Annotated in this window: 56 protein-coding genes (2 of these 56 only partly in view); 20 read left to right on the top strand and 36 right to left on the bottom strand. The window is 60.0% G+C overall.

All coding sequences use genetic code 11. The features are described 5' to 3' along the window. From J2Y56_RS01735 to J2Y56_RS01695, 9 genes are all read right to left on the bottom strand, one after another. On the bottom strand, positions 1 to 1278 hold the 5' portion of the coding sequence (locus J2Y56_RS01735; RefSeq protein WP_310348230.1) for a ribonucleoside triphosphate reductase. Its footprint begins 738 nt before the window's first position; the window shows 1278 of its 2016 coding nt (coding positions 1-1278); its start codon is at positions 1276 to 1278; the stop codon falls past the left edge of the window. A 250-nt stretch (positions 1279 to 1528) separates the two neighbouring features. Further along, positions 1529 to 2521 (bottom strand): GTP 3',8-cyclase MoaA, encoded by a 993-nt coding sequence (gene moaA, locus J2Y56_RS01730; RefSeq protein ID WP_405046831.1) that lies wholly within the window; start codon positions 2519 to 2521, stop codon positions 1529 to 1531. 25 nt (positions 2522 to 2546) lie between these two features. Continuing rightward, positions 2547 to 3506 carry a peptidylprolyl isomerase gene (locus J2Y56_RS01725; protein ID WP_310348229.1) on the bottom strand — a complete coding sequence of 320 codons (960 nt, stop codon included), beginning with the start codon at positions 3504 to 3506 and terminating at the stop codon, positions 2547 to 2549. A 10-nt stretch (positions 3507 to 3516) separates the two neighbouring features. Further along, positions 3517 to 4197 carry a respiratory nitrate reductase subunit gamma gene (gene narI, locus J2Y56_RS01720; RefSeq protein WP_310348227.1) on the bottom strand — a complete coding sequence of 227 codons (681 nt, stop codon included), beginning with the start codon at positions 4195 to 4197 and terminating at the stop codon, positions 3517 to 3519. After that, positions 4190 to 4945 (bottom strand): nitrate reductase molybdenum cofactor assembly chaperone, encoded by a 756-nt coding sequence (gene narJ, locus J2Y56_RS01715; RefSeq protein WP_310348226.1) that lies wholly within the window; start codon positions 4943 to 4945, stop codon positions 4190 to 4192. Before narJ ends, narI begins: the two co-directional genes overlap by 8 nt. A gap of 2 nt (positions 4946 to 4947) precedes the next feature. Beyond that, a complete protein-coding gene (narH, locus tag J2Y56_RS01710) occupies positions 4948 to 6486 on the bottom strand; it encodes a nitrate reductase subunit beta (protein WP_310348225.1) in 1539 nt (512 codons plus the stop codon). A gap of 1 nt (position 6487) precedes the next feature. Further along, positions 6488 to 10261, bottom strand: coding sequence for a nitrate reductase subunit alpha (locus J2Y56_RS01705; protein ID WP_310348223.1), 3774 nt, complete (start codon positions 10259 to 10261; stop codon positions 6488 to 6490). Positions 10262 to 10329: 68 nt separating this feature from the next. Continuing rightward, entirely contained in the window at positions 10330 to 11727 is a 1398-nt protein-coding gene (locus J2Y56_RS01700; RefSeq protein ID WP_310348221.1) for a NarK family nitrate/nitrite MFS transporter, read from the bottom strand. After that, positions 11705 to 13009 (bottom strand): nitrate/nitrite transporter, encoded by a 1305-nt coding sequence (locus J2Y56_RS01695; RefSeq protein ID WP_310348219.1) that lies wholly within the window; start codon positions 13007 to 13009, stop codon positions 11705 to 11707. Before J2Y56_RS01695 ends, J2Y56_RS01700 begins: the two co-directional genes overlap by 23 nt. Before the next feature lie 304 nt (positions 13010 to 13313). Here J2Y56_RS01695 and J2Y56_RS01690 point away from each other — a divergent pair, with 304 nt between their 5' ends. The 4 genes from J2Y56_RS01690 to J2Y56_RS01675 all read left to right on the top strand — a co-directional run bounded on the left by J2Y56_RS01690 (position 13314) and on the right by J2Y56_RS01675 (position 16994). Further along, positions 13314 to 15116, top strand: coding sequence for a HAMP domain-containing protein (locus J2Y56_RS01690; RefSeq protein ID WP_310348217.1), 1803 nt, complete (start codon positions 13314 to 13316; stop codon positions 15114 to 15116). Then, positions 15113 to 15760, top strand: coding sequence for a two-component system response regulator NarL (gene narL, locus J2Y56_RS01685; RefSeq protein WP_310348215.1), 648 nt, complete (start codon positions 15113 to 15115; stop codon positions 15758 to 15760). The genes J2Y56_RS01690 and narL overlap by 4 nt, the downstream gene beginning before the upstream one ends. 86 nt (positions 15761 to 15846) lie before the next feature. After that, a complete protein-coding gene (locus J2Y56_RS01680) occupies positions 15847 to 16521 on the top strand; it encodes a Crp/Fnr family transcriptional regulator (RefSeq protein WP_310348213.1) in 675 nt (224 codons plus the stop codon). A 74-nt stretch (positions 16522 to 16595) separates the two neighbouring features. Then, the gene (locus tag J2Y56_RS01675) at positions 16596 to 16994 is read left to right on the top strand and encodes a putative zinc-binding protein (protein WP_310348211.1); all 399 of its coding nucleotides are present in this window, start codon (positions 16596 to 16598) and stop codon (positions 16992 to 16994) included. A 133-nt stretch (positions 16995 to 17127) separates the two neighbouring features. Here J2Y56_RS01675 and J2Y56_RS01670 read toward each other — a convergent pair whose 3' ends face one another. The 9 genes from J2Y56_RS01670 to norR all read right to left on the bottom strand — a co-directional run bounded on the left by J2Y56_RS01670 (position 17128) and on the right by norR (position 25208). After that, on the bottom strand, positions 17128 to 17934 hold the full coding sequence (locus tag J2Y56_RS01670; protein ID WP_310348371.1) for an IS3 family transposase: 807 nt from the start codon (positions 17932 to 17934) through the stop codon (positions 17128 to 17130). Positions 17935 to 17960: 26 nt separating this feature from the next. Next, positions 17961 to 18269 carry a transposase gene (locus tag J2Y56_RS01665; protein ID WP_310348209.1) on the bottom strand — a complete coding sequence of 103 codons (309 nt, stop codon included), beginning with the start codon at positions 18267 to 18269 and terminating at the stop codon, positions 17961 to 17963. 160 nt (positions 18270 to 18429) lie between these two features. Then, complete coding sequence (locus tag J2Y56_RS01660; RefSeq protein WP_310348207.1) at positions 18430 to 18900, bottom strand: SCP2 sterol-binding domain-containing protein; 471 nt, start codon at positions 18898 to 18900, stop codon at positions 18430 to 18432. After that, on the bottom strand, positions 18894 to 19784 hold the full coding sequence (locus J2Y56_RS01655) for a U32 family peptidase (protein WP_310348205.1): 891 nt from the start codon (positions 19782 to 19784) through the stop codon (positions 18894 to 18896). The genes J2Y56_RS01660 and J2Y56_RS01655 overlap by 7 nt, the downstream gene beginning before the upstream one ends. A 10-nt stretch (positions 19785 to 19794) precedes the next feature. Then, complete coding sequence (locus tag J2Y56_RS01650; protein WP_310348204.1) at positions 19795 to 20790, bottom strand: peptidase U32 family protein; 996 nt, start codon at positions 20788 to 20790, stop codon at positions 19795 to 19797. Positions 20791 to 20911: 121 nt separating this feature from the next. Next, positions 20912 to 22147, bottom strand: coding sequence for a gephyrin-like molybdotransferase Glp (gene glp / locus J2Y56_RS01645; protein WP_310348203.1), 1236 nt, complete (start codon positions 22145 to 22147; stop codon positions 20912 to 20914). Beyond that, on the bottom strand, positions 22144 to 22698 hold the full coding sequence (gene moaB, locus J2Y56_RS01640) for a molybdenum cofactor biosynthesis protein B (protein WP_310348201.1): 555 nt from the start codon (positions 22696 to 22698) through the stop codon (positions 22144 to 22146). The genes glp and moaB overlap by 4 nt, the downstream gene beginning before the upstream one ends. A 244-nt stretch (positions 22699 to 22942) precedes the next feature. Then, positions 22943 to 23590, bottom strand: coding sequence for a pyridoxamine 5'-phosphate oxidase (gene pdxH / locus J2Y56_RS01635; protein ID WP_310348199.1), 648 nt, complete (start codon positions 23588 to 23590; stop codon positions 22943 to 22945). Between the two features lie 88 nt (positions 23591 to 23678). Beyond that, positions 23679 to 25208, bottom strand: coding sequence for a nitric oxide reductase transcriptional regulator NorR (gene norR, locus J2Y56_RS01630; RefSeq protein WP_310348198.1), 1530 nt, complete (start codon positions 25206 to 25208; stop codon positions 23679 to 23681). Between the two features lie 155 nt (positions 25209 to 25363). On the opposite strand from norR, the gene ytfE reads away from it, so the two are divergent. Beyond that, on the top strand, positions 25364 to 26038 hold the full coding sequence (gene ytfE, locus J2Y56_RS01625; protein ID WP_310348196.1) for an iron-sulfur cluster repair protein YtfE: 675 nt from the start codon (positions 25364 to 25366) through the stop codon (positions 26036 to 26038). A 75-nt stretch (positions 26039 to 26113) separates the two neighbouring features. On the opposite strand, the gene J2Y56_RS01620 is transcribed toward ytfE, so the two are convergent. Both J2Y56_RS01620 and J2Y56_RS01615 read right to left on the bottom strand, forming a co-directional pair. After that, positions 26114 to 26554 carry a hypothetical protein gene (locus tag J2Y56_RS01620; RefSeq protein ID WP_310348194.1) on the bottom strand — a complete coding sequence of 147 codons (441 nt, stop codon included), beginning with the start codon at positions 26552 to 26554 and terminating at the stop codon, positions 26114 to 26116. Positions 26555 to 26579: 25 nt separating this feature from the next. After that, complete coding sequence (locus J2Y56_RS01615; protein ID WP_310348193.1) at positions 26580 to 27770, bottom strand: NnrS family protein; 1191 nt, start codon at positions 27768 to 27770, stop codon at positions 26580 to 26582. 483 nt (positions 27771 to 28253) lie between these two features. Between J2Y56_RS01615 and J2Y56_RS01610 the strand changes: the two genes are divergently transcribed. Both J2Y56_RS01610 and J2Y56_RS01605 read left to right on the top strand, forming a co-directional pair. Beyond that, entirely contained in the window at positions 28254 to 28937 is a 684-nt protein-coding gene (locus J2Y56_RS01610) for a Crp/Fnr family transcriptional regulator (protein WP_310348192.1), read from the top strand. Next, the gene (locus J2Y56_RS01605) at positions 28934 to 29134 is read left to right on the top strand and encodes a protein DnrP (RefSeq protein ID WP_310348190.1); all 201 of its coding nucleotides are present in this window, start codon (positions 28934 to 28936) and stop codon (positions 29132 to 29134) included. Before J2Y56_RS01610 ends, J2Y56_RS01605 begins: the two co-directional genes overlap by 4 nt. A gap of 170 nt (positions 29135 to 29304) precedes the next feature. Here the strand turns inward: J2Y56_RS01605 and J2Y56_RS01600 are convergent, their stop codons facing one another. The 6 genes from J2Y56_RS01600 to J2Y56_RS01575 all read right to left on the bottom strand — a co-directional run bounded on the left by J2Y56_RS01600 (position 29305) and on the right by J2Y56_RS01575 (position 35004). Next, a complete protein-coding gene (locus tag J2Y56_RS01600) occupies positions 29305 to 31146 on the bottom strand; it encodes a VWA domain-containing protein (RefSeq protein WP_310348188.1) in 1842 nt (613 codons plus the stop codon). A 77-nt stretch (positions 31147 to 31223) separates the two neighbouring features. Further along, positions 31224 to 32654, bottom strand: a complete 1431-nt coding sequence (locus J2Y56_RS01595; protein WP_310348186.1) for a cbb3-type cytochrome c oxidase subunit I — start codon at positions 32652 to 32654, stop codon at positions 31224 to 31226. A gap of 3 nt (positions 32655 to 32657) precedes the next feature. Further along, a complete protein-coding gene (locus J2Y56_RS01590; RefSeq protein ID WP_310348184.1) occupies positions 32658 to 33098 on the bottom strand; it encodes a cytochrome c in 441 nt (146 codons plus the stop codon). Between the two features lie 263 nt (positions 33099 to 33361). Continuing rightward, positions 33362 to 33619: a cytochrome C oxidase subunit IV family protein gene (locus tag J2Y56_RS01585; protein WP_310348182.1), complete on the bottom strand. Its 258-nt coding sequence runs from the start codon at positions 33617 to 33619 to the stop codon at positions 33362 to 33364. A gap of 10 nt (positions 33620 to 33629) precedes the next feature. Then, complete coding sequence (locus J2Y56_RS01580; protein ID WP_310348180.1) at positions 33630 to 34217, bottom strand: cytochrome c oxidase subunit 3 family protein; 588 nt, start codon at positions 34215 to 34217, stop codon at positions 33630 to 33632. Next, a complete protein-coding gene (locus J2Y56_RS01575; RefSeq protein WP_046046542.1) occupies positions 34201 to 35004 on the bottom strand; it encodes a CbbQ/NirQ/NorQ/GpvN family protein in 804 nt (267 codons plus the stop codon). Before J2Y56_RS01575 ends, J2Y56_RS01580 begins: the two co-directional genes overlap by 17 nt. A gap of 346 nt (positions 35005 to 35350) precedes the next feature. Between J2Y56_RS01575 and nirS the strand changes: the two genes are divergently transcribed. From nirS to J2Y56_RS01520, 11 genes are all read left to right on the top strand, one after another. Beyond that, positions 35351 to 36892 (top strand): nitrite reductase, encoded by a 1542-nt coding sequence (gene nirS / locus J2Y56_RS01570; protein WP_310348368.1) that lies wholly within the window; start codon positions 35351 to 35353, stop codon positions 36890 to 36892. A gap of 24 nt (positions 36893 to 36916) precedes the next feature. After that, on the top strand, positions 36917 to 37249 hold the full coding sequence (locus tag J2Y56_RS01565; RefSeq protein WP_310348178.1) for a c-type cytochrome: 333 nt from the start codon (positions 36917 to 36919) through the stop codon (positions 37247 to 37249). 16 nt (positions 37250 to 37265) lie between these two features. After that, positions 37266 to 37592, top strand: coding sequence for a cytochrome c (locus tag J2Y56_RS01560; RefSeq protein ID WP_310348177.1), 327 nt, complete (start codon positions 37266 to 37268; stop codon positions 37590 to 37592). Continuing rightward, positions 37589 to 38767, top strand: coding sequence for a cytochrome D1 domain-containing protein (locus J2Y56_RS01555; protein ID WP_310348175.1), 1179 nt, complete (start codon positions 37589 to 37591; stop codon positions 38765 to 38767). The genes J2Y56_RS01560 and J2Y56_RS01555 overlap by 4 nt, the downstream gene beginning before the upstream one ends. Position 38768: 1 nt before the next feature. Next, on the top strand, positions 38769 to 39227 hold the full coding sequence (locus J2Y56_RS01550; RefSeq protein WP_310348174.1) for an Lrp/AsnC family transcriptional regulator: 459 nt from the start codon (positions 38769 to 38771) through the stop codon (positions 39225 to 39227). After that, on the top strand, positions 39224 to 39739 hold the full coding sequence (locus J2Y56_RS01545) for an AsnC family protein (RefSeq protein WP_310348172.1): 516 nt from the start codon (positions 39224 to 39226) through the stop codon (positions 39737 to 39739). The genes J2Y56_RS01550 and J2Y56_RS01545 overlap by 4 nt, the downstream gene beginning before the upstream one ends. Next, the gene (locus J2Y56_RS01540; RefSeq protein WP_310348170.1) at positions 39732 to 40175 is read left to right on the top strand and encodes an AsnC family transcriptional regulator; all 444 of its coding nucleotides are present in this window, start codon (positions 39732 to 39734) and stop codon (positions 40173 to 40175) included. Before J2Y56_RS01545 ends, J2Y56_RS01540 begins: the two co-directional genes overlap by 8 nt. Then, complete coding sequence (locus J2Y56_RS01535) at positions 40150 to 40665, top strand: nitrite reductase (protein WP_310348168.1); 516 nt, start codon at positions 40150 to 40152, stop codon at positions 40663 to 40665. The genes J2Y56_RS01540 and J2Y56_RS01535 overlap by 26 nt, the downstream gene beginning before the upstream one ends. 197 nt (positions 40666 to 40862) lie before the next feature. Then, the gene (gene nirJ, locus J2Y56_RS01530) at positions 40863 to 42041 is read left to right on the top strand and encodes a heme d1 biosynthesis radical SAM protein NirJ (protein WP_310348166.1); all 1179 of its coding nucleotides are present in this window, start codon (positions 40863 to 40865) and stop codon (positions 42039 to 42041) included. 70 nt (positions 42042 to 42111) lie between these two features. Then, positions 42112 to 42951 carry a uroporphyrinogen-III C-methyltransferase gene (cobA, locus tag J2Y56_RS01525; RefSeq protein WP_310348164.1) on the top strand — a complete coding sequence of 280 codons (840 nt, stop codon included), beginning with the start codon at positions 42112 to 42114 and terminating at the stop codon, positions 42949 to 42951. Then, positions 42948 to 44441: a cytochrome D1 domain-containing protein gene (locus J2Y56_RS01520; RefSeq protein ID WP_310348162.1), complete on the top strand. Its 1494-nt coding sequence runs from the start codon at positions 42948 to 42950 to the stop codon at positions 44439 to 44441. Before cobA ends, J2Y56_RS01520 begins: the two co-directional genes overlap by 4 nt. Positions 44442 to 44625: 184 nt before the next feature. On the opposite strand, the gene J2Y56_RS01515 is transcribed toward J2Y56_RS01520, so the two are convergent. From J2Y56_RS01515 to J2Y56_RS01470, 10 genes are all read right to left on the bottom strand, one after another. Further along, positions 44626 to 45369 (bottom strand): SDR family oxidoreductase, encoded by a 744-nt coding sequence (locus tag J2Y56_RS01515; RefSeq protein WP_310348161.1) that lies wholly within the window; start codon positions 45367 to 45369, stop codon positions 44626 to 44628. Positions 45370 to 45479: 110 nt separating this feature from the next. Continuing rightward, complete coding sequence (locus J2Y56_RS01510) at positions 45480 to 45983, bottom strand: nitrous oxide reductase accessory protein NosL (RefSeq protein WP_310348160.1); 504 nt, start codon at positions 45981 to 45983, stop codon at positions 45480 to 45482. Between the two features lie 33 nt (positions 45984 to 46016). Beyond that, a complete protein-coding gene (locus tag J2Y56_RS01505; protein ID WP_310348158.1) occupies positions 46017 to 46847 on the bottom strand; it encodes an ABC transporter permease subunit in 831 nt (276 codons plus the stop codon). Then, positions 46844 to 47767, bottom strand: coding sequence for an ABC transporter ATP-binding protein (locus J2Y56_RS01500; RefSeq protein WP_310348155.1), 924 nt, complete (start codon positions 47765 to 47767; stop codon positions 46844 to 46846). Before J2Y56_RS01500 ends, J2Y56_RS01505 begins: the two co-directional genes overlap by 4 nt. After that, positions 47764 to 49053, bottom strand: a complete 1290-nt coding sequence (locus J2Y56_RS01495; RefSeq protein WP_310348154.1) for a nitrous oxide reductase family maturation protein NosD — start codon at positions 49051 to 49053, stop codon at positions 47764 to 47766. Before J2Y56_RS01495 ends, J2Y56_RS01500 begins: the two co-directional genes overlap by 4 nt. A 27-nt stretch (positions 49054 to 49080) precedes the next feature. Then, entirely contained in the window at positions 49081 to 51003 is a 1923-nt protein-coding gene (gene nosZ / locus J2Y56_RS01490; RefSeq protein WP_405046836.1) for a TAT-dependent nitrous-oxide reductase, read from the bottom strand. A gap of 53 nt (positions 51004 to 51056) precedes the next feature. Continuing rightward, positions 51057 to 53174: a transcriptional regulator NosR gene (gene nosR / locus J2Y56_RS01485; RefSeq protein ID WP_405046835.1), complete on the bottom strand. Its 2118-nt coding sequence runs from the start codon at positions 53172 to 53174 to the stop codon at positions 51057 to 51059. 161 nt (positions 53175 to 53335) lie between these two features. Continuing rightward, complete coding sequence (hemN, locus tag J2Y56_RS01480) at positions 53336 to 54724, bottom strand: oxygen-independent coproporphyrinogen III oxidase (RefSeq protein ID WP_310348149.1); 1389 nt, start codon at positions 54722 to 54724, stop codon at positions 53336 to 53338. 6 nt (positions 54725 to 54730) lie between these two features. Next, complete coding sequence (locus tag J2Y56_RS01475; RefSeq protein ID WP_310348148.1) at positions 54731 to 56077, bottom strand: coproporphyrinogen III oxidase; 1347 nt, start codon at positions 56075 to 56077, stop codon at positions 54731 to 54733. A 116-nt stretch (positions 56078 to 56193) separates the two neighbouring features. Beyond that, positions 56194 to 56637 carry a CopD family copper resistance protein gene (locus J2Y56_RS01470; RefSeq protein WP_046027234.1) on the bottom strand — a complete coding sequence of 148 codons (444 nt, stop codon included), beginning with the start codon at positions 56635 to 56637 and terminating at the stop codon, positions 56194 to 56196. Between the two features lie 319 nt (positions 56638 to 56956). On the opposite strand from J2Y56_RS01470, the gene napE reads away from it, so the two are divergent. Together napE and J2Y56_RS01460 are read left to right on the top strand one after the other, a co-directional pair. Beyond that, entirely contained in the window at positions 56957 to 57124 is a 168-nt protein-coding gene (napE, locus tag J2Y56_RS01465) for a periplasmic nitrate reductase, NapE protein (protein WP_046027232.1), read from the top strand. A gap of 38 nt (positions 57125 to 57162) precedes the next feature. Beyond that, positions 57163 to 57265, top strand: the start of a protein-coding gene (locus J2Y56_RS01460; RefSeq protein WP_310348146.1) for a chaperone NapD. It continues 158 nt past the right edge of the window; the window shows 103 of its 261 coding nt (coding positions 1-103); it begins with the start codon at positions 57163 to 57165; the stop codon falls past the right edge of the window.

Here is a 57265-nt window from a genome sequence, read left to right as displayed (position 1 = left end):
GAACACATAGCCGAGCCGCGCGCAGTTGATGGTCACGACGCCGAGCGATCCAGTCTGCTCCGCCGAGCCGAACAAGCCGCCACCGCGCTTGAGCAACTCGCGGACATCCAGCTGCAAACGGCAGCACATCGAGCGCACCTGATTGGGTTGCAGGTCCGAATTGAGGAAGTTCTGGAAATACGGCAGGCCGTAACGCGCAGTCATCTCGAACAGGCGGTCGGCGTTTTCACTGTCCCATGGAAAGTCGTGGGTGATGTTGTAGGTCGGGATCGGAAAGGTGAACACCCGCCCTTTCGCATCACCTGCCTGCATCACTTCAATGTAGGCGCGGTTGAGCAGGTCCATTTCGACTTGCAGATCGCCGTAGGCAAACGGCATTTCCTCACCGCCGATGATGGGTATTTGCTCGCGTAAATCCTGCGGGCACACCCAATCGAATGTCAGGTTGGTAAACGGGGTCTGGGTGCCCCAGCGCGAGGGTACGTTGAGGTTGTAGATAAACTCCTGGATCGCCTGGCGTACCTCGTGAAAACTCAGCTGGTCCTTGCGCACATAGGGCGCCAGATAGGTATCGAACGAGCTGAACGCCTGGGCGCCGGCCCATTCGTTTTGCAGGGTGCCCAGGAAATTCACCATCTGCCCCAAGGCACTGCTCAAATGCTTTGGCGGTCCGGCTTCGACACGCCCCGGCACACCGTTGAGACCCTCGTGCAACAACGTGCGCAGCGACCAGCCTGCGCAGTAACCGGCCAGCATGTCGAGGTCGTGAACATGCAGATCCGCCTCGCGGTGTGCGTGGCCGATAGCCTCGCTGTACACCTCGTCCAGCCAGTAGTTGGCGGTCACCTTACCCGACACGTTCAGCACCAACCCACCCAGGGAATACCCCTGATTGGCATTGGCCTGGACCCGCCAGTCTTCGCGGTCCAGGTATTCGTTCATCGAGGTCGCCACTTCAACCAGCGTCCGGCGGTCACGACGCAACCGCCCGTGCTGTTCGCGATAGACGATATAGGCGCGCATGGCGAAGAAAAAACCGGCGTCCATCAACACCCTTTCAACACGATCCTGGATCTGCTCGACATGCAGCCTTGACTGCCCCTCCAATCGGGCGAGTACGGCGTCGAGCAGGCTTTGGACTTCAACCTCGGAGTATTCCCCCGTTGCCTTGCCGGCGGCGATCAACGCCTGACGGATCTTGTCGGCATCGAAGGCAACCAGACTGCCGTCGCGCTTGTGCAAGCGGTTACATCCTGTTGAGATCAGCGAGCTATGCATTCGGCCTCCAGGCACTACATATAGATGTTTATAAGCAGCAAAACACAACATGCAGTGGAGACTACGGGCAATGCGTGGTTCTGCAATTGATCACCGTCAAGATTTTACGGCGAAAAAATCAGGCAGGAAAAAATGTGGGAGCGAGCCTGCTCGCGATGACTGCAGCACATTCAACATTGAAGTCGACTGTTCTACCGCTATCGCGAGCAGGCTCGCTCCCACATGGACTTGCACAGTTTTGGAGAGCGGCTCAACCGCCGCTCATGTTCATGAACCGCACTATCTGCACCGCCCCCTCGGGACTGAAATCATGGCGCAATGGCTTGCCGCGCAGAGCCTTCTGCACCGCGTCGATCAGCGGCTGATCATCCAGTGGATAGCGCCGCAACAAACCGCGCAAATCCAGCGCGTCCTCCTGGCCCAGGCAGAGCAACAGCTTCCCTTCAACGGTCATCCGCACTCGGTTGCAGCTGCCACAGAAGTTATGGCTGTTGGGTGAAATGAAACCAATCCGGGTGTCAGGATGGCGCTCCAGGCGCACATAGCGCGCCGGCCCGCCACTGTTTTCCGTGCTGTCGAGCAACCGATGCCGACTGGCAATCAGCGTCCGCACTTCATCGCTGGAGCAAAACGATTCGCCCCTTGAACGACCGACGTCGCCCAAGGGCATTTCTTCGATGAAACTGATATCGATGTGTTGATCGATGGCGTACTGCACCAGCGCCGGGACTTCATCAAAGTTGCGTCCCTTCATCACCACGCAGTTGAGTTTGATTCGCTCGAACCCCGCGCCTCGCGCCGCTTCAATGCCGCCCAACACCTGATCGAGGTCGCCGTTGCGAGTGATCGCACGAAACTTCTGCTCGTCCAGGCTATCGAGGCTGATGTTCATCCGCTTGACCCCCGCCTCCACCAACGGCCGGGCCAAACGGCCCAGTTGCGAGCCGTTGCTGGTCATCACCAGTTCACGCAAACCGGGCAGCGCGGCGATGTTGCGGCACAAGTCGACAATGCCGGGCCGGATCAGCGGCTCGCCACCGGTCAGGCGGATTTTGCGTACGCCCAAGCCGACGAACAGCGTCGCCAGGCGCTGTAACTCCTCCAGCGTGAGGACCTGCTGACGCGGCAGGAAGGTCATGTTTTTCGCCATGCAGTACACACAGCGAAAATCACAGCGGTCCGTCACCGACATCCGCAGATAATCGATCTGCCGTCCAAAGCCATCTGTCATTACAGCGTTCATCACATCTCCCGGTTTGCCTCGATGCTTACTGCACCAGCGGTGAATCGGCGCCCTGCAAGTGGATACCGCGAATATCCGCCGCGCCAATCAGGGTTTGCAGGTACTGCACCAGGGCTTTTTGCCAGACACCCTGCTGCAACTGCGTGCGAATCGCCGTTGACACCACTTCATAAGGCAACGCCATGCCTTCGATCCGCTGATCGACGCTGACCACATGCCAACCGTAACGACTTTCCAGCGGTTTGCTGGCCAGCCCCGGCGCCAGCGTGAACAGTTGACGCTCCAGTTCAGGCACGGTCTGGCCTTTGCTGATCTGCCCCAGAGAACCACCTTGGGCCTTCGACGGGCAGGCCGAATATTTCACGGCCAGCTCGGCGAAACTGCCGGGGAACTCATCCAGTCGCTGCAGGAGCATTTCGGCCTGAACATGCGCCAAAGCACGAGCCTCGACGTCGTCTGGCGCACACTCAAGCAGGATATGTCGCACCGCCAGCAACGGTGCGCTGTGAAAGCGCCCGCGATTGTTTTCGTAGTAGCGAAGGCTGGTTTCCTCGTCGCATTGCGGCACTTGCACTTCACGTTCGAGCAACAAGCGAGTGGCCGCTTCTTCTTCGTTCTCACCGGCGCCGATCTCCAGCGACACGCCAAGTTCGGCAATGCGCTGCTGCAACAACTCGCGAATAACCAGAGCCCTGGCGGCCAGGTAGACTGCCTCCTCGCGGCTTTCGGCCGGGTGATATTGCAGCTCCTGGGCCATCGCTTCCTGGGTGATCGTCACCTCGTTGACGCTGATGATCGGCCACTCCTGTTCGCTGCTGGCAATCAACTGCAGCGGCGCGTCATCGGTCGTCGCGGGCTCAATCGCCAGTGCTTCAAACTGCACCGCCGCGGCCGGAGCGATGTCGAGGACATCCACAGCTGTTTTTGACGAACCACAGCCACCGCTGCCCCCGTTACCGCCGCCACATCCACATCCACTTGACATGATTGTCTCCTCAGAACTTCTGACGAACGATTTGATAACGACGCCCCAGATACCAGACCGGTGCACTGATCACGTGTACGAGACGGGTGAAGGGAAACAGTACGAACAGCGTCAAACCGAGAAACACGTGCAACTTGTAGGTCAGCCCGACAGGGGCGATGGACGCCGCCGCTTCCACCGGCCGCAACAGCACGGTGTTCTGCGCCCAATCGGCGAGCATCACCATCACCGAACCATCCATGTGCGCCGTGGACGCGACGATGGTCAGCAGCCCCAGCAGCAACTGCGCCAGCAGCACCAGCAGAATCAGGATGTCCGAAGTACTGGAGGTGGCACGTACCCGAGGGTCGGTCAGGCGCCGTTTAATCAGCATCAGCAGGCCGATCAGGCACAACAGGCCGAAGAAGCCGCCGGAGACCATCGCCAGCAATTGCTTGTTCTGAGTGCTGATCACGTGGTGGTAAACCGACGCAGGGGTCAGTAGTCCGACGAAGTGCCCGGCCAGCACGAACAACACACCAATGTGAAAGAAATTGCTCGCCACGCGCATGCCGCGCTGGTTGAGCATCTGGCTGGAGCCAGCCTTCCAGGTGTACTGCGACAGATCGAAACGTGCCCAACTGCCAATCAGGCAAATCGCCAGGGCCACATAGGGATAAATCCCGAACAACAACAGATCCCACTTAGACATTGCCCACCTCCTGGACTGGCGCGGCGGCCGGCCCTTCATGCTGAAAATCCACCCAGTGCAACGGCACCGCGCTTTCTTCCCGGGCCTTGCCCGGTGCGCTTGGCAATCCGCTGCAACGGTCCTGCTGTTCGGCCTGGAGAAAGTCCACGGCCTCTTCTTCCCAGATCTTGTCGAGGGCTTCGAGGGAATCGTCACGTGGTTCGGCCGCGACCTGCGCACGCAGGTCGGCCACCGCTTGATGAGGCTCGGCGCCTGCAATTTGCAGCAATGCCCGGAAGCAACTGGCATAGGCGCTTTCACGCTCCTCCAGGCGTGCCGCGAGCAAGGCCAGCAAGTGCGAAACATCGGCCAGGCCCTCGCGGGCCTCGATGTCTTCGCGGGTGGACAGAAACTCCAGGTACAGCGGGATGTAATCGGGCAGCTCTTTGACGCCGATGGCAAAACCGGCTTCTTCGTATTGCGCCATCATGTCGACCATGGCCTGGCCACGGTCGCGGGATTCGCCGTGCACGTGTTCGAACAACAGCAGCGACAGCGAGCGCCCCCGGCCGAACAGCGCGCCGTAGTGCTCCTGCCCGTCCATCAGGTCATTGGCGCAGATCAGCTCCAGCAACTCGAACAATGCGCCGCGTTGCTTGGGGCTGATTTCCCGTGACTGGATGATTGCTTGCTCCAGTTCGTCGCGACCGATAATCAACGTTTGGGTCGGGTAATCGAGCAGCAGCGAAATCACTTTAAGAATTTGCATGCTCATTCCTCCCACAACTGCACGGTTTTGAGGACGTCGCGGCGATTGGCCTTTTTGGCGCCGAACATGTTCGTGTCGGAACTGCCACTGCAGCCACTGCCGAAACTGAAGCCGCAACCGGAGCGCTCGGCAAAGGCGTCGCTCATGGCGTCTTCACGGTGGGCGCTCGGTACCACAAAGCGGTCCTCGTAGTTGGCGATTGCCAGGTAGCGATACATCTCCTCGACCTGGTCCACACTCAAGCCGACATCCTTCAGTACTTGCAGGTCCTGAACACCGTCGACTTGCTCGGAACGTTTGTAGGCGCGCATCGCCAGCAAGCGTTTGAGCGCACGTTTGACCGGTTTTTCATCGCCCGCCGTCAGCAGGTTGGCCAGGTACTTGAGTGGAATACGCAGGCTGTCGACGTCCGGGATCACGCCGTTCATGCCGACGGTGCCGGCCGTGGCCGCGTTTTGAATCGGCGACAGTGGCGGTACGTACCAGACCATCGGCAAGGTGCGGTATTCCGGGTGCAGCGGCAGTGCCAGTTTCCAGTCCACCGCCATTTTGTAGACCGGCGAACGCTGGGCAGAATCGATGACCGACTGCGGCACACCATCTTCCAGGGCCTGACGAATCACGGCCGGGTCATTGGGATCGAGGAAGATCTCCAGTTGTTTCTCGTACAGATCCTGCTCATTGGCGGTGCTGGCCACCTCGCTGATGCGATCGGCGTCATACAGCAGTACACCGAGGTAACGGATTCGACCGACGCAGGTTTCGGCGCAAACGGTCGGCATCCCGGCTTCGATACGCGGGTAGCAGAAGATGCACTTCTCGGACTTGCCGCTCTTCCAGTTGAAATAGATCTTCTTGTACGGGCACCCGCTGATGCACATGCGCCAGCCACGGCACTTCTCCTGGTCAATCAGGACGATGCCGTCTTCCTCACGTTTGTAGATCGCCCCGCTCGGGCACGACGCCGCGCACGTCGGGTTGAGGCAGTGCTCGCACAAGCGCGGCAGATACATCATGAAGGTGTTTTCGTACTCGCCGTAAATGTCCGCCTGGATCTTGTCGAAATTCTTGTCCTTGCGACGTTTGGCGAATTCGGTGCCGAGGATTTCCTCCCAGTTCGGACCCCACTCGATTTTTTCCATGCGCTTGCCGGAGATCAGCGAACGCGGGCGCGCAGTGGGCTGATGCTCGCCCAGCGGTGCGGTGTGCAAGTGTTGATAATCGAAGTCGAACGGTTCGTAGTAATCGTCGAGGCTCGGCAGATCCGGGTTGGCGAAAATGTTCGCCAACACGCGGAATTTACCGCCGATTCGCGGGTTTATCGTGCCGTTGGCGTTGCGGATCCAGCCGCCCTTCCACTTGTCCTGGTTTTCCCATTCTTTCGGGTAGCCGATGCCGGGTTTCGATTCGACGTTGTTGAACCAGGCGTATTCCATGCCTTCGCGGCTGGTCCAGACGTTTTTGCAGGTGATCGAGCAGGTGTGGCACCCGATGCATTTGTCCAGGTTCAGCACCATGCCGATTTGTGAGCGAATCTTCATCTCAGTTCTCCTCGATATCGGTCGGCAAAGGACGCGGCAAGTCATCGCCGGACGAACCATCGAGCCAGTCGACTTTGGACATTTTGCGCACCACGACAAACTCATCGCGGTTGCAACCGACGGTGCCGTAATAGTTGAAACCGTAAGCCTGCTGGGCGTAGCCACCGATCATGTGGGTTGGCTTGAGCACGACACGGGTCACCGAGTTGTGGTGGCCGCCACGGGTCTTGGTGGTTTCCGAACCTGGCACGTTCACGATCCGTTCCTGGGCGTGGTACATCATCACCATGCCGTCCTTGACCCGTTGACTGACCACCGCCCGCGCCGTCAGCGCACCGTTGACGTTGAAGCACTCGATCCAGTCGTTGTCTTCAATGCCGGCGCGTTTCGCATCGTTCTCCGAGAGCCAGACAATCGGGCCGCCACGGCTCAGGGTCAGCATCAGCAGGTTGTCGCTGTAGGTGCTGTGAATGCCCCATTTCTGGTGCGGGGTGATCCAGTTCAGGACGATTTCGATTTCGCCGTTGCTGCGCTTGCCTTTCACCCCTGCAATGGTGCGGGTGTTGACGGGCGGGCGATAACTCATCAGCTGCTCGCCAAAGGCCTGCATCCACGGGTGATCCTGATAGAACTGCTGGCGACCGGTGATGGTGCGCCATGGGATGGCTTCGTGAACGTTGGTGTAACCGGCGTTGTAGCTGACGTGATCGTCCTCAAGTCCCGACCAGGTCGGGCTGGAAATAATCTTGCGCGGCTGTGCCTGGATGTCGCGGAAACGAATCGCCTCGTGGGCCTTCGACAGCGCCAGGTGGCTGTGGTCGATGCCGGTGAATTCCGACAGCGCGGCCCAGGCCTTTACAGCGACCTGCCCGTTGGTTTCCGGTGCCAGGGACAGAATCACTTCAGCGGCATCAATTGCCGTGTCGATTTTCGGCCGACCATGACTGATCCCGGCGTCCCGTTCGTGATGGTTCAGCTCGCCGAGGAATTTCACCTCGTCTTCGGTGTTCCAGTTGATGCCCTTGCCGCCATTGCCATGTTTTTCCAGCAGCGGCCCAAGGGAGGAGAACTGTTTATAGATGTTCGGGTAATCACGCTCGACCACGTGCAGATTCGGTGCGTTTTTACCGGGCACCGGCGCCACGCCTTCGCTTTTCCAGTCGGTGCCGCCAAACGGCTGGGCCAGTTCGCCGACGCTGTCGTGCATCAGCGGAATGGTCACCAGATCCTTTTCAACCCCCAAGTGCCCTTCGGACATGCTGGAGAATGCCTTGGCGATGCCTTTGTAGATCTCCCAGTCGGAACGCGATTCCCACGCCGGATCGATGGCGGCAGACAAGGGGTGAATGAACGGGTGCATGTCCGAGGTGTTCATGTCGTCTTTTTCGTACCAGGTCGCGGTCGGCAAGACGATGTCGGAATAGACGCAGGTCGAGGACATACGGAAGTCCAGCGTGGTGACCAGATCGAGCTTGCCAATGGCGCCCTCGTCTACCCATTCGGCTTCTTCGGGTTTGCAATCGCCGACCTGGCCAATGTCTTCGTTCATCACGCCGTTCTTGGTACCGAGCAGGTACTTGAGCATGTACTCGTGGCCCTTGCCCGAGGAGCCCAGCAAGTTTGAACGCCAGATAAACATGTTGCGCGGGAAGTTCACCGGGCTGTCCGGTTGCTCACAGGCAAAGCGCAGCGAGCCGTCCTGCAGCGACTTGACCACGTAATCTTTGGGCTCCAGGCCGGCCGCCGCCGCATCGCGGCAGATATGCAGCGGGTTGGTGTTGAGTTGCGGAGCGCTGGGCAACCAGCCGGCGCGTTCGGCGCGGATGTTGTAGTCCAGGGCGTGCTCGGGGAATTGCGATTTATCGGCCAGCGGCGAGAGCACGTCGTGCATGCTCATTTTCTCGTGACGCCATTGCGAGCTGTGGGCGTAGAAGAAGCTCGTACCGTTCATTTGACGCGGCGGACGGTTCCAGTCCAGGCCGAACGCCAGTGGCAGCCAGCCACATTGCGGACGGAGTTTTTCCTGGCCGACGTAGTGCGCCCAACCACCACCGGTCTGACCGACACACCCGCAGAGCATGAGCATGTTGATCAGGCCACGGTAATTCATGTCCATGTGGTACCAGTGGTTCATCGCCGCACCGACGATGATCATCGAGCGCCCCTTGGTCTTGTCGGCGTTATCGGCGAACTCACGGGCAATCTGGATGGCTTTCTCGCGGCTGACGCCGGTGATCTGCTCCTGCCAGGCCGGGGTGCCGGGCACCGAGGCGTCGTTGTAGTCCTTGGCGACGTTGGCGCCACCCAATCCACGGTCAATCGCCAGGTTGGCGGCCGACAGGTCGAACACGGTGGCGACTTTGGCCACGCTGCCGTCCGCCAGCACAAGGCTATGCACCGGCACACGACGGTATTGCACGGCGTCGCCCGCCACGTGCTGGAAGTGCTCGTGGGACTCGCCGGCAAAATACGGGAATGCCACTTCAGCAACGTCATCGCCGATCAGGCTCAACTTCAGATCAATTTCACGACCGTCGCCACCTTCACGAGGCAGGATGTTCCACTTGCCCTTCTCGCCCCAGCGGTAACCGATGGAACCTTGAGGGGACACCAGTTCGCCGCTGACATCCAGGGCGATGGTTTTCCATTCCGGGTTGTTTTCCTGGCCGAGGTTGTCGGTCAGGTCGCTGGCGCGCAAGAAGCGATCCGGCTGGTAACCGGCGCCCGGCGCCTTGTCGACCATTTGCTTGAGCAGCACCAGCACCGGTAAATCAGTGAAGCGCTTGGCGTAGTCAGTGAAATAAGCGCTCGGTTTGTCCAGGTGGAATTCTTTGAAGATTACATGGTTGAACGCCTGCGCCAGCGCTGCGTCAGTGCCTTGCTTAGGGTTCAGCCACAGGTCGGTGAGCTTGGCGACTTCCGAATAATCCGGGGTGATCGCAACGGTCTTGGTGCCCTTGTAGCGGACTTCGGTGAAGAAGTGCGCGTCCGGGGTGCGGGTCTGCGGGACGTTCGAGCCCCAGGCAATGATGTAGTTGGAGTTATACCAGTCGGCCGATTCCGGCACGTCGGTCTGCTCGCCCCAGACCATCGGCGAGGCCGGTGGCAAGTCGCAGTACCAGTCATAGAAACTCAGGCAGGCTCCACCGATCAGCGACAGGTAACGCGCACCGGCCGCGTAGCTGACCATCGACATGGCCGGAATCGGCGAGAAGCCGACGATCCGGTCCGGGCCGTACTGCTTGATGGTGTAGACGTTGGCCGCCGCGATGATCTCGTTGACTTCCTCCCAGTTGGAGCGAATGAAGCCGCCCATGCCGCGTTTGCTTTTATAGGAGTCGGCCTTGGCTTTGTTCTCGACGATGCTGGCCCAGGCTTCCACCGGTGCCATGGTCTGGCGCGCATCACGCCAGAGCTTGAGCAACGGCTTGCGGATTTTCGGGTACTTGAGCCGGTTGGCACTGTAGATGTACCAGCTGTAACTGGCGCCACGCGGGCAGCCCCGGGGTTCATGGTTGGGCAGATCGTTACGGGTACGCGGGTAGTCGGTCTGCTGGGTTTCCCAGGTGATCAGGCCGTTCTTGACGTAGATTTTCCAGGAGCACGAGCCGGTGCAGTTCACCCCGTGGGTGGAGCGCACAATCTTGTCGTACTGCCACCGCGAACGGTAGACGTTCTCCCAGTCGCGAGATTCTTTGCGGGTCTCTCCGTGACCGTCGGAAAATTCGTTTTGCTTGCGATTGAAAAACCGCAATTGATCCAGTAAATGACTCACGTTGTAGTCCTCTCAGGCTTGCTGCGGGGTTCTGCGCCCCGCCCACGCAATGTTGGATTCGGGTCGTCTCAGCAGGGTGTCGCGGCGCCTTTGCGCGCGTACCACCACCACGTCACGACGATGCAGCTCAGGTAAAAGCCGACAAACATGTAGAAGGCCATCTCCGGGCCGCCGGTCAGGGCCATCGAAGAGCCGAAGGATTTGGGAATGAAGAACGCACCGAAGGCGCCCATGGCCGAACTGAAGCCGAGGACGGCGGCGGACTCTTTACCGGCATTTTTCAGGGCCTGTTCGCGCACCGCCGGAGGTTTTCCGGCAGAGGCTTTTTCATGTTGGGTGCGGAAGATCACCGGGATCATCCGGAAGGTGGAGCCGTTACCGATGCCCGTGGTAATAAACAGCAGCATGAACATGCCCAGATAGCCGTAGAAATTGCCGGGCTCACCGTTCTGCGGCAGAAAGTGCATCACGCCGAAGACCATCACGATCATCGCCACGAAGTTCCACAAGGTCACCTTGGCACCGCCGAGCTTGTCGGCCAGCCAGCCGCCCAATGGACGCACCAATGCACCCACCAATGGACCGAGGAAGGCGAATTTCAAGGCGATGACGTCAGGGAAGGAGGTTTTGATCAGCAGCGGAAACGCGGCGGAGAAACCGATAAATGAACCGAAGGTCGCCAGGTACAACCAGCACATCAGCCAGTTGTGTTTGCGCTTGAAGATCACCGCCTGTTCGCTGAAAGACGCGCGGGCACTGGACAGGTCATTCATGCCGAACCAGGCCAGCACGGTCACCAGGACAATAAACGGCACCCAGATGAAACCGGCGTTCTGCAACCACAACTGCCCACCGTCCGGCAGGACTTGCGGGTTACCGCCCATGAAGCCGAACACGCCGAAGGTGATCACCAGCGGCACGCAGAACTGCATGACCGAGACGCCGAGGTTGCCCAAACCTGCGTTGAGGCCAAGGGCTGTTCCTTGCTGGGATTTTGGATAGAAGAAGCTGATGTTGGACATGCTTGAGGCAAAGTTGCCGCCGCCAAAACCGCAGAGCAACGCAATCAACACGAACACGCTGTACGAAGTGCTCGGGTCTTGCACCGCGAAGCCCATCCAGATCGATGGCAACAGCAGCGACGCGGTGCTCAGGGCCGTCCAGCGACGGCCACCGAAGATCGGCACCATGAAGGAATAAAAGACGCGCAAGGTTGCCCCGGACAGCCCCGGCAACGCCGCCAGCCAGAACAGTTGGTCGGTGGTGAAGGTGAAGCCGATGGCATTCAAGCGCACGATCACCGTGCTCCAGACCATCCACACCGCAAAGGCCAGCAGTAAGGCAGGAATGGAAATCCACAGGTTGCGGGTGGCGGTCTGTTTACCGCTACTTCCCCAAAATGCAGGATCCTCGGGGCGCCAGTCATGAATGACCGGGCCCTTGTCAGGCTTTTGCAGAACGGACATGTGCTTCTCCTTTGGCAATGCTGGAAATCGGGGACGGGGCAAGCAGCGGTGCTTTACCCAGCACCGGGCTTTTGCGTATTTCGCTGAAGTACATCCAGGCGAGGGAGACCCAGACCACGCCGTACATCAACATGAAGCAGGAAGAGCGCACGCCGGTGAGGTCCACCAGGGCGCCGAACAGGATCGGCAGCACGAAGCCGCCCAGGCCACCCGCGAGGCCGACGATGCCGGACACGGCGCCCATGTTTTGCGGGTAGTCATTGGCGATGTATTTGAAGACCGAGGCCTTGCCGAACGCGAAGGCGATGCCCATGACGAACAGCAGCACGGTGAACAGCACAGGATTGAGGCCGATGTGGAAATCCACCGGGCCGTTGATCGTCTGCACTTGCAGTTGGGTCTGGGGATACGAGAGCAGGAACAGGCAAATCCAGCTGATCCACAGCACCCACCAGGTCACGCTTTGTGCGCCCCAGCGATCAGACATCCAGCCGCCTACGGCACGCAGCACGCCACCGGGCAGGGAAAAACAGGCGGCCAGCAACGCCGCGCTTTGCAGGCTGAAACCGTATTCCTGCACGTAGTACTTGGTCATCCACAACGCGAGGGCCACATAGCCGCCGAAGACGATCGAGTAATACTGGCAGTAGCGCCACACCGCAGGGTCTTTCAGCGAGCGCAACTGCTCACGCAAACTGGCGCCCGAGGCATTGCGGTGATCCTTGTTGTCGGTAGTCAGGAACCAGAACAACAGCGCGGTAATGAAGAGAATCGCGCTGAACACTTTCGGCACCAGTTGCCAGCTGCCGGCGGCGATCAATGCCGGTGCGAGAAACTTGGTCACCGCCGACCCCGCGTTGCCGGCACCGAAGATACCCATGGCGAAGCCCTGGTTCTCCTTGTCGAACCACTTGGCGACGTAGGCAATCCCGACCGAGAACGAACCACCGGCCAGGCCGACGAACAATCCCAGCACCAGAAACTGCCAATAGGCCGTGGCGTGGCTGATCAGGTACAGCGGCGCTACGCAGGACAGCATCAGCACGAAGAACACGCTGCGCCCGCCAAAGCGGTCGGTCAGCAAGCCCAGTGGCAGTCGCGACAGCGAGCCGGTCAACACCGGCGTGGCGGCCAACAGACCAAATTGAGTTTCGTTGAGCTGGAGCAGTTCCTTGATCGGAACCCCGAGCACGGCAAACATCATCCAGACCATGAAACAGACCGTGAAGGCCAGCGTGCTCATGCCCAGCACCAAGCCTTGTCGTACACGCGGTTGGGTCACAATGCTCTCCAGTCAATTAGCCATGGCGGCAGACTAGAGAGGGCAACCCCGCAAAAACTTGATCCACATCAACGTAGCCCAAAGGGACCCAGGCCTATGCTTGTGCTGCCTACCTCCAAGGAGGTAGTGCAGAAAAAGCCTAAAACCCTTTGTTTATCAGTGTTTTGGCTGTTTCGCCCCAGTGTTCTGTCGACAGGGAGCCGTCGACAACTCTTTAGAGGTAGCGCGCCCGGGATCGGCGGCAACCCACCACCCTGGAGTGATGCATGCGCTGTTTTGTCCTCTTATGCCTGGATCGGCGCCAATGATTCGCTGGTTGCGCAGTTCTCTGCCCGCTCGCGCCGGGCTGGCGGTAATCCTGATCGCGTTGCTCGCCCTCGCCAGTTCGTTGAGTGCCGGGCTGATCGCCTGGTTCAGCCAGGGTGATGCCGCCGCCATCAACACCGCAGGCTCAGTGCGCATGGAGACCTACCGCCTGAGCTGGAAACTGGCCGCTGGTGCCCCCGCGGAAGAAATTTCCAGCATCACCGAGAGCCTGCAAAGTCGCCTCAACAGCCAGTCACTCAAAGCCGTGCTCGACGATGGCCCGAGCACTGCGCTGCAAATGAGTTATGGGCAAATCCAGCACGAGTGGAGCGAAACATTGCAGCCGGCGCTGGAGCGCGGCGATGCAACAGCCTTCCTGGCCCAGGCCCCGCTGTTCGTTGAACAACTGAACCAATTCGTCAGCCTGTTGCAGCGCCAGAGCGAGCAAAAGCAAGGCTGGCAACAAGTGATCCAGGGCATGGCCCTGTTCACCACCATCATTGTCCTGCTGATCGGCTTGTACGAGTTGCAGTACGGAGTCGTCACACCCCTCAAGGAATTGGTGGAGGCCACCCAGCGCTTTCGTCGCGGTGATTTTCAAGCACGGGTCAACCATCAGTCCCAGGACGAACTGGGCCAACTGGCTACAAGTTTCAATGCCATGGCCGAGACGATCGAAGTGTCGCATCGCACGCTGGAGAGCCAGGTCCAGCAAAAAACTCTCAACCTGCAACAAGCGAATGCCGCCCTTGAATTGCTGTATCAAAGCAGCCGGAGCCTGGCCACACGCCTGGCGAATGCCGAAGGGCTGGATGAGTTGATCCGGCGCTTCCAGCAACGCCTGCCCGGCTTGCGCCTGACCCTGTGTCTGCGAGGACAACAGCAGGCGCCCGCTCAACAGTTACTCGCACTGCACGGTGCAAGCAGCCGGGATGTTTGCGCCAGCAGCGATTGCGCCAACTGCCAAAAGCACCGCATAACCAACCCGAAAACCTTCAGTATCAGCAACCAGGGCAGCGAACTGGGCGAGCTCAAGGCGCATTTTGTCGACGGCCACCCTGCGCAAGCCTGGGAAACCCGGCTCATTCAGGCCCTGGCCAACCTGATCGGCACCTCGCTCTCGCTCAAGCGCCAACGGGAGCAGGATCATCGCCTGCTGCTGCTCGAAGAACGCACGATCATCGCCCGGGAGTTGCACGACTCACTGGCCCAGGCCCTGTCCTACATGAAGCTGCAAGTCAGCCGCCTGCAAACGCTGATGCGCCGTGGCGAACCGGTTGAGACCCTGGAAAACGTCACTGCCGAACTGCGCGAAGGGCTGAACAATGCCTACCGCCAGCTACGCGAGTTGCTGACCACCTTTCGCTTGCAGATTCACGATGCGGGACTGGTGCAGGAACTCAAGGACACCGCCGAGGAGTTCTCCCGTCGCGGGGAATTCCAGGTGCACCTGCACGTCGACGCGCTGGCCTTTCAACTGTCGGCCAGCGAGCAAATCCACATCTTGCAGATCACCCGCGAGGCACTCTCCAACTGCCTGCGCCACGCCCACGCGCAAAACGCCTGGCTGCAACTGCGTCAGGACGGTGAAACCGTCAGGCTCATCGTCGAAGACGACGGATGCGGGTTCAGCGGCAACGTCGATCAGCGCGAACACCACGGCCTGAAAATCATGGATGAGCGGGCCCGCAGCTTGCGCGGACAACTCGAAATAGTCTCCAGGGAGCCGCAAGGCACCCGCGTCCAACTGGAATTCCAACCGGATTTTCTCGGGCAGCAAACAGAAGGTAGCGTCACATGAACCCGTCCCTGCAACACACCATCCTGCTGGTCGACGATCACCCGATGATGCGTCACGGCATCCGCCAGATGCTCGAACTCGAAGATGATTTCCTGATCGTCGGTGAAGCCAATAACGGCGAAGAAGCACTCAGTCTGATCGAGCCGCTAAAACCGGATCTGGTGTTGCTCGACAACAACATGCCGCTGATGAATGGCATTGAAACCCTGCGCCAGTTACGAGCGATGCAATACACCGGCAAGGTGCTGCTGTTCACGGTCTCGGATGCCGAAGACGATATTCGCGACGCACTGCGTCTGGATGCCGACGGCTACCTGCTCAAGGACATGGAGCCCGAACTGTTGATTCAGTACATCCGCAATGCCTTGAACGGCGAATTGGTGATCAGCCCGGGGCTGACCCAAGTCATGGCCCAGGCACTGCGCTCACCGCAGCGCCAGACCGTAGTGGAACTGACCGAGCGTGAACGTCAGGTGTTGAAAACCATCGCCAGCGGCTTCAGCAACAAAGTCATCGGGCACAAGCTGGGCATCACCGAAGGGACGGTCAAGGTTCACGTGAAAAACCTGCTGCACAAACTCGGCTTGCGCTCGCGGGTAGAGGCGGCGGTGTGGGCCATGGAGCACTTGCGCAATGCGGGCTGAGGCGCATGCCTCTTTGGAGGTAGGCCGGCAGAGGCATAGGTCATTTGCCTCGTGCTCTCTACTATGACCGTCAGCGGAGGTACGCCATGCTGACCCACCCTTCCATCGTTTTAACGTTGCGTCGTCATCATCTGTTCAGCCAACTGCCGGAGAAAATCTTCGAGGAAGTCTGCGGCCTGGCCCTGCTCAAGCGCCTGGCCTGTCACAGCACACTCATGCACCAAGGGGATCCGGCCAAGCGCTTTTTCCTGCTGGTCAGTGGGCAGATCAAGTTGTACCGGCTCACCGGTGAAGGCCAGGAGAACCTGGTGGAAATCATTCAGCCCGGCCAGACGTTTGCCGAAGCGTTGCTGTTCAGTCAGGCCCGTCTCTACCCGGTGAGTGCCACGGCGCTGAAGGACAGCGTGCTGGTGAGTATCGAGGGCAGCCATTACCGCAACGCCCTGGAAGACCAGCCGAAAGTTTGCCTGGCAATCCTGGCGAGCATGAGCGTGCACCTGCACCTGCGTCTGCGCGACATCGACACCTTGACCATGGCCAGCGCGAGTCGTCGGGTGATCAATTTTCTGTTCCAGGAACGCAACCCGGTCAGCGGCCTGATTGTCTTGCAGGTGTCCAAACGCCTGGTGGCCTCGAAGCTGGGTATTCAGCCGGAAACCTTTTCGCGGATCTTGCACCGCCTGGTGGACGGCGGCCTGATCGCGATGGAACGACGCAATATCAGCATCCTCGCCGAAGAGGATCTCGCGGCCTTCCAGTAGACGGAATTGACCGCAGTCAATGCGCAATGCCACAGGCCTTGCACACTGAAGAAGTCCATCCATGGAGAACGCTCATGTCCCGTTCAACCTTGCCCCTGATCTACTCCTGCTCAGGCTGCTCCAACGTCGCCCAACTGGCCAATACACTGGCCGTGCGGCTTGATCGCAGCGGCCTGGCGGAAATGTCCTGCATCGTCGGGGTCGGCGGGCATGTGGCGGCGCTGGTCAACAAGGCGCGCTCGGGGCGGCGGATTTTTGCGCTGGATGGTTGTCCGTTGCAATGCGTTGAGAACTGCCTGAAGCAGCATGGTCTGCATGCGGATGTGCATCTGATACTTAGCCATTACGGGTTGCGTAAGCGCTATGGCGAGGACTCTACGCAGGCAGAGAGTGATGAGTTGTTTGAAGAGATCAGGCAACGAATTGCGAGTGATGCTCGGCAGCATCAAAACCGCCAGGAAACGATGGCCTGAAGAACAACAAAAACCCTCTGGGAGCGGGCTTGCCCGCGATAGCAGTGGAATAGCCGACATCAATGTTGAATGTACAACCGCCATCGCGGGCAAGCTGAACTGGTCCAGTAATTTTGGACATTTTTTTCGGTTCTCACGCGGCCATCTTTTCTGCCGTTACCGGCGAGTGGTATCCGTTGTAGCTGTGGCGCCTTACATTGTTGTAGCGCGCCACGTATCGATTGATATCAACTCGGGCCTCGAATTCCGAGCGGTAGCCTTCTTCAGGCACCCATTCAGATTTCAAACTGCCAAAAAAGCGCTCCATCGGAGCGTTATCCCAGCATTGGCCTTTACGACTCATGCTCTGCTTTAACTCATGCCTCATCAGTTCGTCCCTGAATTTATGGCTGGTGTACTGGCATCCCTGATCAGAATGAAATAGCACGCCTTTAGGTCGCCCTCTCAACTCAACAGCCATACGCAGTGATTCGCTTGCCAGGGTCGCGTCGGCAACCAATGAGTAAGACCATCCCACCACTCGTCGTGCAAATAGATCCAGTACTACCGAAAAATAGAGCCAACGTTTACCCAGCTGGATGTAGGTGATATCTGCACACCAGACTTTATTGATATCAGCTACGTAAAACTCACGATTCAGCACATTCTCAGCCACGAGCGATTCAGCGCCCGACGACTTGTACTTATGAGGTCTGCGCTGGCCGCTGGAAATACCGGCTTCCTTCATCAAACGACTGGCCATGTAGCGCCCCACTTTATGCTTTGCACCCTGCATATCCTTGGAGAGGGTTCGGGCGCCCGCCGAGCCTTTTGATGCTTTGTGGTACTTGATCAGCTCAGCCTTGAGCGCTTCGCGCTCCGGGTTGGTTTTCCCCTGGCGCCGACGCCAGGCGTAATAGCTGCTGCGGTTGACTTCAAACACGCGGCAGCAATCTGAAATGCCGTATTGTTCACCTAGCTCGCTGATCAGAGGGAATGATCTTTGGAGTCCAAAAGCAGGAGAACACTGGCCTTTTTTAGGATTTCGATATCCCTGTCTTTCTGTCTAAGCAGGGCTTTGAGTTCCTGGATTTGTTTTTGGTCGGTGGTAATGGCCTTTGTGCCAGCTAGTGTCGAGCCTGCACGTTCTTTTCTGACCTGTTCGACCCAACGGCGCAAGGCAGTAGGGCCGATATCGAAGTTGGCACAGACCTCAAGAATGGGCTGGTCTTCATCAAGCACCATGCTTGCGGCATTGAGCTTGAACTCGCTGGAGTAGGACTTTCGCATCATCATGCACACCTCAGATTTGGGCGCCATCATAGCGCCCTATTGATGTGTCCAATTTCATTAGGCCAGTTCAAGCCCGCTCCCACAGGGTTATGCGTTGGGCACAAATATTGCGGACACACTCATCAAAATGTGGGAGCGAGGCGGCTCGCTCCCACATCTATGGTCATCCCGCCGCCAACCCCTTCCCCGCCCGCTCCAGATTGCGCCAAAGCCACACAGGCAACACATCAGGATCTAGACTGTCGATCAAGTTCTTCAGCGCCAACCCCAACTCCGTATCACCCTCGATCACCAAACGCCGGCGAAAAAACAGCGTGTCCGGATCTTCCTGACGGCTGGCCAGCAATAAAAATTCGCGCCAGTTACCGCTGATGGTCACGTGCGCGTTGGCGTGTTTGGCAATTCGCAACCCTTGACGGGTCAGCGTCAGGAACCAGGACAAACCCAGGTCCGGAATCCGCAGGCACAACCAACGCCCGCGCAACACCTCGAACTCACCATCGCGCAACGGCTCGGCGAGGCAGCGATTTAGAGCCTGCTGCAATGCCAGGCGCTGCACCGCAAACGGCACTCGACGCACCAGCGGCAATAACCTGTCGGCGCCTTTCAACAACCACTTTTTACGATTCAACACAGGCCGACCTCCTCGACGCGCAACATGCCGGCCTGGCCATGCCAGTAACCGTTGCAACCGTCAACAAACAGCGGCGGTGTCTCGCCCAGACGAACCCGTTGATAGGCGCCAATGATTTCGGCCATGCCTTGAGCGCGAGGGCTCAGACGCAACAGATCGGCGCCACAGGCCACCAGCCCGGCGTAATCCGCCAGCAGATTGGTCACCTCGGCCGACATCGTTTGAATACCGTTGATGGTGAACAACGCCTGCCCTTCCTGACTGGTCAACGGCAGGCCGTCGGGGTAGTTGAGGCAGCAAAACCGGCAGTCGTCCTTGGGCAAGTTTTCCGCCCGAGCGGTGAAACAGCGTGCGGAGTAGGCCAAAGGCAAATGCCCATAGGCAAAGATCTCGACTTCCGGCACCTCACGGCCCAGCTCGCGCACTTGATCAAGCACATCGCCAATCAGCGCCGCCGAACATTCCACCGGCGGCACCCAACGGGTCATCCCGCAGTCCAGCAGTTGCGCCAGCGTATGACCGTTGTACAAATTCAGCGCCGGACCGCCCACAAACGGTAACTTGCGCTCAGCCAGCAACTGCACCGCGCCCATGTCGTTGGCTTCCACCAGCAATTGGCCGTTGTCGCAAAGACGACGCAGGCTGGAAAGTTCGGAGGCCGCTTCGATCAGCGTCAGGCTGGAGATCACCAACTGTGCCTGGCTGCATTCCTGCAACTCGCGCCCCAGACCCAACCATTGATCCAGTGAAAAGGCCCGGCGTTTCGAACACACGGTTTCCCCCAGGTAAATCACATCCAGGGGCAAGGCCGACATCTCGGCGTAAAAGTTGCTGAGTTGCTCTTTGTCCCAATAAAACAGGACCGGTCCCAGGCTGAGCTTCATATCGCCTCCCTCATTGCCATGATCGATGGTAAGCACCCAGGGTGGTCTGGCTACCTTCGGACAAACCGGCCAGCACCCGACGCCATTCCTCCTTGACCCGAAAACTGCCCGGCGAGCCACGATGGGCATCCAATGCCGCGCGCCAGACGCGGGTGACTTGTTCGACATAGGCCGGACTGCGTTGCCGGCCTTCGATTTTTACTGCCTCGACGCCAATGGCCGTCAACTCCGGCAGCAAGTCCAGGGTGTCGAGGCTGGTGGGCTCTTCCAGTGCATGAAAGCGTTTGCCGCCGACCAGGAAGCGGCCCTTGCACAGGGTCGGATAACCAGCGGGTTCATCAGGGGTGTAACGGTCGATCAGCACTTCACTGAGCCGTGCGCTCAAGCCGTCGGCGTCGTCGCTCCAACGCACTGCTTTGGCTGGCGAACAGACTCCGCAGAGGTTGGGCGACTCGCCGGTGATGTAGGACGACAGATGGCAGCGCCCTTCGGCCATGATGCACAAGCTGCCGAAGCCAAACACTTCGATGGGCACCGGACTGCTCGCGGCGACCTGGCGCACCTGCGCCAACGACAACACCCGCGGCAGCACCGCGCGACGAATCCCGTAGCGCTGCGCATAAAACTCCAGCGCCGCGGCATGGGTCGCCGAGCCCTGGACCGACAGGTGCAACGCCAATTGCGGATGGCGCTGGCTGGCGTAGTTGAGCACGCCGGGGTCGGCGGCGATCAGCGCATCCACGCCAAAATCGGCGGCGCGATCGACTGCCCGCTGCCAACGTTCCCAGCCATTGGGTTGAGGGTATGTGTTGACCGCGACGTAGAGTTTGCGTTGATGCTGGCGGATGTGCGCGACCGCCGCGTCGAACTGTTTGTCGTCCATGTTCAGCCCCGCGAAATGCCGGGCATTTGTATCATCGCGAAAACCGACATAGACGGCATCGGCGCCTTCGCGCACCGCCGCTTTCAGCGCAGGCAGGTTCCCTGCCGGGCAGACCAGTTGCATGGGTAATCCTCATGGAAAAACGCGTCTCGAGCCTCAACCGATGCCTGTGCGCAGCGATCGAAAAAGGCGCTGCCAGTCTAGCGAGACCGGCAGGCAGAGCCTTGACGGCAATCAATTGCGATCAATGCATCAGGTCGGCGAAGGACAGGAACATCACGTTGTCGTGCTTGAGCACTTGCTGCTCGCACTCGATCACCGCCAGCCCATCGGCCCAACACGCGGCAGTCAACATCGCCGAGCTTTGCTGAGGGTGCAGCTCCACGCTCAACTGGCCGTTAGCGTCAGGAGTGAGTCTTGCCCGCAGGTACTGCCGACGCTTGTTGCGCTGCAACCAGTCGAACCCGGCGGGCACGGTCAATGGCACCGGCAACACGTCTTTCACGCCTTGAGCCCTGAGCAGGAACGGACGCACCACCACCAACGCGGTAATCAGCGCCGCCGAAGGATTGCCCGGCATGCCGATCCAGGGTTTGCCTATCACTTCGCCGAAGGCCAGCGGTTTTCCCGGTTGAATTGCCAGCCGCCAGAAATCCACGCTGCCCAATTCTTCAATCGCCTGTTTGAGGTGGTCTTCCTCACCGACCGACACGCCGCCGGAACTCAGCAGCAAGTCGCACTCCGACGACGCCAGGCTCAAGGCATGACGGCTGGCGACCAACTCATCGGCCATAACGCCATAGTCGTTCACTTCGACGCCCCAGCCGCGCAACAGCGCCGCGAGGCAGTAGCGATTGCTGTTGTAAATCTGCCCCGGCGCCAATGGGTCGCCCGGCTCACGCAGTTCATTGCCGCTGCTGAGCAAGCACACCTGCAGCGGTCGATAGACCTCGACCCGCGCGATGCCAGCACCGGCTAATAGCCCGAGTTCCTGTGCGCGCAGGCGCTTGCCGGCGTTGAGCAATAAATCGCCCACGCGTACTTCCTCACCCTGCTTGCGCACATGATCGCCAGCGTTGACGGGCGGAAACCAGACACGCTCGCCATCGATCCGGCAGCGTTCTTGCGGTACCACCGTGTCGGCACCCGGCGGCAATGGCGCGCCCGTAAAGATCTGTACGGCCTGCTGCGCGAGCAAGGGGGAACACGCCGGATCACCCGCCGCAATTCGTCCGCCAATCGACAACCAGCCTCCGTCCGGTGGCAGGTCAGCGGCCCTGAAGGCGTAACCGTCCATGGCACTGTTGTCCCAGGCCGGCAGGTTAACAGGGGAATGAATGTCCGCCGCCAGAACCCGCCCCAAGGCTTGATCCAGTCCGATCTTTTGCGCCAGGGGCGGCGGCGGTGCCTGCTCCAGCAAACGGCTGATAGCCTCGTCCACCGGCATCAGGTGGCCGAGGTCGCACACCCGGCCGGTCATGAGCGGGACTCGCAGGCGTCGATGACCCGTTGCCCTTGCGGTTTCAAATGCGGGGCGAAATTGCACGGGCCGGTGCGGCTGTCCAATTGTTCGAGCAGGATCTGGTTCCAGGCGGTTCGACACGCGCCCGGCGAACCCGGAACGCAGCACACCAGCACGCCGTTGCTCATGCCGGCCAATGCCCGTGACTGCAGACTGGACATGCCGATTTCCGCCAGGGACACCTGACGGAACAGTTCGCCGAAGCCTTCCACGTGTTTGTCCAGCAACGGCAGGACCGCTTGCGGAGTGTTGTCGCGCGCGGTGAAACCTGTGCCGCCGGTCATCAGTATCACTTGAACCTGAGGGTCGGCGATCCAGTGAGAGACCTTGGCGCGGATCTGATAAATATCGTCCTTGACCAGGTCACGGTCGATCAATACATGCCCGGCCGTTTGCAGCAAATCCGTCAGGGTCTGCCCCGAGGTGTCGGTGTCAAAGGTGCGCGTATCGCTGATGGTCAGCACGGCAATGTTCAGGGGTTCAAACGTGCGTTGCGCCAGATGGGCCATATCCAAGCCTTCCCGTAATTGAGGGGTATGGCCCAAAGCCTGAACCGGAATGGCGAGCGAGCCTATTCCTCCAAGGAGGTACCTCCACAGGGACATAAGGAGAATGTGTAGGCCACACAAAACCTGTGGGAGCGAGCTTGCTCGCGATAGCGGTTTGTCAGGCAACATTGATGTCGACTGATCCACCGCTATCGCGAGCAAGCTCGCTCCCACATTGTTCTCTATCGCTGCGCGTTCTGCGGTCTCAAGGCGCCAGGCGGTTGCGCTGCCATGCACCATCGCGCAACCGGTAATCGAGGCGATCATGCAAACGGTCGGCACGGCCCTGCCAGAACTCCAGACGCTCAGGGCGCAGGCAGTAGCCGCCCCAATGCTCGGGCCGCGGCACGGTCTTGCCGGCAAAACGTTGGGTGGTTTGTATCAACAGCGATTCAAGCTCGGCCCGATTGGCCAACGGCCGGCTTTGCGGTGAAGCCCAGGCGCCCACTCGACTGTCCTGTGAGCGGGAATCGTAGTACGCATCCGACAGCGTCGGATCGAGCCTGGAGACCTGGCCTTCGATACGCACCTGACGCTCCAGCCCCGGCCAGAAAAAGGTCATGGCAGCATGCGGGTTAGCGGCCAGTTGCTGGCCCTTGTCACTCTGGTAATTGCCGAAAAAGGTGAAGCTTTCATCGCTAAACCCCTTGAGCAATAGGACGCGACAGTGCGGGCGACCTTCACTGTCGACCGTCGCCAACACCATGCTGTTGGCTTCGACAGGCGCGCGCTCGGTGTCGCGGGCCAGTTGTATCCATTGCCGGAACATCGCCATCGGGTCGTCCAGCGCCGAATCGTCTTGCAGGCCAAAAAGAGTGTAGTTGCGGCGCATCTGTGCCAGGGAAAGGGGCATGACGGTGATCTCCAAAAAGGTTCTGCCCAGTGTGCAAGACACTGCGCAACAGCACCTTGATCACCATCAACACTGAGCACACCCAGCCTTATTTAAGGCGCAGACGCCGAGCCAGTTTGTGCAGGTTGCTGGGATCGACTTCCAGAATCCGCGCGGCGCTGGCCCAGTTCTCCCCGGACAGGCTCAAGGCCTGGAGAATTTTCTTGCGCTGGTAATCGTCGACCGCTTCACCCAGGGGCTGGAACGGCTCATCAGCCGTATCGTCCAGGGGACTTTCAACGACCGCGCCCTGCCCGCCCATGGCACTGTCGAGGTCCAAAATCTCGGGTTCCAGCGTCATGATCAGCGTGCGACTGGTGCCGCGACTGAGCTGCTTTAATGCCGCTCGACTGATCACATGTTCCAGCTCGCGCACGTTGCCCGGCCAGCTGTACGTCAGCAGCGCTCGCTCGGCCGCCGGCGACAGACGCAAACCGCGCAAGCCAAGCCGCGCCCGATTGAGTTCAAGGAAATGCCCGGCAAGCATCAACACATCGTTACCCCGCTCGCGCAGCGGCGGAATTGGCACCGGGTACACCGAGAGCCGGTGATACAGATCGGCCCGAAACAAACCGTCGCGGACGCTGTCCGGCAGATGCCGGTTGGTCGCGGCGATGATGCGCACATCGACATGCAACGGCTTGTCGGCGCCTAGGCGCTGGATCTCGCCGTTCTGCAGGGTGCGCAGCAACTTCGCTTGCACAGCCAATGGCAATTCACCGACTTCGTCGAGAAACAGGGTGCCACCGTTGGCCGCATCGAAACGTCCGGCACGGTCACTGGTGGCGCCGGAAAACGCGCCTTTGACATGGCCGAACAATTCACTCTCTGCCAGAGACTCCGGCAACGCGGCGCAGTTGACCTGCACCAGAGGCTTATGACTGCGGCGCGACAGACGATGCAAGCGCCTTGCGAACAGCTCTTTGCCGACGCCGGTCTCGCCCAGCAGCAACACCGGCAGCTCGGAATCGGCCAATACGTCCAGTTCATTGAGCAACTGATGCAGCACCTCGCTCTGCCCGAGGATTTCGCCTTCATCAGCCGGCCGGCGCACGTCTTGAATATCGCTGCGGGACAAGCGCAGGCTGCGGTTTTCCTGCTCAAGCCGGGTGACTCGCACGGCGGCTTCGATCTGCAAGGTGCAACGCTTGAGTTCTTCCCGCGCCCGGCTGTCGAAGGTCCCGGCGTGGAGCGCATCGAGGGTGATCGCGCCCCAGATCCGCCCCTCCACATACAGGCTCACGCCCATGCAGTCGTGCACCGGCAGCGTTTCGCCGACGTGGTCATCGAGCAAGCCGTCATAGGGATCCGGCAGGCGACTGTCGGGCTCGAACCAGGTGGGTTCGCGCGACGCCATGATCGCCGCCAGCCGCGGGTGCTGGGCGATGACGAACCGGCGCCCCAACGCTTCATGCACCAGCCCCACCGTCGCGACCGGCCTGAGGCTGTCGTCATCCAGACGCAGCAATCCCACGGCGCCACTGTTGAAGTACTCGCGCAGGGTCTGGACCAATCGTTGCAACCGCACGGCATTGGGCAACTCGACAATCAGGTCGGCCGCCAGGCTTTCACGCAGCATGGTAGTTATTACCCTCAATGGTTGGATTCACCCTAATGCGTTCGGGTGGCTATCACCATAACTAAAAAATAAGCGCTATTTTTCAATACGTTAAATATGGCATGCCGGGTGCAATGAGCTTGGGGAACCGTTGAAATCCAAACAAGGACCCCCTGATGAGCCTGACCCTACTGGAACAAAGCCTCGGCCAACTGGCGTGCGACATTCCCGGCGCCACGCGGATTTTTCACACCTTCAAACTGGACTTCTGCTGTGGCGGGCATAAAAGCCTGCGTGAAGCGGCTGTTGGCAAAGACCTCGATCCGGTCCTGATCGCCGATGCGCTGCACCGGCTGCAAGACACCGGCGAAACCCAACACGACTGGCGCAACGAACCGTCGGAACTGTTGATCGCCCATCTTGTGGCCCGCTACCACGCCCGCCATCGCGAGCAACTGCCGGAACTGATCCGCCTGGCCCGTCGCGTCGAGCAGGTCCACGGTGCGCGCAGCAGCTGCCCCAACGGCCTGGCCGATCTGCTGACCGACATGCAACAAGAACTCGAAGGCCACATGCTCAAGGAAGAGCAAGTGCTCTTCCCGATGTTGCAACAGGGCATCGGCCCTCAAGCTGCCCCGCCGATCCAGGTGCTGCGCTTTGAACATGATCAACATGGCGAAGCATTGGAGAGGTTGCTCGCGCTGACCAACAACATCACCCCGTCGGCCGATGCCTGTAACACCTGGCGTGCCCTGTATCGTGGGCTGCTGGAGTTTCGTGATGACCTGATGCAACACATCCATCTGGAAAACAACGTGTTGTTTGTCAACGCCCTTAAACCTCGCCATTGATCGATTGTCGATCACACCTAACCCGCGCCAGCCCATCGGTTGACGCGGGTTTTGTCTGTCAGGGACGGCGGGCGATCAACCGTGCCAATAGAACATTGCCTTGGCCAGGATCACGATCAACACCATGTGCCCGAGGATGCTGCGGCGAATCCAGCTGGCGCGGGTCGTGGTCAGTCGTGCGCTTTTCAGCCAATACGCCAGCAGGAAGTAATGGCCGATGATGCTCAGGGCCAGCAAGATCTTCAGGCTCAGCAACGTGCCAAAGCTGCTTGCAAACGGTTGACTCAATACGCCACGGTGTTGCCACGCCAGGCTGATGCCGGCGCCATACAACAGCAACACCACGCCATGCAGCACCTTGCGCGAACGCACCGCAATTGCTTGATCTGCGGTCGATTGCACGGTGTCCGTCAACTGCTGGCGGGCGCGGTGCCAGATCACCACTTCGAAAAACAGCGTGCCGATGAAGGCAATCGCTGCCAGCAGGTGGGTGACCAGTAAAAAGGGATATAACACCGGCAGCCTCCATCAGTTGACTTGCTTAGCCTGGATGACCATCGACCCGGGCCTGCAGCAGCATCGGCCCATAGCGCCAGGCGTACAGCGCAAACGCCAGCGCCCAACACAGAGCGGCCAGCCACAACGCAGGCAGGGGAAAGAATACGATCAACACCACCCGGCTCAGACAGGCCAGGTTGAGCAGAATGAACGCCAAGGTCATGCCCGACGGCGGCTCCAGCGCACGGCCGGTATGCCCCAGGCTGACCCGTGCGATCATCGCCAGCACCAGGCCGCCCATCGCGCCGATGGTCAGGCAATGCACCGCCAGACTCGGATTGATCGGCACACCGAAATGCCACAGCGCCATGCCGAGACAGGCCACCGCCAACCAGGCATACGCCAGGTACAACGACCACAGCAACGGCACGCGCCAGAGGGCGCGATCATGCCACCGAACCAGACGCACCAGATGCCCGACGGCCAACACGGCGAACAGCAGGCCCACCCAGAGATTGGGGTCAAGCGCAGGTCCGGCGGCGTACAACAACGCCACCAGCGGTGAGCCAATCAGCAGCAGCCAATCCAGCCACGGCCAGGGGGTAACGCCCTCGACCTTGCCGAGGCCGCGCTGGATGAAGAACGGAATGACACGCCCGCCGATCAAGCCCATCATCGCCGCCACCAGCCAAAGGCCGGTCAGCACGCCTTGACGCTGCCAGCCTTCATGACCTTCGACCAGGCCGTACAGGGACAACCCGTCGGCCGCCGCTAACAACAGTAGCACCACCGCAATCGGGTAGTTACGTGTCTGCCGCACCTTCCACAGGGTGAAACCCATGAGTGCCGCCACCGCCAGCGGGAACGCCAATTCCAGCGCCGCAAGCACCGGCCACGGTGCATTGACCAGCCAGGCCACACGCGCCAACAACCACAGGAACGCCAGCGCGGCGAGTGGTCGCCCGCTGATGCCGGGGCGACCGGTCCAGGTCTGCACCGCCGTCAGCAGAAAGCCCGCGATGATCGCCAAGCCGAACCCGAACAGCAATTCGTGTCGATGCCAGCCCAACCAGCCACCCGCCGGTTGCCAGCCGGAAAGCCCACCACTGAAGGCGGCCAGCCAGAGCGGAATGACAAGCACCGCCAGCAGGCAGCCAGCGAGGAAAAATGGCCGAAAGGCCAAACGTAACAGCGGCGCGATGGCCATCGCTTTACGGCGGTCAAGCACTTGCATAATGCCACTCCTTTACCTTGCTGCTGACCTGACGCAAACCCGCACGCGTCAAGGTAAGTCCGGGGGCAATCATCGGGTATTGACGACCAATTGCCTTTGTCGCAGATCAAGTGTGCAAGGGGCGTGCCCCGATGCCGATCCGCGCCGGCAGCAAGCCTCGCGTGCCGCCGATGAAATCCATTCAGGGTACAAATGACCCTTTAATGGTTATTTAAACCCTAAGCCTCGTGGTCGTTTTTACCCTCTTATCTGACAACCCCAATAAACAAGGGCCTCCAGGCATGGCCCGCGTCTTGCTCAAGCTTTCAGCAATCAAAGAAACCTTGATCCTTCTCGATCCCCAGGAGTCGTCATGAAAAAAGTCATCCAACCACTGGCCTGGTTTGTGGTGTTGACCTCGGTTCTGGCGTTGGCCAGCGGCGTCTCGCTGGGCCTCGTTTGACTTGATCGCCATCCCCTCCTCAACCTTCAGGATGAATTCTTATGGTGCTTCATCGCGTCCATCACCAGATTCTGCGCAGTCATCACTTGTTCGAGCCGTTGAACGAAGAACAGCTGGATGAATTGATGAGTACCAGCCATTTGTTGAGCATCGACAAAGGCGAACCGCTGTTCCGTCAGGGTGAGCCGGCCGATTCGTTCTATTTCGTGATCGCCGGCGCGGTGAAGATCTACCGACTGACACCCGATGGTCAGGAGAAAGTGTTTGAGGTCATCAGTGATCGACAAACCTTCGCCGAAGCGATGATGCTAATGGATACCCCGAACTACGTGGCCTCGGCTCAAGCCGTTTGCCCAACTCAGCTCTACCAGTTGTCCAACAGCACTTACATGCGCCTGTTGCAGAGCAATAGCGGGTTGACCTTTGCGCTGCTGGGCAAGCTCTGCGTTCGCTTGCATCAACGGGTCAATGAAATCGAAACCCTGTCCTTGAAGAACGCCACCCACCGGGTCGTGCGCTATCTTTTGACGCAACTGATGCGCCAGCAAACCATTGACAGCCAGTTTGAGCTGCCGATGGCCAAGCAACTGATTGCCGGGCATCTGTCGATTCAGCCGGAAACTTTTTCGCGGATTATCCGCCGTTTGATCGATGAAAATATCATCACTCAGGACGGCCGCCAGATCGCCATTCTTGATCGTCTGCGCCTGGAACAATTCGAGTGAATACCCTGCCGGTCTGCCTGTATTGCCACCACGCCAACCCTGCGCAAGAAATCGAGTGCCGCCAATGTGGCATGCCCCTGCCGGTATTGGCCGCACGCGCCGGGGAACGGCGTCAACGCCGGTTCATGTGGTTCTGCATCGGCCTGACGATTTTCTGCGTGACGATGTTTTTCTGGTTGCCACGCAGCATCTCCTGAAACCCACATATACCCCCTGTAGCAGCTGGCGCAGCCTGCGTTCGGCTGCGAAGCAGTCGTAAATCCTGAGTCCCCTTTTTATCTGACACACCGCGGCGACTGGGTTTACGACTGCTTCGCAGTCGGACGCAGCCTCGCAGGCTCGGCAGCTGCTACAGGGACCGTGTTCATCACGGCTGGGTCAGCTGCCGATACAACTGCGGCAAGCGCAGGGGTAATTGCTCGGGCTGGCGGATCAAGGTGTAGCCATTGGCGCCGAACATGTACGGCAGGTAATCCCCGGCCTCGCGATCAATCGTGATACAGAACGGCGTCAACCCCTGACGCCGCGCCTCCAGCACCGCCTCGCGGGTGTCTTCAACACCGTAGCGCCCCTCATACAAATCCAGATCATTCGGTTTGCCATCCGTCAGCAGCAGCAACAGTTTGCTGCGTCGTTTGCTCTTGCCCAGCAGCTGGGTGGCGTGGCGGATGGCGGCACCCATGCGCGTGTAATAACCCGGTTTGAGCCCTTGAATGCGACCGCGGGTGTTGTCGTCATAGCGCTGGGTGAAGGACTTGAGTTCCTGCATGCGCACTTGATGACGACGCAGCGAGGAAAACCCGTACAGGGCGAAATCATCACCGAGTACCGACAGGGTCTCGCCGAACAGCAGCAGGCTATCGCGGATCACATCAATCACCCGATGCTCATCGTTCAAATGCGCGTCGGTGGACATCGACACATCGGCCAGCAACAGGCACGCCAGGTCGCGGCGCGTCTGCCGTTGTTCCATGAACAAACCGCGTTCCGCACATTGGCCATGCTCGCGTTCAACGTGAAAATCCAGCCAGGCCTGCATGTCAAGTTCAGACCCTTGGGGTTGGTGGCGTAACCATTGGCGGTCATTGCGCAGGTGCTCGAACTGGCGGCGCAGGCGGTGCGCCGAGGCCTTCAATCGTGGCGGCAGTGGCTGCGCCTCACAGTCGCGGGGCACCATCATTTGCAGATTGACGAAGGCGTCCTGCATCTGCTGTTTGCGGTAATCCCACTCCGGCAACTTGATGCCTTCGCCTAGGGGAATATCGTCGACATCGGCGGGCGGCAAATCCAGGTGCAGCTTGAGGCCGCCGCCCTTGCGCAGACGGGTGCGCGACAGGCTCAACTCGTCGAGGTCCTCGGCGACTCTGGCGGCGTCAGGGTTTTCGCTGTCGTCTGACCAGCGATCCAGGTCCACGTGTTCGGTCCAGCTGAACAGGTTCTCCAGGCGCACGATCAACAACCCGCCGTCGCGGCTGCCTTCATCGATACGCTTGGCGCGTTTGCTTCCGCCTTTCTGCTCTCCGGGCGGGGTCGTCAGCGACTCTTCCGACTCGTCACCGAGATCGGCCGCCTGCGGGCTGGCAAGGTTTTGCGGTGGGTACAACCACAGCGGCAGCGGCCAGGCGGCCCGTTCGCTGCGGGGAAAATGTTCGACACTGCCCGGCTCGCGTAGCGCCTGGCATAGCGCCCGCTCCAGCGCTGCTTCGCCGGGGTTCAGCGTCGCCGGATCCGGGCGAAGTTGCAGATGAGCATCAACCAAACGTTTGTACCGGGTACGCAACGCGGGATAGCGCCGCAACAGCTGTTGCGTCCAGCGCTGATTGTCCCGACCCCAGTGCCGCATCTGGCCGGCCTGGGCTGCCAGCAACGCGAGCCAACGATAGAGTTCCTCGTTCAGCGCGATTTCAGGAAACACCGCGAGGCTCGACGGCAGACGAAGGTTCGCCTCGTCGCACCACGCCAGGGGCACTTGCTTGCAGGTGCCGGCGATCTGCTGCAACACGTTGCGTCGCAACAGCAGATCGCGGTCGCTGGCGGCTTCCACGCCGACGCCATTGGCGCCTCCCATGGCGCGAAACAACAACGCCAGCGGTCGCTGCTGGTGGATCAGTTCGACCCGGGCCTCGGGAAAGTCCGGGCTGGCGCGCCGGGTGATGAAGCGATGCCAGACGCTGCCGACCCACTCTTCCAGTTCGACGGTAAAGGCCATGGTTTTTTTCCTCTGAAAACCAATGTGAAACGGCCCGCTGTACCAGCCGGGCCGTCCTCCTTCAGGTTGTTATCGACTCACGAACGAACAGCGGAGGCGGCAGTCGCAGTGATCCCCACTGGCACCCGCCGCTTGAAGCTGGACAGGTAGCAGAGCAGCCCTGCGAAGAAACCGAGACCGGCGCCCAGACGAGCCCAGAACAGCACTTGCAGATGATCGACTGTGGCCATGAACGGTAACGCGACGCCATCCACCGGCCAGCGTTGCAGGTAGATCTGCACAACACCGGCAGCGGTGAGCAGCAGCGTGATCATGACCATCGACAGGGTCATCAACCAGAAGCCCCAGATCTCGAGTTGCTGCGAACGCTCGTCCGCTGCTTCACCGAGTCCGCGCAGTTTCGGCATGGCATAGCTGATCAAGGTCATCACGATCATCGCGTAAGCACCGTAGAAGGCCAGGTGACCGTGAGCCGCCGTTAACTGCGAACCGTGGGTGTAGTAGTTGACCGGTGCCAGGGTATGCAGGAAACCCCAGACGCCAGCGCCGAAGAAGGCGGTGACCGTGGTGCCCTTGGCCCACAGCGTGGCCGCGCGGTTCGGGTGGTCCCGCCGACGGTTCTTGACCATGCTGAAGGCGAATATCACCATCGCCAGGAAAGGTAGCGGCTCGAGTGCCGAGAAGATTGAACCCACCCACAACCAGACCTCAGGTGCACCGATCCAGAAGAAGTGGTGACCGGTACCGATGATCCCCGTTATCAGCGCCATGGCGATGATCACGTAGAGCCATTTCTCCACGACCTCCCGGTCCACACCGGTGATCTTGATCAGGACGAAGGCCAGCATCGAACCCATGATCAGTTCCCACACGCCTTCTACCCAAAGATGCACTACCCACCACCAGTAGAACTTGTCGCGGGCGAGGTTGCCGGGGTTATAGAAGGAGAACAGGAAGAACACCGCGAGCCCGATCAGCCCGGTCATCATGACCATGCTGACGGTGGTCTTGCGCCCTTTGAGCAGGGTCATGCCGATGTTGTAGAGGAAGCCCAGGCAGACCACCACAATGCCCATCTTGGAGATGGTCGGCTGCTCCAGGAACTCCCGACCCATGGTCGGCAGCAGCTCGTTGTGGGTCAGCCTGGCCAGGCCGGCATAAGGCACCAGCAGGTAACCGAGGATCGTCAATACGCCAGCGGCGGCGAATACCCAGAACAGGATGATCGCCAGCTTCGGACTGTGCAGCTCACGGTCGGCCTCTTCCGGAATCAGGTAGTAGGCAGCCCCCATGAAGCCGAACAATATCCAGACGATCAGCAGGTTGGTGTGCACCATCCGCGCCACGTTGAAGGGGATGATCGGGAACAGAAAGTCTCCGATCACGTATTGCAGGCCCATGATCAAACCGAACAGTATCTGACCGAGAAACAGGATCAGAGCAAACACGAAGTACGGTTTGGCCACGGATTGCGAGGCGAATTTCAGATGCGGATTTGCAATGCTCATCTCTTAGCCCTCCTTGTTTGGCGGCCAGCCATTGGTGTTGATTTTCGAGCTCCATTTGAGGAACTCGGCGATGTCATCCACCTCCTGGTCACTCAACTTGAACTGAGGCATCGCGCGCCGACCCGGTACGCCCAGTGGCTGCATCTTCATCCAGGCATGCAGGAAGGGTTTGAAGCCCGCCTCTCCGCCGCGCCGCTGGAACACGTTGCCCAGCTCAGGCGCGAAGTAGGCGCCCTCGCCCAACAGCGTGTGGCAGCCGATGCAATTGTTTTGTTCCCAGACCAACTTGCCGCGCACCACTGATTCGGTGAGCTGCGCTTCATTGCTGCGCTCTGGAAAGGTCTTTTCCGTGTGATAGGTCAAAGCCAGGAATATCAGGAAGAAGAAAATGCTTCCCCCGAAGTAAATATTCCTGGCCATGCCTTTGGTGAAGGTGTCTGACATGGTCGCTTCCTCTTTGCTAGGCCCGTCCATCATAGGAAGCGAAGGGTTTAAACCTGCTTGATGGCGATCAAGAAAGGCAGATGGTTTTGGTCGGGTATTACACGTGAGCCGTACTCGGTCCATGTAGCAGCTGGCGAAGCCTGCGTTCGGCTGCGCAGCAGTCGTGAAATCAGGCAATGCGGTCCGTCAGTTACACCGTGCATTCAGGGTTTACGACTGCTGCGCAGCCGAACGCAGGCTTCGCCAGCTGCTACAGGGATTGGTTAACGGAACAAAATTAGTGTCAGCCCCACAACAGCCGCCAACACCAGCGCCCAGCTCAACATCAAGCGCCGCCACAGTCGCGGTGCGTGGCGCATTTCCATGAAGCCATCGGTGATCAGCCATGCCTTGCCGACCGCCACCAGCAAAATGGCAATCGACAACAACCACGTCGCACCGACCTGCGCCAGCACCACGGTGCAGACGCTTAACGTCGCGAGCGCCGCCCAACAGACGAGCAAAACCCTGGAAACAGTCATGAGAACCTCGTCAACTCAGCACGTAGACCAGCGGAAACAGCATGACCCAGATCAGATCGACCATGTGCCAATACAACACGCCGGATTCAAATCCGCTGCGCGTGTTGGCGTCGTACAGGCCACGGCGACAGCGCTCGGCCAGCCATCCGAGAATGACCATGCCGAGCACTACATGGAGAAAATGAAAACCGGTGAGAATCCAGTACAACGTGAAAAACGTGTTGTGCTCCATGCCCAGCCCCGAGGCCAGCAAGTGCCGGTATTCCGTGAGTTTTAACACCACGTAGACACTGGCAGCGAGCAACGCCATCAGCAGGAAGACGGCGCCGTGGCGGGATCGTGAGCGCCGGACGTGCTCCTGCGCCAACGCGGCGAACAGCCCCGCGGTGAGCAGGCTCAGGGTCATCGCCAACCCGGTTGACGTGTTCAGCAATAGACGGCTTTCGCTGAACATCTGCGGCTTGAGCGCCTGGGTCACGGCGAACGTCAGGATCAGGATGGCGAACACCGACAGCTCGGCCAGAATGAAAAACCACATCGCCAGATCGCCCGGCAAGTGACGGCGCGTGACGCCCGTTGACTCAGCCGAAGTGGACATCAACCACGTCCATCAGCGCGGCAACGGTCAGCGGATCATCGCTCAGCGGCTCGGCCAGACAGGCCATGCAGGCCTCACGGGGGCTCATGCCGGAACGGATCATACGCGCGGTAAAAATCAGCAGTCGCGTTGAGGCAACCTCCTCCAGATCATGTTGATCTAGCCGGCGCAGCGCCTGCCCCAGCCGCACCACTTGCGCCGCCAGCGCGCTGTCCACCTGAGCCTCCCGGGCAACGATGCGTTCCTCATCGGCCACCGGCGGATAGCCGAAGCGCATCGCCACGAAACGTTGGCGGGTGCTGGGTTTCATGCCTTTGAGCAGGTTCTGGTAACCGGGGTTGTAAGACACCACGAGCATGAAGGACGGTGGCGCCTTCAGCACTTCACCGGTGCGTTCCAGGAACAACTCGCGACGGTCATCGGCCAGGGGGTGCAATACGACCACAGTGTCCTGGCGCGCCTCGACCACTTCGTCCAGATAACAAATGCCGCCTTCACGCACCGCGCGGGTCAGCGGTCCGTCCTGCCACCAGGTGCCCTGGGCACCGATCAGGTGACGGCCGATCAGGTCGGCCGCGCTCAGGTCGTCATGGCAAGCCACGGTGTACAGCGGCAGTTTCAGCCGATGGGCCATGTGCTGGACGAAACGGGTTTTGCCGCACCCCGTCGGGCCTTTGATCAGCACCGGCATGCCGTGTCGCCAGGCTTGTTCGAACAGCGCCTCCTCATTATTCAGCGGTTGGTAGAAGGGTTCGATCGGGTGTTCGCAAGACTGGGTACGGTCCATGGGCTGCATGTTCCAAAAGCGGATTCAAGGAACACGCTACGGGCCCCTGCGACAACCTGGCAAGTGAGATGGCCGGCAAACTTGATCGTCGTCAAGCGAACATTGGCCTGCTCAGGCATAGCCTTGCACGGCACTAAGAACCTGCGTTCTGCGCTGCCGTTTCAGCACATCGCAAAGGTCTTGCCTGAGGAGAAATGGAATGCTGATCAGCAATAGAAAAACGTTTGCCCTGACCCTGACCACGCTGTGTTCGGCACTGGCCCTGGCGGTGAGTCATGCCGCCAGCGCCGAAGAGCCCCCCGCTGCAGCCACCCCGCCCACGGTCAAAACCTCTGGTGCTCCCGACATGAGCCAGGCCGAGTTCGACTCATCCAAGGAAATCTACTTCCAGCGCTGCGCCGGCTGCCACGGTGTGCTGCGCAAAGGGGCCACGGGCAAACCGCTGACACCGGACATTACCCAGAGCCGCGGGCAACCGTATCTGGAGGCCTTGATTACCTACGGCTCACCGGCGGGCATGCCGAACTGGGGGACGTCCAATGCGCTGACCAAGGATCAGATCACGGTCATGGCCAAGTTCATTCAGCACACGCCGCCGACGCCGCCGGAATGGGGCATGGCCGAGACGCTGAAAACCTGGAAGGTGCTGGTCAAACCTGAGGATCGTCCGAAGAAGCAGCTGAGCAAACTCAACCTGCCGAACCTGTTTTCGGTGACGTTGCGCGATGACGGCAAGATCGCCCTGATCGACGGTGACAGCAAGAAGATCGTCAAACTGATCGAGACCGGTTACGCGGTGCACATCTCGCGGATCTCGGCTTCGGGCCGCTACCTGCTGGTGATTGGTCGAGACGCCCGGATCGACATGATCGACCTGTGGCCGGTGGAGCCGACCAAGGTTGCCGAAGTCAAAGTGGGCATCGAGGCGCGCTCGGTCGAGACCTCCAAGTTCAAGGGCTACGAAGACAAGTACACCATCGCCGGTTCTTATTGGCCGCCGCAATTCACCATCATGGATGGAGAAACCCTGGAGCCGAAACAGATCGTTTCGACCCGAGGCATGACCGTCGACAAGCAGGAATATCACCCGGAACCCCGGGTCGCGGCGATCATCGCCTCCCACGAATGGCCGGAGTTCATCGTCAACGTCAAGGAAACCGGCAAGGTGATGCTGGTCAACTACCAGGACATCAAAAACCTCACCGTCACCTACATCGACGCCGCGCCCTTCCTGCATGACGGCGGTTGGGACAGCACGCACCGCTACTTCATGACCGCCGCCAACAACTCCAACAAGGTCGCCGTGATCGACTCCAAGGAGCGCAAGTTGACCGCGCTGGTGGACGTCGGCAAAACCCCTCACCCGGGTCGCGGCGCCAACTTCAATCACCCGACCTACGGACCGGTCTGGGCCACCAGCCATCTGGGTGATGACGGCATCTCGCTGATCGGCACCGACCCGACCAAACACCCGCAATACGCCTGGAAGCAAGTCGGCTCACTCAAGGGCCAGGGCGGCGGATCGCTGTTTATCAAAACCCATCCCAAGTCTCGTCACCTGTACGTCGACACCACCCTCAACCCGGACGCCAAGCTCAGCCAGTCGGTTGCGGTGTTCAACATCGACAAACTCGACGCCGGCTACACCGTGCTGCCCATCGCTGAATACGCGGGCATCAAGCAAGGCGCCATGCGCGTAGTGCAACCGGAATTCAACAAGGCCGGCGATGAAGTCTGGTTCTCCGTCTGGAGTAGTCAGGCAGACGAATCTGCGCTGGTGGTGATCGACGACAAAACACTGAAGCTCAAGTCAGTCATCAAGGACAAACGACTGATCACACCCACCGGGAAGTTCAACGTCTACAACACCCAACACGACATCTATTGAGCTCCATCAATGCAAGGAAACACCATGAAAAATACTCTGTTCTCACTGTTCTCACTGTTCTCACTGTTCGCCCTGACCGCTGCGCTGAGCGCGCAGCCGGCCATGGCCCAAGACGCGCTGGAGCTGTTCAAGAGCAAACCCTGCGCAGCCTGTCACTCCATCGACACCCAGATTGTCGGCCCGGCGCTCAAGGATGTAGCGGCCAAGAACGCTGGCGTACCCGGGGCCGTGGACACCCTGGCCGGCCACATCAAGAACGGCACACAAGGCAATTGGGGCCCGATGCCGATGCCGGCAAACCCGGTGACTGAAGAAGAGGCGAAAATTCTCGCGACCTGGGTACTGACACTCAAATAACCGCCTGGAGGACGCCATGATGGTTTATCGACACGCTGTGATTCTGGCGGCCCTCCTCCTCATTTGCGCAACCGCGGTTGCGGCGCCTGACGCCCAGCGTCAGGCGCAACTCGAACACCTGCTGACCCAGGACTGCGGCGCCTGCCATGGGCTGCACCTGACCGGCGGACTGGGCCCCGAACTGACGCGCGCAGCGTTGGCCGGCAAGTCACGGGACAGCCTGATTGCCACCGTCGCCCAAGGCCGGCCCGGCACCGCGATGCCCGGTTGGGCTCCGTTGCTCAGCCTCGACGACATCCGTTGGCTGGTCGATCTTCTTCTCCAGGGATATCCCGCACCATGATCCGTTCAATTCTGCTGTCAGCGGCGACCGGGCTGTTGTTGTCCGCTTGCGTTCAACCACCGTTGCGCGGCACCGGCGATCTGGGCGTGGTCGTGGAGCGCGCCACCGGTAGCGTTCAAATCATCGAAAGCGACACCCACACCGCGCTGGCTCGACTCGAAGGTTTCGGCGACCTGTCCCATGCCTCGGTGGTGTTCTCGCGTGACCAGCGCTACGCCTACGTGTTCGGTCGCGACGGCGGGTTGAGCAAAATCGATTTGCTGACCCGGCGTATCGATCATCGCGTCATCCAGGGTGGCAACAGCATCGGCGGCGCCATCAGCCAGGACGGCAAGTTGATCGCGGTCTCCAACTACGTGCCCGGCGGGGTCAAGGTGTTCGATGCCGACACCCTGCAACAGGTGGCCGATATTCCGGCCACGCCGCTCGCCGATGGCAGCAAGCGCTCCCGGGTGGTCGGCCTGGTCGACGCGCCGGGACAACGTTTTGTGTTCAGTCTGTTCGATACCGGCGAGATCTGGACCGCCGATTTCAGTCACGGCAACACACCGCAGGTCAGCCGATTCACCGGCATCGGTGAACAACCCTACGACGCTCTGATTACACCCGATGGGCGTTATTACATGGCCGGCCTGTTTGGTGAAGACGGCATGGCGCAACTCGACCTCTGGCATCCAGAGCGCGGGGTGCAGCGGGTACTCGGCGACTACGGACGCGGCCAGGCGAAACTCCCGGTCTACAAGATGCCGCACCTGGAAGGCTGGGCCGTCGCCGACAACCAGGCCTTCGTGCCCGCCGTGGGTCATCATCAGGTGTTGGTGATGGATTCGCGCACCTGGAAACAGACCGCGGCGATCCCGGTCGCCGGTCAACCGGTGTTCGTCACGTCGCGCCCGGACGGTCGGCAGCTGTGGGTCAACTTCGCCTACCCGGACAACGATCGGGTTCAGGTCATCGACACCGAAAACCATGCCGTGGTCGCGGATCTGAAGCCGGGGCCAGCGGTGCTGCACATGGAATTCACCGCGCGCGGTGACCAGTTGTGGCTGTCGTTACGCGACGGCGATCAGGTGCAAGTCTGGGATCCGTACAGCCTGAAGCTGCTGAGCACCCTGCCCGCCAGTGCGCCGAGCGGCATCTTCTTCAGCAGTCGTGCGCAGAAAATGGGGTATTGAAATGAACCTTGAGCTGCTCAGCCGCCAACTCATCGACCGCTTCCAGCACGGCATGCCGCTGTGCCCGTCACCGTACAAGGAGATGGCGCGGATTCTCGGGTGCCGAGAATCGCAAGTGATAGCCTGCCTGGAAGAAATGGATCGGGCCGGCACCCTCTCACGGATCGGTCCGGTGTTCGAGCACAGCCGCGCCGGGGCCAGCACCCTTGCCGCCCTCGCCGTGCCCGCCGAACGCCTGCAACAGGTGGCCGATCGCGTCAGTCAGTACCCGGAGGTCAATCACAACTACGCACGGGAGCATTTCTACAACCTGTGGTTTGTGCTGACCGCCCCTGATCGCCAACACATCGACCGCGTACTCAAGGAACTGGAGAACGACACCGGCCTCATGCCGCTGGACCTGCCGATGTTGACCGCCTACCGCATCGACCTGGGCTTTGCCCTGGGAGAAAACTCATGACATCTGGATTGAGCCCCAAACAAGCGCTGGCGCTGCGCCGGCACCTCGAAGGCGGATTGCCCCTGGTAGCGCGCCCCTATCAGGAACTCGCCGAACGGATAAACACCGACGAAAACCGGGTGCTCGAGCAAATGCGCCAGTGGAGCGAGCAAGGGCTGTTCCGCCGTATCGGCCTGGTGCTGCACCATCGCGCGCTGGGCTTTACCGCCAACGCCATGCTGGTGCTGGATATTCCCGATGCGCTGATCGACGAAGTCGGCCAGCGCTTGGGGCGAGCGCCCGGCATTAACCTCTGCTATCAACGGCCCCGGCGTTTGCCGCAGTGGCGGTACAACCTGTTTTGCATGGTGCACGGGCGTCAACGTGAGCAGGTGGAGGCGCAGATCCAGGCGTTGCTGGAAGAGCATCTGCTGAGCGACCTGCCCCATCAATTGCTGTTCAGCACCCAGGTCTTCAAGCAGTGCGGCGGCCGCTTTGCACCCTCGCGCACAGGAGCACCGACCCATGGATGACCTCGACCGCCGGCTGATCAACCGCTTGCAACTGGGTCTGCCGCTGGTGCGCCACCCTTGGCGGGAATTGGCTGCCGAACTGGAGACCAGCAGCACTGAACTACTCGGCCGATTGCACACCCTGCTCAATGACGGAATGCTCACGCGCTTCGGCCCGATGTTCGACATCGAACGGCTGGGTGGCGCCTTCACCCTCGCCGCGCTGGCGGTCCCGGAAGAGCGTTTTGAAGAGGTTGCCGAGCAACTGCATGGCCTGCCTGAGGTAGCGCACAACTATCGACGCGAGCACGCCTGGAACATGTGGTTCGTGCTCGCCTGCGCAACTGAACAGGACCTGACCGAGACCCTGCACCACATCGAAACCCTGACCGGATTGCCGCTGCTCAACCTGCCCAAAGAGGAGACCTACCATGTCGGTCTGTATTTCCCGGCCTGAAGATACCCTCGTCCAGCGTCTGATCGTGTTGACCCAGGCCGGTCTGCCGCTGCTGGACGACCCATGGGCGTGGCTCGCCGAACAGCTGGGGCTGAACATCGAGGCCACCCTGGATCTGCTCAAGCGCTTGCAAGCCGAGGGCGCGATTCGGCGGATCGCCGCCGTGCCCAATCACTACCGACTGGGCTATCGCCACAACGGCATGACGGTCTGGGATGTGCGGGACACCGACATGCCGCGCCTCGGCGCGCTGATCGGCGCGCAACCCTTCGTCAGCCACTGCTATCGCCGTCCGCGCCGAACCGACTGGCGCTACAACCTGTTCGCCATGGTGCATGGCCGCAGCAGCGATGAAATCAACAACTACCGCGAGCACCTGCGCTACTTGCTGGGCGACGCCTGTGGGACCGACGAGATGCTGGTGAGCAGCCGCATCCTGAAAAAAACCGGCTTCCGCCTAAAGCCGGCCAGTTCAACGCATCCCTTGTAGCAGCTGTCGAGCCTGCGTTCGGCGACGCAGTCGTCGTAAACCCTGCGAACGCGGTATTCCTGGGACACCGCAGTGTCTGATTTCACGACGACTGCGTCGCCGAACGCAGCCTCGCAAGCTCGACAGCTGCTACGGGCGTCAGGCTTGCGTTTGCCTATCGCTTCGCGCTGAACACGCTCTGACTGAAGGAGAGTTACATGTTGAGGATCAGCCAATACCTGCGTGCACTGGCCGGCCAGGCGCCTGCGCCCAGAACCAGTCCTCCGGGCAGCAATCGGGCGCCGGTGGTGATCTGGAACCTGCTCAGGCGCTGCAACCTAACCTGTAAGCATTGCTACGCCACCTCGGCCGACAGTGTCTTTCGCGATGAACTGGATACGGCCGCTGCGCTGACCGTGATCGATGACCTGCACGATGCCGGCGTCAAGGTGTTGATTCTTTCCGGTGGCGAACCGTTGTTGCGCGAGGACTTGTTTGTGCTCAGCGCCTACGCCCGGACCAAGGGTTTCTTTGTGGCCTTGTCCACCAACGGCACGCTGATCGATGAGCAGAACATCGCACAGATCAGCGCAGCGAATTTCGACTACGTCGGGATCAGCATCGATGGCCTGGAAGCCACCCATGACGCCTTCCGCCAACTCAAGGGCAGCTTCGCCCGTTCCATGCAGGCGATCCGGCTCTGTCGCGAACAGGGCATTCGCGTCGGGCTGCGCACCACCCTGACCCAGGAGAACAACCCGCAGTTGCCCCAACTGCTGGCGCTGATGCGCGAGTACGACGTGCAAAAGTTTTACCTGTCGCACCTCAACTACAGCGGTCGCGGCAAACGCAGTCGCAAACTCGACGCACACCAGCAGATGAGCAGCGAGGCGATGACGCTGATCTTTGAGCGCGCCTGGGAAGACATCCAACAGGGCCGCGACAGCGATTTTGTCAGCGGCAACAACGATGCCGACGCAATTCTGCTGCTGCAATGGGCAAGCCTTCGTCTGCCCGAGCATTACCCACGCCTGGAAAAAATGCTCCGCGCCTGGGGCGGCAACGCCTCGGGCAGCGGCATTGCCAACATTGACAACACCGGCGAAGTGCACCCGGACACCTACTGGTGGCAGCACTCGGTGGGCAATGTCCGGCGCACGCCGTTCCGCACGTTGTGGCTGGATCAGCCGGATGCCCTGCTGCTGCGCCTGCGTGAACATCCCCGCTCCGTCGGCGGTCGTTGTGCTGAATGCCGCTGGTTGCCCATCTGCAACGGCAACACCCGAACCCGCGCATGGGCCGAGGGTGATTTGTGGGGCCAGGACCCCGGCTGCCACCTCAGCGATGACGAAATCGGGATTGCGCCGTCAATGACCATCCCTTGCATCACCCACTGAATAGCCCGTCCGGCCAACCAGCTGACAAAGGCTGGGGCCGGCCAACCTGATGAAGCACCAAGGACTTCCCATGCCTCCATCGATTGCTATACCGGCCACACTTGAGTCCCCGTTCCGGCCGGGCGAAGTTGCCCTGGTCGGCGCCGGCCCCGGCGATCCACGCCTGCTGACCTTGCGCGCCTGGAGCCTGTTGATGCAGGCCGACGTCGTGGTGTACGACCGGCTGATCAGCCCGGAACTGCTGACCTTGATTCCCCTCACCTGCGCCCGCCATTACGTGGGCAAGGCCAGCGGCTGCCACAGCCTGCCCCAGGAACAGATCAACGAACTGCTCGCCGACCTTGCCGATCAAGGGCAGCGCGTGGTCCGGCTCAAGGGCGGCGACCCGTTCATTTTTGGCCGCGGCGCCGAGGAGCTGGAGTACCTGCTGCAACGCGGCGTTGATTGCCAGGTGGTGCCGGGCATTACCGCCGCTTCCGGCTGCAGCGCTTACGCAGGCATACCGTTGACCCACCGCGACCTGGTCAATTCCTGCCGGTTCATCACCGGCCATTTGCAACGCGATGGCGAGTTGTCGCTGCCCTGGAGCATCCTCGCCGACAGTAGTCAGACCTTGGTGTTTTACATGGGCTTGTCGAACCTGGGGATCATCGCTCAGCGTTTGATCGAAGCCGGGCTGTCGGCCGATACACCGGCGGCGCTGATTAGCAACGGCACGCGTCCCGACCAGCACGTCGCCCGTGGCAAGCTGCACCAATTGCCGACCCTGGCGATGGATTGTCCACCGGGCATTCCGACGCTGACGGTGATCGGCACCGTGGTCGATTTGTTCGCCGCAGAACAGCTGGAATACCCGGCGCGGCTTTATCCGGCGCAAGCACTGCAACGCCACGCCAAGGTGGCGATATGAGGCGCATGCTCCTTGCCCACCTGTTATGGATCATCGCGGCCCAGGCCGGCGCAGCGGTTCCGGCACTCGAACAGGCGGCGGAAAACTATCAGCAGCATTGCCAGAGCTGTCACGGCATTAACCGTCTAGGCGGTGCGGGGCCGGCGTTGTTGCCGGAGAGTCTCAGCCGGATCAAACCTGATGAAATCCGCAGCGTGATCCAGAACGGCCGCCCCGCGAGCCAGATGGCCGGCTATGCCACTGTGTTCAGCCCCGCGCAGATCGACGCGCTGGTGGATTACCTTCAGCAACCGCCCGCCACCCCGCCCACCTGGAGCAATGACGACATTCTCGGCAGTCACTCGATGCTCGCGGACCTCAGCAAATTGCCGACCACGCCCCAGCATGGCGCCGATCCGCTGAACCTGTTCGTGGTGGTGGAAGCCGGCGACCATCACATCGACATCCTCGACGGTGACCGCTTTGAGGTGCTGGCGCGGTTTGCTTCGCACTTCGCCGTGCATGGCGGGCCGAAGTTCTCGCCGGATGGGCGCTTCGTCTACTTCGCCTCCCGTGACGGCTGGATCAGCCTGTATGACTTGCACAACCTGAAACTGATCGCCGAGGTCCGCGCCGGTCTCAACACCCGCAACCTGGCGGTGAGCAAGGATGGACGCTGGGTGTTGGTGGGCAACTATTTGCCCGGCAATGTGGTGGTGCTCGATGCCCGCGATCTGTCGCTGGTCAAAACCATCCCCACGATCGGTCAGGACGGCACCGCGTCACGGGTCAGCGCGGTCTACTCCGCCCCGCCGCGCGACAGTTTCATCGTGGCGCTCAAGGATGTGAAGGAAGTCTGGGAATTGTCCTGGGCCGGCACACCAACTTTCGAACCACGGCGGATCCCTGCCGGAGATGTTCTCGACGACTTCTCTTTTTCACCGGACTACAAACAGCTGCTGGCCACGTCGCGCAAGGCCCAGGGCGGTCAGGTGATCGACCTCGACAGCGGCAAGGTGATCACCGACATCCCGCTGCCGGGCATGCCGCATTTGGGCTCGGGGACCTACTGGAAACGCAACGGTGAGTGGGTGTTCGCCACGCCGAATATCAGCAAGGGGCTGATCTCGGTCATCGACTTCAAGACCTGGAAACTGATCAAGGAAATCCCGACCCTAGGGCCGGGTTTCTTTATGCGCAGTCACGTCAACTCGCGGTATGCCTGGAGCGACGTGTTCTTCGGGCCCGACAACGATGCGATCCACCTGATCGACAAACAGACGCTGGAGATTGCCCACACCTTGCGCCCGATGCCCGGTAAAACTGCCGCTCATGTTGAGTTCACCCGAGATGGCCGTTTCCTGCTGTTGAGCATTTGGGCCACCGATGGCGCGCTGATTGTGTACGACAGCAACACCCTCAAGGAGATCAAACGTATTCCGATGAACAAGCCTTCGGGCAAGTACAACGTGGGGAACAAGATTGAGTTTGCGGAGGGGACTTCGCACTAGGCCTTGTGCCCCAATACCGAAATATACATCGCACTTGTGGCGAGGTAGCTTGCTCCCGCTGGGGCGCGCAGCGCCCCTATAATCCGTCACTGGGTACATTCAGATTAAACGCAGGCGCTGGTTTTACGACTGCTACGCAGCCGAGCGGGAGCAAGCTCCCTCGCCACAGGTTTGTCTTCGCCCTTTAACCCAAGGTGTATCCGTTATCGACTTTCCAGTCCTGACCGTAAACACCCCGAGCACCCTGCGACAGCTGAAAAACAATCACATTGGCCACCGCCGCCGCGTCGAGAAAATGACCGGGCAACAGACGTTTACCAAGGGTGTCGGCGACGTCGCCGAGCTCCCCCTCGCTCAACCCAAGGTTGTCCCACATCGAGGTCGCCGTCGGTCCCGGCGAAACCAGATTAATCCGCACATCAAAACTCGCAAACTCCACCGCCAGCGTCCGCACCTGAGCCGCCAGCGCGGCCTTACTGGCAATGCACGCAGCCAACCCAGGAAAGCTCGAACCAGTCAGGAAACTCCCGACAAACACCACCGAAGCCGGGTTCGCCAATTCACCCCGCAACGCCGCCAACGTATTCAACGCCCCGGCACCATTGACCGCCCACTGACGCTGAAAGGCCTGCATATCCAGGCTGTCAGCCATTTCGGCAATTCCCGCGTTGGGCACCAGATAGTCCACAGGGCCAATCGCCGCCGCGCGCTCGGAAAGCTCGCGCAAGTCTTGCTGACTCGTGACATCCCCGGCAAACCACTGCAACCGTTCACCGTAGATCTGCTGCAACGCCGGCAGCTCACCCAGGGTCCGAGACATCGCCAGCACCTTGACCCCGCGCGGTAACAGCGCGGCGCACAGTGCCAGACCAATCCCGGAGCTGGCCCCTGTGACCACCGCCAAACGATCCTGAAACTCAGTATTCATCATGTTCTCCTGGGCATCGCGGATGCCAAGCACTGGGGACGTAGCGAGCCCCTATCTTTGAGCAGGAGAAGAAAAAACGACTTGACGGCGATCAGATTTTTTCGACGTCGTTAGTGTTGCTGCAGCAGCGCCGGAGTGATCTCGCTGAACCGCAGCAAGCGACCGCCCTGTTCAGCGACAAGCTTTTCAGCCGCCTCGCGACTGGAAAAAGATGCCAGCACCACGCCCATGGCACCCTTGAGTTGGGTGCCGACCACGTAGAACGCGTCTTTGGCATCGATCAGGTGGGCGTCATCCGGCGCATTCCAAGGGCTGCGGCCCATGTCGTGGACATACAGTTTCGCATCGCCATGATGATTTTCCGGCTGCAACCACCAACCGATCATTTCCGCCGTTGAGCAGAACTTCTTCACCCCCGCCCGCTCGACCACTTCGCCCTTGGGCCCTGGGAATCCGTTGATGATCATCCCGCAGACATGGCATTCATCACTGGGATGAAAGGCTGCAGCGGCGCTGCTGTAGGTGGCTTGCGCCGGATTGTCACAGGCCGTCAGTAACAGGCACATCATCAGGCCCGCCACCGCGCGCATCGTCGTCAGATAAAACGTACTCATCGTCAACTGCTCCAAAACTATAAAAGTGGAAATTCATGTCGCCCGGCGACGAAACAACAGCCAGGCCGAGCCCAATGGCACCGCCACCCACAGCAACAAACACAGCCAGAGCATCGAGCCCGGCATCGGCAAATCGCTGCCCAGGGTCAGCACACCCGCGGTGCTGGCGCCGGGCTCAAAACCGGAGAGGTTGATCAAGCGGTAGATGTCAGCGGGATTGAGCAGCAGCAACCAGGGCAGCACTTTGGGGTTGAACTGCCCTTCGCTGAGCACCAACAGCGCCAGCAGTGCCAGGTCGAACACCAGCACAAAGAAGAACCAGACACCCAACGCCAGCCCGGCCGCCGTGGATTTCTCGGCCGACACACTGCTCAGCACATAGGCCAGTCCCAGAAAGCCCCAACCCAGCAACGTCGACGACGCCATGAACCGGCCAAAAGCCCAGAGCAGCAGGCTCAGTTCGACATCGTCCACCAGCACCGCGATGGCCAGCATGGCGCAGCCGAAACCGATCAGTGTCGCCAGCGCCAGGATCAACCCGTGGCCGACAAACTTGCCCAGCAAAATCTGCCCGCGACCCAACGGGTACGTCAGCAACAGCAGCAACGTGCCGCTTTCGTCCTCGCCGACGATGGCGTCATAGGCCAACAGCAACGCAATCAACGGCATCAAAAACGTTGCCAGACTGGCGAGGCTGGCGATAGTGGCCGGAACCGAGGTGAAACCCAATTGCCCGGAAGCCGCGGCGCCCAGCCACGCGATGCCAATGGCCAGCACCGCGAACAACACACTGATCGCCAACAACCAGCGATTGCGCAAACCATCACTGAATTCCTTGCGAGCCATGTTCCAGACAGCGTTCATACGGCCTCCCCGATCGGCGCCGCACCGGCCCGGCTCATGTAGTAGCGGTAAATATCTTCCAGCGACGGCTGATGGATTTCCACGTCGGCCGGTTCGTCTTCATTGAACAGTTGGCGCAACAGCCCCACCTTGCTGCCATTGAGCGCGGCCACTTCAAGCCCTTCGACGCCCCAGCGCTCGGTGACGTGCCCGGCGTTGTTCCAGCGTTGCTGCAAGGGCCCGGCGTGCTTGAGGCCGTTGGCGCGAATCAGCGTCGGCAATCCGGCTCCCTCACGCAAACTGCGCAGACTGCCGAGGGCCAGCAGGCGGCCCTGGGTCAGAATCGCGGCGCGGTTGATGTGCGCCTCGACGCCCGGCAACACGTGAGAACAGAGAATGATGCTGGTGCCCTGGCTGCGCAGGCGATCGAGTAAGCGATAAAGGTCCTGGGTCGCGATCGGATCGAGGCCGACCGTCGGTTCGTCGAGCAGCAACAAACGCGGCTCGCCGAGCAGCGCTTGCGCCAGCCCCAGGCGTTGACGCATGCCTTTGGAGTAGGTCTTGACCCGCCGATGCGCCGCACCGGCCAGGCCGACTTCCTCTAGCAGTGCGTCCACCTGGGCGAACGCGGCACCTTTGAGTCGCGCGAAATGGCGCAAAGTCTCACGACCGCTCAGCTGCGGGTAAAACGTCACGTTCTCCGGCAGATAACCGAGCAGGCGCCGTACGTGGGGATCACTGGGCAAACGGCCGAACACCCTGACCTGCCCTTCGCTGGGCTGGAGCAGGCCAAGCACCAGTTTCATGCTGGTGGTCTTGCCCGCGCCGTTGTGCCCGAACAAGCCCAGCACTTCACCTTCAGCCAGGCTGAGGTTGAGCTGATGCAACACGGTGGCATGCCCATAGCGCTGGCTCACGCCTTGTAGGTCGATGACGTTCATGAGGTGGGCTCCTGGGTCTGGGTTTGAGTGGATGACTTCATCAGCGGATGACTGTCCAGCACCCCCGGCGATTTCATCACCGGAAAGGCCCGTTGCACCCAGCGCAGCAACTCGATGCCGGGGCTGTTCATCAACAGGCGCACCTGCGGGTACAGCCACAGCAGACGGTCGACGTTGTCATTGGGTTCGTAGGCGATATCGCCGAGGCCATCGTTGTTGCGGTCCCAGCCCAGGTAATCGCTCCAGTAATTGCCCCGGCCATCCGCCGACCATTCCTGCAAGCGGGTGGCGACGTACTTGACCTGCCGTTGGTTGCCGACAAAAGCGTTGTCGGCGATCCGGTTGTCCTCCGAGCCGGCGGTGAGGTGAATGCCCACGGCGCTGTGCTCGAAATGATTGTGTTCGATGCTGTTGAACAGCGAGTTGTAGATGAACAGCGCCTTGCCCTCGGCACCGCTGATCATGCTGTCGCCGGTCGAGCCGTCGCGCACGTCAGTGACGAAGTTGTCACGCAAGGTTGAATAGGTGATGTAGTTCATCAGGATCCCGTAGTTCTGATCCTGTTCGGAGCGATTGCCGATCACCGTGAGCTTGCGGCTTTGCATCAAGGCGTAGCCGGTACGGGTGCGGCGGGTGGTGTTGCCGATCAGCTGGTTATCGTTGGCGAACATGTAATGCACGCCGTAGCGCAGGTCTTCCAGGGTATTGCCTTGCAGCAGGTTGCCGTTGGAGGTGTCGATGTAAATGCCATCGCGGGTGTCGCGCACTTGATTGCCAATGACCTTGGCGCCATGCACGGCATACAGGTGAATGCCGTTGCCGCGATCTTGCGAGCGCATCGTCGGGTCACCCTGAATGCGGTTGTCGATCAGGCTCACATCCTGCGTACCGTCGACCCAGATACCGAAGCCCTTACCCTGCAGGCGATTGCCTTTGATCACCGCGCCATTGGCCTTTGGCTGGATGAACAGTCCCGCGTTCATTGCGGTGAGGTCGTGCCCCCAGTCCAGAAAGGTGCAACCCTCGATGCCGACATCCGGCGCACTGATGATCAAGCCGTTGCCCTGCCCTTCTCCCTGAAATACCGCACCCGGCTCGCAGACAATCTGCATCGGTTGATCGACGCTGTACGAGCCTCGGTATTCCCCGGCCGGCAGGTGCCAGCGTTGATCGGCATCCACCGTCAACGGCAACGTGGTGATGGGTTGCACCGCCAGCGCGCTGCCGGACATCAACAGGAGCGCAAGCGCAATGACCTTCACCGGGTTTCCCTTGCTATCAGTCATTGCTTCGCTCCTGTCGATGGGCAACGGTCAGGCCTTCTCGACCTTCATGCGGCCGACCATTTCCATGTGCAGCGCATGGCAGAACCAGCTGCAGTAGTACCAATGCAGGCCGGCCTTGTCGGCGATGAAGGTGATCGATGAGGTCTGCTGCGGGCTGATCTCCATGCTGACGCCATGGTTGGTCATCACGAAACCGTGGGTCACGTCTTCAATCTGGTCGATGTTGGTGATGGTCACCGTGACCTCGTTGCCCTGCTTGACGGTGAACTCCGGCAGACCGTAGGCCGGGGCCATCGAGGTCATGTAGACGCGGACTTTGTTACCGTCCCGGATGACCTTGTTGTCGGTCTCCAGCTTGATCCCGTCCTTGGCGGCGATCGCCACGGTTTCGGCGAAAAACGGGTCGTTGCGGTCCCAGATTTTCTTGGTCTTGATCTGGTCGCGCCGGGCCATGATGCAATCGTGGGGTTCGGCGAAGGCCGGGCCGTCGTGCACCAGTTTCATTTCCTCGCCGGAGATGTCGATCAACTGATCGTTTTCCGGGTGCAACGGGCCGGTCGGCAGGAAGCGGTCTTTGGAGAATTTGCTCAGAACCATCAGCCATTTGCCGTCGGCTTCGCTGGTTTCAGTCAGCGACGCATGGTTGTGGCCCGGCTGGTACTGCACGTCGAGCTTCTGCTTGATGTAGTTGACCTTCTCGCCGGTGTAGGCGCGAACGGCTTCTTCAACATTCCACTTCACCACCTGGCTGTCGATAAACAGCGTGGTGTAGGCATTGCCGCGGCCGTCGTAAGTGGTGTGCAGCGGGCCCAGACCCAGTTCCGGCTCTCCGACCACCGCGTCACGCGGGTCCTTGAGTTTGTCGTCGAACAGATCATCCAGCTTCGCGGTGGCGATGATCGTGCAAGTGGGCGAGAGTTTGCCGGCGGCAATGAAGTACTTGCCATCGGGCGTCATATTGATCCCGTGGGGGTTCTTCGGCACCGGGATGTAACGGGTGAATGTGCTGTCCTTGCCCTCGGTTTTTCGACCGTCGACCACCGGCACTTTCGAGCCATCCAGGGTGATGAACTTGCCGGCCTTGATCGCCGCTTCGATGCGCTGGATATTGAACACCACTACCCAATCGCGCTCATTGCGCATCATGCCGCCCAGATCGTAGGCCTTCTCCGAGTTGTAGCAGGTCGAAGCGGCATACTTGCCGGTGTAGTCGGCGTCGGTGTTGTCCAGGTTGCCGTCGACGATGACCTGGAAGGCCATCTCCATTTTCTCGGCATCGATGGCGTTGAACATGGTGTAGCTGTTCTTGTCCTGCAGGTCGAAGGTGCTGCCGTCATTGGGGTGGGGAATGACGAATTCGGCGTTGGCGAATACGTACTTGGTGTGCGGCATTTTTTGCAGGCGCAGCCCGTGCACAGCCTGCACATTGGGCACGGTGAGCATCTTGTCGCACTTCATGATGTCCAGACGGATACGCGCAACGCGGCTGTTGGCCTTGTCGTTGATGAACAGGTATTTGCCGTCGTACTTGCCGTCGGTCATCGACAAATGCGGGTGGTGGCAGTCGCCATTCTGGAAATGCGCGCTGTCGCCCATGATCCGTTTGCTTTCGTTGGTCAGGCCCCAGCCAGTGGCGGAGTCGACGTTGAACACCGGAACACGCAACAACTCGCGCATCGACGGAATGCCCATGATCCGCACTTCGCCCTGATGGCCGCCGCTCCAGAAACCATAGTATTCGTCCAGCTCGCCCGGCCCGACGTGGGTTTTCGATTGCGCGTCCTTGGCCGCAGCCGCCCAGGTTTCACGGGTGAACACTGCGCCACCAAGGGCCGTGGCGCCAGCCAGTACCGCGCCGGTCACCGCGCTGGTGCCCAGGAAACCGCGACGACTGAGGCCGGTCGATTCCGGCACTTCAGCTACTTTTTTGGATTCTGTGTCGTTCATCAGGTGTATTCCTTGAAGGGATAAAAACGGTCACTGCGGACAGGCGCTCGCGGGGTTCATTCCAGAGCGGTCACTTCCACGACAGGGATCAGTTGCACAGCAACGGGTGCCGCTTTGCCGCGCTTCTTGCGCTTGTTGATCAGCGGCGGGCATTTGTTGTCGTTCTGGTAAGTCATCTGGCAATCGAGGCAGTAGTGACACTCGTTGGCATTGATCCGGCCGTCGGGATGAATCGCCTGGATCTCGCATTCCTTGGCGCACAGTTGGCACGGCGTGCCGCAGTCCTTGCGGCGTTTGAGCCAGTCGAACAGGCGAAATTTGCTCGGAATCGCCAGCGCCGCGCCCAGCGGGCAGATGTAACGGCAATAAACTTTGCGCGTGAAAATGTTGATGACCAGCAGCGCCACCGCGTAGAGCACGAACCACCACTGGCGGTCGAACCTGAGGGTGATGGCGGTCTTGAACGGCTCCACCTCGGCGAACAGTTCGGCGGTGGACATCGATTCCAGGGAGATGCCGAACAGCAGCAGCAAAATGATGTATTTGATCGCCCACAAGCGCTCATGGACCGCAAATGGCAGTTCGTATTGAGGGATTTTGAGCTTGCGCGCGGCTTCGTTGATCAACTCTTGCAGGGCGCCAAACGGACACAGCCAGCCGCAGAACACACCACGGCCCCACAGCAGAATGCTCGCAGCGGCGAAGACCCAGAGCATGAAGATCAGCGGATCGGTGAGAAACAGCTCCCAGCGAAAATGATCGAACAGCGCATGGGCGAAGGTCAGAACATTGACAACTGACAACTGCCCCAGCGCGTACCAGCCGATAAACACCACGGTAAAGACCAGGTAACCACGGCGCAGCCAGTGCAGAAAATGTGGCCGGCGGGTGAAGGTGTCCTGCAAGAACAGGATCGCGGTCAGCAGCAGCAACGCGGTGCCGAGCACGGCGATCTGGAAGGATTTTTGGTACCAGATGTTCAACCACATTGGCCGACTGGCTTCCTCGAGGGCGGCCAATTCTTCGGCGCTGGGCAGTGGCCGTTCAAGGTACGGCTCGGGCAATTGATAGGCCAGTTCGAAGCTGCTGAACGTGCCACTGAGCGGCCCGGTCTGACGACGCACCAGCAATTCCAGGGACCAGGGCGATCCCGGATCAAACTTGGCCGGTTCGCGCACAATGAAAATCGACATCTCAGTGAACTCGGGCATGCCCTTGGCGAACACGTCGGAGAGCCGCTGATGGTCCATGTCGCGAAAACTGATGACGTTGCCGAACTGACGCAATTGCACCCGATCGAAAATCCCGCCGCGCACATACCCTGAGCCCTTATAGGAAAACAGCCCACGACCCAGCACCGCGATGGCCTGCTCGCCGGGTTTGAGGTCTTGCATGAGGAAGCGATATTGATTGTCGCCCAGCAGCGCGCGGCCGATGGTCGGCGGATTCAGGTCGGCGGTGAACAGCTCGATAAAGGTCTCATCAACTTGATCGGCGCTGGCGTTGTCGACACCTTCGGCGTCGGTGCCCTTGAAGGCGGCATCGACCTGGCCACGGGTCAGGTTCAAGCGGCGGATGGCGCCGTTACCGGTCAGTTGTTCCCAGGTGGCGGGCTCGAAAAAGTCCTGGCGCACGGTGGCGGGCTTGCGTGCCACACCGGCCGTTTCCTCAATCAGCTTGAGCGATACGGCCACCTCATGGGCAGCGCGCATGATGACCTCGTTGACCACCATGGCCGTGACCGTGGCACCGGCGATGGCATCGACGGTGACCGCATTCGGATCACTGGAATGGCCGACGACAACCCGCTGGCTGACCTTGACGCCTTTGTATTTGGCGCTGAAGCCGTGAAGTTTTGCCTCAGGAATGCCAATCAACAGAATCGGCTCGTGGTGCTCCAGCACATAGGCATCCTGAATCATGCCGGTCGTGTCGAGAATCACTTGGGTGTTGATCGGTTTGCCCGAGTAGGCCGGAATATCCACCACGTCCAGGCTCTGGAACACATAACCGATGGCCTTTCCGGCGGCGGACAGCGTGCGCACCTTGAACTTGCCTTCGGGAGCGGAAACGGAATCGGTCTGAGGGAAGGTTTTTTCGATGCGCTGCTGCTCGATGTCACCGTATTGCTTGGCTTGCACCGCCTCGAAGGTGGTGAGCATCAGCGTCAGCATGACCACCAGCCCGACGCCCCAGGCGCGCAGGTTGCCGTGTATCGAAGGCTGATGGATTATCATGGGCTCGCTGATTCGAAAGGGCTTTCGGTCATGTTAGGGAGCGTTGCGCCCCCTGCCCTTGATTGAGATCAACTTGAGTCCATTGAGCACACGCTGCCTCAAACCGTGCGTGAAAACTGGCCTTTTTGCTCACCACCCAGATAGGCGTCAAACGCCATCGCGGCACTGCGCATCATCAAATGCCCTTGTGGCAACAGCACCAATTCGTCGCGGTGAATCTGCAGCAGCCCATCGCGCACATGCTCGCCCAGCTGTGCCAGCGCTTCGGCAAAGTACTCGGCGAAGCGAATGCCATGGCGCGCTTCATATTTGTCGAACCCGATGCGGCCATGGCACATCAGGTCGCTGATCACCTCGCGGCGCAGCAGGTCGTCGGCGTTCAAGCGGTAACCGCGATGCACCGGCAACAACCCTTGATCGATACGGGCGTAGTACTGCGAAAGCTCCTTGACGCTTTGGCTGTAGCTGTCACCGACCTTACCGATCGACGACACCCCAAGGCCGATCAAATCGCAGTCGGCATGGGTGGAATAGCCCTGAAAGTTACGCTGCAGGGTGCCATTGGCCCGGGCCAGCGCCAGTTCGTCCTCCGGCAAGGCGAAATGATCCATGCCGATATAGACATAACCGGCCTCAGTCAGACGGCGGATGGTCAGCTCGAGCAGTTCCAGCTTGCGCTCCGGTGGCGGCATATCGGCGGGTCGAATCAGCCGTTGCGCGCGGACCAGCTCGGGCAAATGCGCGTAACTGTAGGCGGCAATCCGGTCCGGACGCAGCGCGATGATCTTGCTGAGGGTGACGTCGAAACTCTGCACGGTTTGCAGGGGTAGACCGTAGATAAGGTCGACGCTGATCGACTTGAAATGCGCCTCACGCGCCGCAGCGACCAGCGCATAAATCTGCTCTTCACTTTGCTGGCGATTGACCGCAGCCTGCACGTCGGGGTCGAAATCCTGCACGCCGAAGCTCAGGCGATTGAAGCCCAACTGGCGCAGCGACTGAATCTGCTCGGTGCTGATGGTGCGCGGGTCGACCTCAATGGAGAACTCATGGTCATCGCTGTCATCCAGGTTGAACGCCTGGTGCAGGCAGTCCATCAGGTCCGCCAGCTGCTCGCTGGTCAAATAGGTCGGCGTGCCACCCCCCAGGTGCAACTGGGTGAGTTTGCGGGTGTTGTCGAACAAGGCCGCCTGCATCGCGATTTCGCGTTTGAGGTACTTCAGGTACTCGACGGCGCGATGGGTTTTCTGGGTAATGATTTTGTTGCAGGCGCAGTAGTAACAAAGGCTTTTGCAGAACGGGATGTGGATATACACCGACAACGATTTCGGCGCTTCCACCTGATTGCTGTCGCGGGCGGCACGCTGATAGTCGTCAACGGCAAACGCCTGATGAAACTGCGGCGCCGTAGGGTAAGAGGTATAGCGCGGCCCCGGGCGGTCGTACTTTTCGACCAGGGCGCGATTGAAATCAAATGTCGTGTTCATGATCGATCAACTCGCAATGGGCCCGCCCAAATCCTTTTCAAACAGGTTGCAGATGGCATCCACTTCCGGCCGACCGGCGGGAAGGATACTGATGAAACGGTCTGACAATTCAATCAACCCATCCCGACTCAATTGCTCCAGCAACGGCCAGACGGCGGAGAAGTACTTGGAAAAAACCAGTCCATAGCGCCGCTCGATGGCGCGGATATCCAGTTCCTGATCACAGGCCAGACGCTCCATGACCATGTGCCTGATCTGATCCCCCGCCTCGAAGCGCCAGCCTCGACACGTCGGCAGTTGCCGCATGTCCAGCTGCTGTTGATAGCGTTCAATCTCGTCGGTGTTTTGCGTGTACAAATCGTCGATCTGACTGATGGCGCCCAAGCCGAATCCAACATGATCGCAATAGCCGTGACGGGAGAAACCCTCACAGGTACGGCGCAACCGGCCTCGCTCTTGGGCGACCGCCAAATCATCATCGGGCCGGACAAACTGCCCCAGACCGATGTAGTGATAACCCGCGCAAAGCAATTGTTCGAAACAGATCTGGCGCATCGCGCCTTTATCGTCCTTGCTGCACAGCTCTCTGACTTTGTCACCGAGCACCGGACGATAGCGCCGTGGTGGCCGGGCATAATCGAACACCATCAGCCGGTCCGGCTCCAGCTCGATAATGCTCGCCAGCTTCAGCGCAAAACTGTCAGGCGTCTGCCAGGCATGGCCGAAGCCCAGATCGACGTTGATGGATCGAAAACCAAAGGTGCGCGCGGCATCCATGAGCGACTGGATCGGCGCTGGGTTCTGGTAGCAGGCCACCGATCTGTCACAGTCGGCGTCGATATCCGGCACGCCGATGCTCACATGATTGAATCCCTGGTCACGCAGCAATCCCATGGTCGACCAGTCGGTGTGGTAAAGGTTTACCGCGACGCTATAGTCGCCGCCTTCGTGTTCGAGAAAATTGAACCGGCCACGCAGACGACTCATCAACCGTTGCAGATGGGCAGGCGTGGGTGTTCCACCCCCCAGATGAAACTGCTCGACCCGTTGCTCCGCGCCGAGGTGACAACCGACGAGGTCGATTTCACGTTCCAGATGCTGAAGATATTGCTCAATACCGTTGTGCTCACCAGCGATATCACGCGGGGAACATGAAGACGGCTTGAGACTGGAAGGCAGTTGCACGTTCAGGGACAGCGGACGGCACTTCTGGCGGCTGACGCGCAGTGCACGAAGCAGGTCCAGAGAGCCAATACCGTCATGAAATTTTTGCGTGTCGGCATGACAGTTAGGGTCAAGCACTCCTTGATCGCACCGAGCGATCTCGCCTGGGCTGTGAAATAAATCGAGCATGACGGTCTCCGAGACTGGCTGCGGACTTTCAGTCTCCGGGTTTAACCATCAATGCTCCTTGATTTGCGTCAAGCGCAAGCAAAGTGTCTGCACAACGGACCACCGGTCAGCCCCGATTACCACGTCAGGTAAAACATTCCCTTGGCCAGCAGCACGATAACGACCATGTGGCAGAACAGGCTGCCATGGATGAAGTGCAGGTATCGTGGGCTCATCCGCCCGCTTTTAAACAAAAACATGGCGCCGAGGAAATGCAGCAGCACGCTCACGGCCACCGCGATTTTCAACGCCAGCAGTGTGCCGAACGATGAGGTCAGTGGTGAGGCCAGGGCTGGCAAGTAGCGTAACCAGACCATGCCCAGCCCCGCACCGAACAACACCAGCAGCACCCACGGCATCAGCGAGCGAGCCCGGCGACCGATGCCCTGTTCCACCAGCAGCATCACCCTGGCGGGTAACTGTTTGCGGATGCTTTCCAGGAACAGGACTTCGAAGAACACCGTGCCGATGAAGATCAGCGCGGCAAACAGGTGCAAGGTCAGAATCAGCGGATAGATCATGGTGGTTTCGCCTTGAGTCAAGGCAACCCGTTATGGCACAAGCGCACGGGATGTCGGTCTCTGGAGACTACAGAGCCGTCCGATCCATACGGTTGACATCGATCAAGAAAGCCACAAAACCCATACTCACCGGGCGGCATCATCCAGTTCAGAAGAACATGCGAGGCAAGCCAGGGGGGACGATCACTCAGCATGACAGGACTATTATCGAGCGCGCAGGAGCGATCGTTTTTACCGTTGGTCGAGAGAAATACCTGATAGGCGGCCTGCCTAAACATCGTGACCTAGTATAAACGAAGGTTCGGCTGGAGATTCCCCAATGTCATGGGCTGAAGAACGCAAACCTGAACGCAGCAAGGAAACCCGGCTGTTTCTCTTTCTTGTCGTCTGCCTCTTTCCGTTGCTATCGGTCGCTATCGTCGGCGGCTACGGCTTCATCGTCTGGTTTTTCCAAATGTTGTACGGCCCACCGGGACCACCCAACTGACTAATAGCCTTTTCTTAAAAGCCTGTTGGAGCTTGCACATGGACGACGCCCTGCATATTGCCAGCCTTGTGGTACTTGCCCGACCTGAATTATTCGACGCGGTTAAAGCAAACTTGCGTCTTTTGGGCAGTGTGGAACTGC

Source organism: Pseudomonas sp. BE134, assembly GCF_031456105.1.
Taxonomy (GTDB): Bacteria; Pseudomonadota; Gammaproteobacteria; order Pseudomonadales; family Pseudomonadaceae; genus Aquipseudomonas.
The sequence above is the reverse complement of the archived record's forward strand: the minus strand, read 5'-3'. Positions and strand labels throughout refer to the sequence as shown.

Coding starts and splice junctions, on each gene's coding strand:
- moaA (WP_405046831.1), bottom strand. CDS start 2,521: ATGAACGCTGTAATGACAGATGGCTTTGGACGGCAGATCGATTATCTG.
- J2Y56_RS01725 (WP_310348229.1), bottom strand. CDS start 3,506: ATGTCAAGTGGATGTGGATGTGGCGGCGGTAACGGGGGCAGCGGTGGC.
- narI (WP_310348227.1), bottom strand. CDS start 4,197: ATGTCTAAGTGGGATCTGTTGTTGTTCGGGATTTATCCCTATGTGGCC.
- narJ (WP_310348226.1), bottom strand. CDS start 4,945: ATGCAAATTCTTAAAGTGATTTCGCTGCTGCTCGATTACCCGACCCAA.
- narH (WP_310348225.1), bottom strand. CDS start 6,486: ATGAAGATTCGCTCACAAATCGGCATGGTGCTGAACCTGGACAAATGC.
- J2Y56_RS01700 (WP_310348221.1), bottom strand. CDS start 11,727: ATGTCCGTTCTGCAAAAGCCTGACAAGGGCCCGGTCATTCATGACTGG.
- J2Y56_RS01690 (WP_310348217.1), top strand. CDS start 13,314: ATGATTCGCTGGTTGCGCAGTTCTCTGCCCGCTCGCGCCGGGCTGGCG.
- narL (WP_310348215.1), top strand. CDS start 15,113: ATGAACCCGTCCCTGCAACACACCATCCTGCTGGTCGACGATCACCCG.
- J2Y56_RS01680 (WP_310348213.1), top strand. CDS start 15,847: ATGCTGACCCACCCTTCCATCGTTTTAACGTTGCGTCGTCATCATCTG.
- J2Y56_RS01675 (WP_310348211.1), top strand. CDS start 16,596: ATGTCCCGTTCAACCTTGCCCCTGATCTACTCCTGCTCAGGCTGCTCC.
- J2Y56_RS01665 (WP_310348209.1), bottom strand. CDS start 18,269: ATGATGATGCGAAAGTCCTACTCCAGCGAGTTCAAGCTCAATGCCGCA.
- J2Y56_RS01655 (WP_310348205.1), bottom strand. CDS start 19,784: ATGAAGCTCAGCCTGGGACCGGTCCTGTTTTATTGGGACAAAGAGCAA.
- J2Y56_RS01650 (WP_310348204.1), bottom strand. CDS start 20,790: ATGCAACTGGTCTGCCCGGCAGGGAACCTGCCTGCGCTGAAAGCGGCG.
- glp (WP_310348203.1), bottom strand. CDS start 22,147: ATGACCGGCCGGGTGTGCGACCTCGGCCACCTGATGCCGGTGGACGAG.
- moaB (WP_310348201.1), bottom strand. CDS start 22,698: ATGGCCCATCTGGCGCAACGCACGTTTGAACCCCTGAACATTGCCGTG.
- pdxH (WP_310348199.1), bottom strand. CDS start 23,590: ATGCCCCTTTCCCTGGCACAGATGCGCCGCAACTACACTCTTTTTGGC.
- norR (WP_310348198.1), bottom strand. CDS start 25,208: ATGCTGCGTGAAAGCCTGGCGGCCGACCTGATTGTCGAGTTGCCCAAT.
- ytfE (WP_310348196.1), top strand. CDS start 25,364: ATGAGCCTGACCCTACTGGAACAAAGCCTCGGCCAACTGGCGTGCGAC.
- J2Y56_RS01615 (WP_310348193.1), bottom strand. CDS start 27,770: ATGCAAGTGCTTGACCGCCGTAAAGCGATGGCCATCGCGCCGCTGTTA.
- J2Y56_RS01610 (WP_310348192.1), top strand. CDS start 28,254: ATGGTGCTTCATCGCGTCCATCACCAGATTCTGCGCAGTCATCACTTG.
- J2Y56_RS01600 (WP_310348188.1), bottom strand. CDS start 31,146: ATGGCCTTTACCGTCGAACTGGAAGAGTGGGTCGGCAGCGTCTGGCAT.
- J2Y56_RS01595 (WP_310348186.1), bottom strand. CDS start 32,654: ATGAGCATTGCAAATCCGCATCTGAAATTCGCCTCGCAATCCGTGGCC.
- J2Y56_RS01590 (WP_310348184.1), bottom strand. CDS start 33,098: ATGTCAGACACCTTCACCAAAGGCATGGCCAGGAATATTTACTTCGGG.
- J2Y56_RS01585 (WP_310348182.1), bottom strand. CDS start 33,619: ATGACTGTTTCCAGGGTTTTGCTCGTCTGTTGGGCGGCGCTCGCGACG.
- J2Y56_RS01580 (WP_310348180.1), bottom strand. CDS start 34,217: ATGTCCACTTCGGCTGAGTCAACGGGCGTCACGCGCCGTCACTTGCCG.
- J2Y56_RS01575 (WP_046046542.1), bottom strand. CDS start 35,004: ATGGACCGTACCCAGTCTTGCGAACACCCGATCGAACCCTTCTACCAA.
- nirS (WP_310348368.1), top strand. CDS start 35,351: ATGAGCCAGGCCGAGTTCGACTCATCCAAGGAAATCTACTTCCAGCGC.
- J2Y56_RS01565 (WP_310348178.1), top strand. CDS start 36,917: ATGAAAAATACTCTGTTCTCACTGTTCTCACTGTTCTCACTGTTCGCC.
- J2Y56_RS01560 (WP_310348177.1), top strand. CDS start 37,266: ATGATGGTTTATCGACACGCTGTGATTCTGGCGGCCCTCCTCCTCATT.
- J2Y56_RS01555 (WP_310348175.1), top strand. CDS start 37,589: ATGATCCGTTCAATTCTGCTGTCAGCGGCGACCGGGCTGTTGTTGTCC.
- J2Y56_RS01550 (WP_310348174.1), top strand. CDS start 38,769: ATGAACCTTGAGCTGCTCAGCCGCCAACTCATCGACCGCTTCCAGCAC.
- J2Y56_RS01545 (WP_310348172.1), top strand. CDS start 39,224: ATGACATCTGGATTGAGCCCCAAACAAGCGCTGGCGCTGCGCCGGCAC.
- J2Y56_RS01540 (WP_310348170.1), top strand. CDS start 39,732: ATGGATGACCTCGACCGCCGGCTGATCAACCGCTTGCAACTGGGTCTG.
- J2Y56_RS01535 (WP_310348168.1), top strand. CDS start 40,150: ATGTCGGTCTGTATTTCCCGGCCTGAAGATACCCTCGTCCAGCGTCTG.
- nirJ (WP_310348166.1), top strand. CDS start 40,863: ATGTTGAGGATCAGCCAATACCTGCGTGCACTGGCCGGCCAGGCGCCT.
- cobA (WP_310348164.1), top strand. CDS start 42,112: ATGCCTCCATCGATTGCTATACCGGCCACACTTGAGTCCCCGTTCCGG.
- J2Y56_RS01520 (WP_310348162.1), top strand. CDS start 42,948: ATGAGGCGCATGCTCCTTGCCCACCTGTTATGGATCATCGCGGCCCAG.
- J2Y56_RS01515 (WP_310348161.1), bottom strand. CDS start 45,369: ATGAATACTGAGTTTCAGGATCGTTTGGCGGTGGTCACAGGGGCCAGC.
- J2Y56_RS01510 (WP_310348160.1), bottom strand. CDS start 45,983: ATGAGTACGTTTTATCTGACGACGATGCGCGCGGTGGCGGGCCTGATG.
- J2Y56_RS01505 (WP_310348158.1), bottom strand. CDS start 46,847: ATGAACGCTGTCTGGAACATGGCTCGCAAGGAATTCAGTGATGGTTTG.
- J2Y56_RS01500 (WP_310348155.1), bottom strand. CDS start 47,767: ATGAACGTCATCGACCTACAAGGCGTGAGCCAGCGCTATGGGCATGCC.
- J2Y56_RS01495 (WP_310348154.1), bottom strand. CDS start 49,053: ATGACTGATAGCAAGGGAAACCCGGTGAAGGTCATTGCGCTTGCGCTC.
- nosR (WP_405046835.1), bottom strand. CDS start 53,174: ATGCTGACGCTGATGCTCACCACCTTCGAGGCGGTGCAAGCCAAGCAA.
- hemN (WP_310348149.1), bottom strand. CDS start 54,724: ATGAACACGACATTTGATTTCAATCGCGCCCTGGTCGAAAAGTACGAC.
- J2Y56_RS01475 (WP_310348148.1), bottom strand. CDS start 56,077: ATGCTCGATTTATTTCACAGCCCAGGCGAGATCGCTCGGTGCGATCAA.
- J2Y56_RS01470 (WP_046027234.1), bottom strand. CDS start 56,637: ATGATCTATCCGCTGATTCTGACCTTGCACCTGTTTGCCGCGCTGATC.
- napE (WP_046027232.1), top strand. CDS start 56,957: ATGTCATGGGCTGAAGAACGCAAACCTGAACGCAGCAAGGAAACCCGG.